Here is a 54,897-nt window from a genome sequence, read left to right as displayed (position 1 = left end):
ATGATCTGTATCTTCTGCGCCACGCCCACATTCCGGCGGTGTTGGCGGAGGTCGGATTTTTGTCCGATGCGGAGGAACTGCCCCTGCTGAAACAAAAGTCCTACCAGAAAAAGATCGCCTATGCGATGTACCAAGGCGTGCTCGAGTACATCGCCAACTCGCAAACGCTCCGATAAACCGGTTTGTGCGAATCCACAAACGGGATTTGTGGTGCCGGTCCCATAAACCGCTGGTACCCAGTCATGAACGGAGAGGGTTGGGTTTGTGCGAATCGGGCGAACAAGGTAAAATGAAAGGGAGGTGATTCCGGAATGGTTACGGAACAAGCAATTTGGGACGCATTGCGCAAAGTGGAAGATCCGGAAGTGCATCGCAGCATCGTCGACCTGGGCATGGTCAAACGGGTCGACGTGAAAGAGGACCATGTAATGGTCGAAGTGCTGCTGACCGTATCCGGATGTCCGCTTCGGAATAAAATCGACCAGGATGTTCGCGCGGCTCTCGCATCGGTGCCGGGGGTCGGGTCTTATGATGTGATTCTCAGCACCATGTCGGACGAAGAACGCCGCCAATTTGCCGCGAAAGTGCGGACGGGCCAGGCCGATCCGCTGCAGATCGCGGGGCAACCGGAGGTGCCGCCGCTCCTGCGGCCCGATACAAAGACTGTGTTTATCGCGGTCGCGTCCGGAAAAGGAGGCGTCGGCAAATCGACAGTTACGGCCAATCTGGCGGTTGCGCTGTCTCGCCTCGGCTACCGGGTGGGCGTGATCGACGCCGACATTTACGGATTCAGCATTCCGAGCATCTTCCAACTGGGAGATCGCAAGCCGGCGTTGGTCGACAATCTGTTGATGCCCGTTCAGCAGGACGGCGTGAAGATCATGTCGATGGGATTCTTTGTGCCTGACAACAGTCCGGTTGTCTGGCGCGGTCCGATGCTCGGCAAGATGCTACGCAACTTCTTTGCGGAGGCCTACTGGGGTGAACTGGACGTGATGCTGCTCGATCTGCCGCCGGGTACTGGGGATGTTGCGCTTGATGTGCACACCCTGTTGCCGAAGAGCAAGGAAGTGATCGTGACGACGCCGCAGGCGAATGCCGCGGAGGTGGCGGCCAGGGCGGGCACGATGGCGATCAAAACGAACCACGAGATCCTCGGCGTGATCGAGAATATGTCCTACTTTGAAATAAACGGCGAAAAGCATTATATATTCGGTAAAGGCGGCGGCGAAAGATTGGCCCGTGAGCTGCGGACCGACCTGTTGGGCGAAATTCCGTTGGGCGTGGCAACGGCGTCTGGCAGCGGAATCTTCCCCAGCGGCAGTCCACAAGCCTGGATTTTCCAATCCATTGCCGAGACGATTGCCAAGAAAGCGGGACTGCCGGCCATTTCGTGGAATAAAGCCTGACAGGTTGGCGGGCGTTCGAATGGGTCATGCTGGCAGCCGGCAGCTGTTCGCTGATAAAACAGGCCCCCTTGTCAAGGGGCCTGTTTTATTGATCTTCCTTTTTCTCTTCTTTGCCGCTTTCCTTTTCCTTTTCCTTTTCCTTGTCCTGGCCGCCCTCCTGCTCCTTCTTCTTGGTTCTTCCTTCTTCTTTCTTTTGTCCCTGTTCTTCCGCGCCCATCTTTGAAACACCCGCTCCCGAACGAATCGCTTCCTTTACAACATCCATGAACACCAGTTTGAATTCGGGGTTTTGCAGGGACTCGGCCATCATTTTCATGACTTGCTGGCGGTATTGGGGCGATTGCATGACGGACAGCATCATTTGCTGATAATCGGGACTTTTCATCAGGGCCAGCATCGACTGCTGGTATTCCGGATCTTTCATCAATTGTTTCAGCATCGTTTCATGTTCTTTTTTCGCCGTTTTCACCATCGTGGCGGCGAACTGCGGGTCTTTCATCTGTGCTTCCAAAATCCGCTTCTGGGTTTTTTCATCGTTCAACGTTTTGACGATCGCGGTTGTCATATCGTGGTCGGTAATGACAATCGATTGTTTGAAAGTCGGTTCTTTCACGATATCCTTAAGTGTATCGATTCCTTCTTTGGAATGAAGAATATCCAGCATCATCGCTTTCGTTTGGTTGTATTCCGGTTTCTGCGGGGATGATTGGCCGCCTCCGGACGAACAGGAAGTCAAACCGCTGACGAGGAAGGCAAGGGCCAAGATCGCAATGTAACGGCTCCGAACTCGCATAGAGAGCCCTCCTTTCTGCTTGTTCATAATATGTGTCGGATCGGATCCTCGCATGCCGGCCGCCTGGAGCCAATGTATGGCAGCGATGTCAAGCTGTTTTTTTCAACTGTTTTTGTATATGATGGTCTTGTTATGTGTTGAGGGGAGATTCGCAAAATGACATTGCGCAAATTCGCTTTTATGGTCGGTACAACGGTGGGCCTCGGGATTTTGGTGGGGGCGCTGCACGCGCTGACGAAGATTTTCGCCGATATCGGACTGTTTATCGGCATGCAGGTCGGGGGTTTTGTGTCTGCCACCGCGTTGATGGGGTTTTGGGCGTATCTGACGTTGAATTTTATCGTGAAAGGATTTCTGCCCGAGCGCTTCTGGCGGTGGGTGCAGATGCTGATGGTGGCGATCGTCTATTTTGACCTGATCTACTTGCGGTATCTCACGCAGGGCCAGGGGACGGGGGCGATCTGGCCCTACGTGGGATTTGCCAGCTGGCCGCTCGCCATCGCACTGGCGGTCGCCTGGGTGAAAGCGAAAGTATCCGGAAAAAATGCGTTTGTGCCGGCCCTGTTTTTCCTCTATGTGTTCACGATCATCGAATGGTATGTGGCCCTCAAATCGGGCCAGCCGGGGCTGACGATCGTGATCGGAACGATCCTGCTGGCCTGCAACAGTTATCTGATATTGCTCCTGGGACGAATTCTGCGCAGTTGACGGTTCCTCCGGGTGCATCCTGCGCAGTTGCTCATTCCGTTCTGGTTTTCGGATTGACGCCGCTGATCAGTTCCGACACGGTGACAAACTCGTAGCCTTTGGCACGCAGGCCGTCGATGATCCGGGGCAGCGCCTCCGCCGTTTGTTTGCATGAATCGCTCGCATGGAGCAATATAATATCGCCAGGGTGTGCTTTCGATAAAACGCGGTTGACGATAGTATCGACGCCTGGATTTTTCCAGTCGAGCGAGTCGGTGTCCCACTGGATGACCGTGTAGCCCATGCTGTGCAGTTTCTCGAGCACCCGTTTGTTGAAGTCGCCGTTCGGTGTGCGGATCAGCTTGGTGCGGACGCCGGTCACGTCATAGATGGCATCTTCCGCTTTGCGTACCTGATCGTCAATCCATTCGTTGCTGTACTCGGAAAAATTTTTGTGCATGTGGCCGTGCGATCCGATTTCAAACCCCATGCTCTTGATCCGTTTGGCGATCTCCGGATGCGTGCTGGTCCACGGACCGGACAAGAAAAACGTCGCTTTTTTGACCCCCTTCTCCGCCAGTACGTCAAGCACCGGTCCGGGCGTTTTTTCGCCCCATGAGATATCGAATGTCAGAGCGACGATTTTTTGCTCCGTTTTTACGGAATACACCGCACTGGGGCCGGTCGCTGCGGCGGGGAGGATGCGGGAAGGGTCGGCTTCCGCATACAGGACTCCAACGAACAGCAGCAATGCGATTGCCAGGATGGCGATCCGCTTGCCCTGTTTCCAATGAAACGACCAAATTAGATTCATAAATCACACCTCCGTCACTACACTGTCCATATCGATACATGTCTATGCAAACCGGACGAGGTTATGCGAAGAATGGGGAGGAGCAATGAGACCGTTATCCGTAATTCGACACAATCGAGGTTATATCGGGTTTTCGCTGATCCTGTTTGTGCTGGGGCTGTTGATCGGGGTGGTGTTTTTTGAGACGCTGCACGGCTTTCTGAAACAGTACCTGGAGAAAATCCAGTCGCTCGCAAGCGGAGCCAAGGATGACCACCTGAATCTGGCGTGGCTGATCTTTAAAAACAATCTGCTGGCGTCGTTCGGGCTGCTGGTGTCGGGAATTTTTCTGTCGATCTTTGCAATCAACGGTATCGTCTTGAACGGAATGGTCGTCGGATATGCGCTGGTGCTGATGGGGAAAACGGGCCAGGTGCCGGTATGGGCGCTCGTCCTGTTGGGGATCCTGCCGCACGGGGTGCTGGAGATCCCCGCGTTTTTGCTGGCCGGGGCGATGGGCATCAAGCTCGGCTATATGTGGCTGCGGCCGATCGCCGGGAAGTCGCGCTGGAGCAGTTTCCGCCACGCTTTTGCCGAGACCCTGAATGTGACTCCGGTGATCGTTGGCCTGTTGCTAGGCGCGGCGGCGATGGAGGGGTTTGTAACGCCGGCATTGCTGAAATGGTATATGCACTAGGCGTCAGAGGTAGTAGACGGGAATTGAGAGCGCAATCAAAATCAGGGACGCGTACAACAGCGACGGGTCCCGTTTTGCTTGTTCCCGGGCCGGGTCCACTGCTTCTTCGTCCACGGGCGGCAGGCTGCGGTCTTCGTCCGCTCGCGGCTGGAACGGACGGAAACGGGCCCACAGTTTAAGGATCGGCAGAAAGCCGAAGAATCGCGTCACATAGACGAGGCTGATGCATAACAGCGTCAGGCCCCACAAAAACATCGTATCCGACAGCGCGGGGAAAAAGCCGCGCGGCGAATGTTTGAACAGCCCGACGTAGATCGCAAGGATCGCGGTGATGATGGCGGCGATCCAAACGGGCCGCAGCCATTTTTTACAGGTCATAGATGCTTTCCACCTCGTCCACGTCAAACCGGATCATCTGGTTCTCGCCGTCTTTGCGGAATGCGACCGCATATTCGTCATAGGTGCGGCCCACGAGCTGAATCTCCGTCACGTTGTACTCGTTCCGAAGTTTTTCTTCCAGCAGGCGCAGCGAGCTGGATTGTGCATCTTCACCCATGATCAGTTGGATCGCGATCAGTTGTGTCCATGACAACAGCAGCAGTTCATGATCTTCCATGTCCCATTCTCCCTTCCCCAGTATTGTAACGCGGAATGGCGGAAGAATCCACCGGGAGGAATCCGCCGGCCGATCCAGAACAAAAATGAGGGGGAGGATGCATTGATGAGCGGCCGTGAGACAGAGAGACAGTCTGTCGTTGTTGATTGACGAGCCGTTTTGGCACTGAAAGACTAGCCTCCACGGCATATATTGCACCCGTTCGTGGGAAAATTGGTAGATCCGCAACTGCTATTGTTTGCGCACCGGTCTTCCGATGAGGACAGGATTACGCGGCTGAGTTAATCAACTGGCGACGTCCATCGGTTGCAGATGGGCCGTTCGAGCAGAACCAAACGAAGGGGGAGATCCTTCCGATGAAAAAAACTGTCGCGATTCTCGGGGTGGCGCTTGATCTCGGGCAGGGGCGGCGCGGGGTCGACATGGGGCCGTCGGCCATCCGCTATGCGAACCTGCAGGAACGGATCAACCGGCTCGGATATGAAGTGGTCGATTTGGGCAACGTAAACGTTCCGACGCCCGAATCGCACCGCGTGCAGAACCAGAAACTGAAGTACCTGCCGGAAATCGTAACGGTCTCGAACGAAGTGGCGGAACGGGTGGCTGGCGAGGTCCAGGCCGGGCGGTTACCGATTATTTTGGGAGGTGATCATTCGATCTCGATCGGCAGTGTCGCGGGAGTGGCGAAAGCAGTGCGAAATCTCGGGGTCATCTGGTTCGATGCGCATGGCGATATGAACACGGAAGAGACGACGCCGTCCGGGAACATTCACGGCATGCCACTGGCGGTGTCGCTTGGAATGGGCCATCCCGATCTGACGCAGGTCGCCGGGTTTCAACCGAAAGTACAGGCGAAAAATGTGGTCTTGGTGGGGGCTCGCTCGATCGATCCGGATGAACGGACGCTGATCAAACGATCGGGCATCACCGTGTTTGACATGCAACAGATCGACAAACGGGGGATGTCGGCAGTGATGGAGGAAGCGATTCAGATCGCCTCGCAGGGCACCGATGGCGTGCATCTGAGCCTCGATCTGGACGCGTTCGATCCGCGGGAAGCGCCTGGCGTCGGCACGCCGGTGCTGGGCGGCGTCACTTACCGGGAAGGCCACCTGGCGATGGAGATGCTGGCTGCCGCCAATGTGTTGACATCGGTTGACGTGGTGGAGGTCAACCCGATTTTGGATGTGGAAAATCGGACCGCCCGCGTCGCGGTGGACATGATCTGTTCGGTGCTGGGCGAGACGGTGCTGTGATTATTCCTAGTGCAATCATATTCGGATGCAAACGGGATAGATTTGAGAAGCCTCCATCATCACCTTGGCGGTGGTTTTGGAGGCTTCTTTATTTACAGCAACAAAACCTCAACTTTTGTATTGACGATTGGATCAAAGCGTAGTAAAGTGTAAACAATGAAATGCCGATAATTCAAACTAAAATACTAGGAATTAAAATTCCGCTCGCAAACGGAACGCCTGGCGGCAGCACGCAATATGTTGGTAAAAGGCAGTGCGAACGCCCGGAAGTTCGGGGAAAACGCCTCTTTTTTTTCCTCGCTTGATAAGAATTGCTTATGTTAATCATTTGAATAACTTATACAAGGGAGTGTCAGGGATGATCGAACAACGGGAACTGGTCTTGTCTCCTGAGAAGGTGCGGGAACTGAACGACCAAATGGAGGATTGGGCACCGCAAGAGATTCTGCGTTTTGCGCTGGAGACGATCGACAACATCGCATTCGCCTGCAGCTTCGGTGCGGAAGATGTCGCTCTGATCGATATGATCGTAAATATCAGGCCCGATACCCGGATTTTTTATCTGGATACCGATGTGCTGTTTCCGGAGACGTACGATGTACGGGACCGGATCGTCGAAAAGTACAATCCCAACCTGATCCGCTACAGCCCGCTGTTAACCCTGGAAGAGCAGGCGGAGCAGTACGGTGAGGCATTGTGGGCGTCCGATCCGAATACATGCTGCAACATTCGCAAGGTGGAACCGCTTAAACGGGCACTGGCCGGGCTCGATGCGTGGATCACCGGCATCCGCCGCGAGCAGGCGCCAACCCGGGCGAACGCCGGCGTGATTGAAGTGGACCAGAAGTTTGGTTTGATTAAGGTCAATCCGTTGGCGAGGTGGACCCACAAACAGGTCTGGAAGTACATCATGGAAAATCAGGTTCCGTATAACGTCCTGCACGACCAGGGCTATCCGAGCATCGGCTGCATGCACTGCACGCGGCCTGTGAAACCGGGCGAGGATCCGCGGGCCGGGCGTTGGTCCGGTTTCAACAAAACGGAGTGCGGCCTGCATCAGTAAAAAGGGTGTCCACACCCTTTTGCGCACAGACGGTCCGCAGGTGCAACATCCATGAAAAGAGGGATCGCCCATGCGATCAGATGCCTGCTGACGGTATTTCGGCAGGCGTAACATCCATCAGAAGAGGGTGTGGATAATGGGAATCGAAATGCCCATCGCAGGTTTTATCGTCGGGCTGGTGGTCGGCATGACAGGGATGGGCGGTGCGTTGATCATGACGCCGATCATGATCTTTGTGTTTGGCGTTTCGCCCGCCTTGGCGATTGGTACGGATCTGATCTATTCCTCGGTGACGAAAATTTTCGGCGCGTGGCAGCACTGGCGGCAGAAGACGATCGATTTTGCGGTCGTAAAATGGCTGTCTGCCGGCAGCATCCCAGGGGCATTGCTGGGCGTGCTGATGATCCTGCTGATGCAAAACCATTTTGACACGAAACAGTTGAACAGCGCGATCGGCAAGATCCTTGGCGTTACCTATTTGCTGATTGCGGCTGTCATGGTCTGGCGAATTTTCGGGGGGAAAGGGAGGACGACACGGCCGGACGATGTACAACGTCCGCCGAAAGGCAAATTGGTCGCATTGGGCGCGATCGGCGGATTTGTCGTCGGCATGACGTCAGTCGGCAGCGGAACGCTGTTTATGGCGGTGCTGGCGATGATTTATCCGGTGGCAAGTGCGAAGCTGGTCGGGACCGATATTTTGCAGGCGGTGCTGGTGACAGCTGCAGCCGGACTCGCCCACATGTCGATCGGCAATGTCGACTTGCACCTGGTCGGCAAACTGCTGATCGGATCGATTCCGGGCATCCTGATCGGCAGCCGGTTGACGACCAAAATTCCCGATATGGCGGTTCGCACCGCACTGATGTTGATGCTGTTTTTATCCGGCATGAAATTGTTAAGTTAGGGAGGGGCATTTGGTGACCGATTGGATTGCACCACACGGAGGAACGCTCATCGACCGAGTCTTGCGAGGAACCGAAAGAGATGCGGCACTGGAAAAAGCAAAATCGTATAAACGTGTTCAACTCGACAATTTTGCGCTGTCTGACCTGGAGCTGATCGGCATTGGCGCGTTTTCGCCGCTGACCGGGTTCATGGGACGCGGCGATTACGAGTCGGTGCTCGATACGATGCGCCTGCAAAGCGGCCGTGTCTGGAGCCTGCCGATCACGTTGCCTGTATCGCACGAGCAGGCGGAGGCGATTCGAATCGGCGAACAGGTCGCTTTGGTCGGCGAAGACAAGGTGATTTACGGCGTGCTGGAAGTTACCGAAAAATACTCGCCGGATAAAGAACGGGAAGCCGAAAAGGTCTACCGCACGACCGACCTGCAGCACCCTGGCGTGAAAAAACTGTATGAACGGCCGGGTGTCTACCTGGCGGGGCCGGTCTGGGTCCTGAATCGGAAAGAACCGGCCGAGTTCAAGGAATTTTACCTGGATCCGGCGGAAACCCGCGCGCTGTTCCGGGAGAAAGGCTGGCGGTCGGTGGTCGGTTTCCAGACGCGGAATCCGGTGCACCGGGCGCACGAATACATTCAAAAGTGCGCGCTGGAGATCGTCGACGGCTTGTTCCTGAATCCGCTGGTCGGAGAAACCAAGTCGGATGACATCCCGGCGGATGTGCGGATGCGCAGCTATCAGGTGCTGCTGAAAAATTATTATCCGGCAGAGCGCGTAATCCTGGCGGTGTTCCCGGCGGCGATGCGGTATGCGGGGCCGCGGGAAGCGATCTTCCACGCGATGGTGCGGAAAAATTACGGCTGCACCCATTTCATCGTCGGCCGCGACCATGCGGGTGTCGGCAGCTATTACGGAACGTACGATGCGCAGCTGATCTTCCGCGAATTTACCCCGGAAGAACTGGGGATCACGCCGCTCTTTTTTGAGCACAGCTTCTATTGCACCGCATGCGGCAACATGGCGACACCGAAAACGTGCCCGCATGACGAGTCAAAGCGGCTGACGCTGTCCGGCACCAAGGTGCGTGAAAAGCTGCGCAACGGCGAAATGCTGCCGCCTGAATTCACCCGTCCGGAAGTGGCTCGGGTGCTGAGCGAAGGATTGCGGGAGAAGCAGGAAGCGGTTATCGGCTGATGCAACCGGCGTGCAAGAGGAGGATCCATCTTCTTGCGCGCTTTTTCATTTTTTTACAGATCAGGAAGGAAATTAACCAGCCCTGCGGAAGTAATATGATCTGGTGAAACTTTTTGTCCGCTGATTCGTATAAAATCAAACGGAGATTCCGGAGGGCCAGATGGACTTGTTGGAACACAAAATCGTCAAACGAGCGCAAAAAGGGGACCGCATCGCGTTTGCCGAGCTGGTCGAACTGTACAAGGACAAATTGTATAATTTATCGTACCGGATGCTCGGCAATCCGCACGATGCGGAGGAAGTCGCGCAAGAGGCGTTCATGCGCGCCTACATCCATTTGAAAAAATACGATTCCCGCCACAAGTTTTCCACCTGGCTCTTGCGGATTGCCACCAATTGCTGCATCGACCGCCTGCGCAAGAAACAGGCCGACTATTCGCTCGATGCGCCGTTGGATGAAGCGGACGGCGCCGATTTGTATACGATTTTGCCCAGTCCGGATACACTGCCCGATGACCAGGTGGTGATCCGCGAGGCGCGGCTGCAGCTGCAGGCGGCGATCGAACAGTTGCCGCCCGCCTACCGGGCAGTGGTGATCCTGAAGTATGTCGAGGATCTGTCGCTGCAAGAGATCGCAGATGTTCTGTCCGTGCCGGTGTCTACCGTAAAAACCAGGTTGCACAGAGGCAGAGAAGCGCTGCGCGCCCATTTTCGCGAATGACAGGAGGTGCTGGCCGATGGACTGCGGGCATATTCGAAAGAAGATGCATTCGTTTCTGGATGATGAACTGGAACAGACGGAACGAGCGGAAGTCGAGGAGCATATTGCCTTCTGCCCGGCGTGCCGACAGCACTATATGGAACTTGGACGGGTGGTGCAGCAGCTTTCGGCGGCAGAGTGGCTGAAAGCGCCCGCCGGTTTTACGGAAAATTTGCTGTCGGCGATGCGGCGGGAACAGGTGACGCGGCGCAATTGGCGGGTGCCGTTGGTTCGCTGGACCGGTATCGCGGCGGCTGCCGCTTTCCTGTTCAGCCTGGGGGTGTGGTGGGCGATGCCGGACCATTTTTCGGTGACGGCCAATCCGTCCGCCGGGTTGGTGGTGCAAGACCGCAAGGTGATAATCCCGAAAGGGCATGAATATAAAGGGGATCTGGTGATCCACAACGGAGACGTGATTGTTGAAGGAAAAGTGGACGGGGATATTATCGCCATGAACGGCCAGATCTACAAACAGGCGGGTGCGGATATTTCCGGAAAGACAGAGGAAATCAATGAGTCGCTGCAGATTTTTGCGTATTACTTGGACAAATTTTGGGCAACCATTCGCAATGCTTTCAAATAAAACTTGCGTTTTGGAAGGAAACCGATTCCCAGGTATCGAATCTTAGGGATAAGGTAGGGACAACCTACAACTAATGACTGGCGAACCGAACAGTAGGTGGCGAGATTGCACGGATTTTTGGACGTAATCAGCCAATTTAAAATCACCGACGCGCTTGACATATTGATCGTGGCGTTTGTTTTGTACCGGATGATTCTTTTGATTCGGGGCACCCGGGCCGTCCAACTGTTAAAAGGGGTCTTTGTTATCCTGCTGATGACCGGGATTTCCAGTTATCTGAACCTGCGTGCCCTCAACTGGATCCTTGACAAGACGCTGACGATCGGCTTGTTTGCCATCCCTGTCGTATTTCAGCCCGAGCTGCGCCGCGCTCTGGAACAACTGGGGCGTGGCGGCTTTTTTTCCCGTTCGTTCGTGTTGCCAAAGACGCAGGAGGATGAGGCGGATGTCCGCCGGATCATCAACGAGCTCGTGAAGGCCGCTTCCGTCTTGTCGAAAAACAAGATCGGGGGCTTGATCGTGATCGAACGGGAAACCGGGATCGCCGACGTGATGGAAACCGGGATCCCGATCGAAGCGCTGGTTTCGGCCGAACTGCTGATCAATATTTTTATCCCGAACACGCCGTTGCATGACGGGGCGGTGGTGATTCGGGGCAACCGGATCGTGACGGCGAACACGTACCTGCCATTGTCAGACGATCCGAATCTGGAGCAGGAACTGGGGACCCGTCACCGGGCGGCGATCGGCATCACGGAGAATTCAGACGCCATCTCGATCGTCGTCTCGGAGGAAAAAGGGTATGTTTCGCTGGCGGTCAACGGCAAAATCATTCGCAACATCGATGATCAGACGCTCCGTCAAATGTTGACAAGCCACCTGATGCCGCAAAAAACAGGAACGTTTGCGTTCTTCGGGCGAAAAGCGGAGGAGAAATGATGGACTCATTTCTGCGAAACAACAATCTGGTGCGATTGATCGCATTCGTCTTGGCCGTCATGTTGTGGCTGGTGGTCCGCGGCGGCCCGGATCTGCCGGAGGCCCCCGCCTCGGTAGGCCGGATCAGCGAGACGATTTCCGGAACGCCGGAAGTGCTGGTCGACAAGGAGCGGGTCACGCTGGTCGGCGAACCGCCGGAGGTCACGGTTCGCATTTACGGTGACCGGCTGGCTGTTTGGCAGGCGAAGATGCAGGTCAACAAAATCAAATTTGTGGTGGACGCCAGGAACTACGGGGAAGGGGTGCATCAGGTTCCGGTGCAAGTGCAGGGGCTGCCGCCCGGCGTTTCCTATGAACCGCACAACGTGTCGATTCGGCTGGAAGCGAACGTGCGGCGGGAGTACAAAGTGGAGCTGACGGTCGAAGGTGCACGGGCTCCGTCGGCGATCGAGGGACTGCGAGCACAGCCGGCGGAAGTGACGGTTGTCGGTCCGGCCTCTCTGGTGGAACAGGTGCACCAAGTGCAGGCCCGCGTACCGGCGCAAGCGTTGGAATCTCCCGGCACCGAGCATACGGTAACGGTTCATGCGCTGAACGATAAAGGAAAACCGCTCGAGCTGACGATCCAGCCGAAAACGGTCGATGTGGTCTATCAACCGGTCATTCAACAAAAAACGTTCTCCAAGCTGCAGCCGGAAGTAAAAGGCTTGGAAAGCGGCCGCAAGGCGCTGCTGCCGCAGGAAGGAGTGGCGGTCACGCTGGAAGGCAACCCGGCCGATCTTGCCACCATTCGCCCGGAAACGATCAGGATCGTGGTGGATGTGACTGGACTCGGACCGGGAGAGTACCTGCGGGAGGCAACGGTCACTCTCCCGGCCACCGTCAGGCTGGCCGGAGGCGAACCGCTCCGCGTGCCGGTCAAAATTGTTGCGCAATAAGCACCTGCGAGGTGCTTTCTGTTTTGTCTATTTGACGATGCCGTTTTCATCAACCAGGACGGTTTTTCGCGGGATCCGGGCGGGCGAACGGCAGCGTCTGGAGAATCCTGGTTCTTGCAGGATGTACGGTTCTGTGGGAGAATGTCGATAGTATTCTAGGTACAAAGGAGCAAGTCACTTTGGGACGTTTGTTTGGAACAGATGGAGTGCGGGGAGTCGCGAATACGGAGTTGTCTGCCGAACTTGCGTATCGGCTGGGGCGTGCAGCGGCGTACATATTGACACGTGGAAAGCAAGGCGCCCGGATTGTGGTCGGAAAAGACACCCGGATTTCGGGCGATATGCTGGAAGCCGCCTTGATTTCCGGGATTTTGTCGGTTGGCGTCAACGCGATTCGGGTGGGAGTCGTTTCGACTCCCGGCGTTGCGTATTTGACGCGGACACTGAAGGCGGACGCGGGTGTCATGATCTCCGCTTCGCATAACCCGGTGGCCGATAACGGGATCAAATTTTTTGGCGGCGACGGGTTCAAGTTGTTGGACGAAGTGGAAGCGGAAATCGAATCGCTGCTGGAAGGAGAAGACCGGATGCCGCGGCCCACCGCGGGGGACATCGGGCGTGTGGAAGAGCGGCCTGATGCGGTCGTCCAGTATATCGAATATCTGCAGACGACCGTTCCCAACCGGTTTGACGGCTTGAAAGTCGTACTCGACTGCGGGAACGGAGCGGCGTATCAAATTGCGCCAGAAGTGTTTCGCCGGTTGGGAGCGGAAGTGATCGCCATCCACGCGGAACCGAACGGCGTCAATATCAATGTGAAGTGCGGATCGACCCATCCGGATGTGGTGCGGGAAGCGGTCTTGCAGCACGGCGCCAATGTCGGATTGTCGTTTGACGGCGACGCGGATCGCTTGATCGCGGTGGATGAGCAAGGCCAACTGGTCGACGGCGATTACGTAATGGCGATTCTCGGGCGATCCCTGAAAGCGGCAGGCCAACTGCCCCACAACACGATCGTCACGACCGTCATGAGCAATGTCGGATTTGTCAAGGCGGCGAAGGAACTGGGCATCGATCTGGTGCGCACCGCTGTCGGCGACCGTTATGTGATGGAAGCGATGCGGGAAGGCGGCTACGTGCTCGGCGGCGAACAGTCGGGCCACATTATCATGCTGCAGCACAACACAACGGGCGACGGAGTGCTGACAGCCATTCAACTGACAAACGTGCTGGTGGCGGAAGGAAAACCGCTCTCGGAACTGCGCAGCGTGATGCGCTCCTATCCGCAAGTGCTGGTGAATGTGCGGGTGGCAAACAAAGAGGCATGGGAGCAAAACGATGCCATTCGGCAAGCGATTCGCAGTGTGGAAGAAAAATTGGGGGACGAGGGCCGCGTGCTGGTGCGTCCTTCCGGCACGGAACCGCTGATTCGCGTGATGGCGGAAGGCCCGGATGAACAAACGGTGCGGGAATATGTGAATCGGATCGCCGATGTGGTGAAGAAGGAACTGGGCGCAACGTAATAGTACCGGCAATGCCGGGAGCTGAAACCGGGGGCTGGGCTGCCGGCCCCTCGTTTCACTGCCCTTGCTCTTGATCCGGCATTGGTGCAGGCAATTTGGCGACCGGTCGAATAAAATAGGAATATCCTTGAGGGAGGTGATGTGGCAGGGAGCAGCCGCGAGATAGACAAAACCGATTTTGGCAAGGGAAGGAGGATCGCAAGCGAGAAAATAGTTGCAAGCGCCTGGGCTGCAGCATCGTCTGCAGTTGACGCGGAGGAGGTTTAGCGAAAGGTTCGGCGGGTGCCTCCCGGCAGCTTTGCCCTCTGCCGAAAAGAAGTGTTTGAAAACCGGTGGGTGACCGCCGGGACAAGAACACCTCAAGGGTGGTTCGGGAACGTTTGATTTTCCTGAGTCGTTTTGACTCATCTCGATACAGCAGTTGTGTGTTCCGCTCTTCAGTTGCAAAAGCGGGCTGATTTTGCATTGTCAAATTTGGGAGGTAGTCATTTCCATGTGTGGAATTGTGGGATATATCGGGCATCGGCAAGCGCAAGACGTGTTGATTCACGGACTCAGCAAATTGGAATATCGCGGCTATGATTCGGCTGGTATCGCCGTGTTTGACGGCGGCTCGATTCAACTGCAAAAATCGGTGGGACGCCTGGCCACGTTGGAGGAGCGGGTGAAAGGCCACGCGGTGCTGACTGGTTCCCAGGGCATCGGTCATACCCGCTGGGCGACGCACGGTCGTCCGTCGGATGATAACGCACATCCGCATATGGATGAAGCGGGACGTTTCGTGGTTGTGCACAACGGGATTATCGAAAATTATCTGGAACTGCGCGAGGAATTGACTGCGAAGGGGCACAGGTTCCAATCGGAGACCGACACGGAGGTGGTCGTGCACCTGATTGAGGAGCTGTACAACGGCGATTTGTTCAAAACGGTCGTGCAGGTGTTGAAACGGATCCACGGCGCGTTCGCGCTGGCCATCATGGCGCAGGATGAGCCGGGCAAGCTGATTGCGGTCCGCAAGCAAAGCCCGCTGGTGATCGGGCTCGGGGAGGGCGAAAATTTCATCGCGTCCGACATCCCGGCCATCCTCGAATACACCCGTAAAACCTACATCATGGACGACGGGGAGATCGCGGTGTTGACGGCTGACGGGGTGGAGTGTTTCACATTTGAAGGCAACCCGATCAGCAAGGAAGTGTTCAATGTCACGTGGGACGCGATGGCGGCTGAAAAAGGCGGCTACGAGCATTTCATGCTGAAGGAAATTCATGAACAGCCCCGTGCCATCCGCGATACCCTGACGGGACGGATTTCGGAAGACGGGCAGCGGGTGGTGCTGAAGGAACTGAACTGGCGGCCCGAACTGGCGGGAGCGATCGACCGCATCCATATCGTGGCATGCGGAACGTCCTGGCACGCCGGGCTGGTCGGCAAAGAGGTGATTGAAAAATTGACGCGGATTCCGGTCGATGTCGAGATCGCATCCGAATACCGGTACCGCGATCCGATCCTGACGGAAAATACGCTGGTGATCGTCATCTCGCAATCGGGCGAAACGGCTGATACGCTTGCCGCTTTGCGGGAATCGAAGCAGCGCGGAGCACGCGTTCTGGCCATCACCAACGTACTCGGTTCCTCCGTCAACCGGGAAGCGGATGACACGATCATCACGATGGCCGGCCCCGAGATCGCCGTGGCATCCACCAAGGCATATACAACCCAGGTGGTCGCTCTCTACCTGTTCGCTTGCTATCTGGCGCAGGAGCGCGGTTCGGTCGGCGCCTTTCAAGTGCCGCAGATTTTGGCCGAGTTGAAGAAACTGCCGGAGTTGGCGCAAAAGATGCTGGAATCGGCGCCGTCGATCGAACAATTTGCACGCAGGTACGCCGACAAGGAAGATGCATTTTTCATCGGGCGCGGCCTGGACTACGCGGTTGCGCTGGAGGGCGCTTTGAAACTCAAGGAGATTTCCTACATCCACGCGGAAGCGTACGCGGCGGGGGAATTGAAGCACGGAACGCTCGCCCTGATCACCGAAGGAGTACCGGTCATCGCGCTGGTCACCCAAGACGACCTCTACGAAAAAACGGTCTCCAACATCGTCGAGGTGAAGGCGCGCGATGCGTATGTCCTGGGGGTGGCCTGGGAAGGAGACAGTTCGATTCACAAATATGTGGACGAAGTGATCACCATCCCGCGCACGACTCCGTTCCTGGCACCGATCCTGTCGGTCATCCCGCTGCAACTGCTCGCTTACTACGCATCGGTCGCCCGCGGCAACGACGTCGACAAACCGCGGAATTTGGCGAAGAGCGTGACGGTGGAGTAAGAGATTGCGGCAAGTGGAAATTGGTGTTCCCGTAAAATAAAGTTAGCAACTGGCTCAAACTGAACTATAACTGCCCATCGGTTTTCACTGATGGGCATTATTTTCTAAAATACCTTTTCTGTTCCCGGAAACAATAATATTTGTGCAACTCTATAATACATAGCTATAGTTAAAGAATTTTACTCAGTAAACCTTTTTTACAAATCTTGAGATAGACGTATCATATCCCTACATTGTATTCCATTCTCAAATATTTCCTCAGTGTAGTGTCTAATAAAGAAGTCCCTGTCAATTCCAGTTATTCTAAAACCACATTTTTGATAAAGTGCCAGTTGTCCCACACTTGAGTTTCCCGTGCCAATTTCAATCGTTTTATAGCCATGCAATGTTGCATTTTGAATTGCATGAAATACTAACTGTTTCCCTATTCCTTTACCCTGATAATTTTCATCAACTGCTAGATTTACTATCTCAACTGTTTCAGGTCTTGTTGGAAGTAATACATACACTCCGATGACCTGATCATTAACTTCTGCTATAAAGCATTGTCCTCTTTTAATATATCCCTCCACAAGTTTTTGAGAAGGATCAGCTAATAATAATAAATGTAGTGGAAGTGGTTCATTTGAATTCAATTTTCGAATTTCCATGATGTTACTACTTTTTCCACAAATTTTATATAAAATATTCAATTTTATTCAGAGATGTTCTTGTAATTACAATGAATCTAAGGTTCCAGGTTCATGCTGGCACCTTTTGTTTGGTGTCGTGCCCAGAGAAGCGCTTGACATAAAAAAGGAGGCGCAATGCCCCCTTCGCTTATAGAACTTTGGCTGCTCTTGCACAGTCTTCGAAATTGCCTTGATGAGTTCCGTCACAGAAGGGCTTGTTCTTGGAGAGACCGCAGCGGCAGAGAGCAAATTGCTGTTTCGTTTCGAATTTTCTCCCTTCCGCGTCAACCACTTCCACGTTCCCGCTCACAAACAGAGGGCCTTTATCCAGTACCTTAATTGTTACATCTGCCATATGTTCACCTCCTTTCCACATTCCCGCTTTAAGCAAATTCCAGTATCATGTGGCTTAGAGCCCCATATCGGTAGCTTCGGTGCAGAACGCGAGCTTTTCGGCTGGCGTCCCCGCACCCCATCGCGATGAACAGCGGCAAAAAGTGCTCGTAATCCGGCGTTGCCAATTGGGCATGCGGGGCCAGCCTTTTATAGTCAAAGAGAGAAACAGTATCCCACTTCTGAATGTGATCGATCAGCCAATCGTCAAATTTCTCCGCCCATTCATCCGATTCGTGGTCGGCCGAGAAATTGATTGCGCGAAGATTGTGAACGGTGGCGCCGCTGCCGATGACCACAATGTTTTTGTTTTTCAGTGCTGCAATCGCTTGGCCGATGCGATACTGCTCTTCCGGCGGAAGCAACGGATTGACGGATGCGGCGATGACCGGAATGTCCGCTTCCGGGAACATGTGGCGCAAAATCACCCAAACCCCGTGATCAAGTCCCCGGCGAGAATCCCGCCTCACTTCGATTCCGTTGCCTTCAAAAAGTTGGGCCACCTTTGCCGCCACCTTGACCGATCCGCGTGCTGGGTAGGTGATCTCATACAGCTCCCTCGGAAAGCCGCCAAAATCGTAGATCGTCTCATAAGGATCGTTTGTGCTTGTAATGGAAAGCGTGCGGCTGATCCAGTGGGCCGAGAAAACAACAATTGCCGCAGGCGTACCCAAGCTGTGCCCCAATTGCTGCAAATCGCGGGTGTAGCGGTTGTCTTCAATTGCGAGCATCGGGGATCCATGGGCGATAAAAAACGAAGCTGCCATTTTATTTCCCTCTCCCAGCTGTCAATTGAGTGTTGGAACAGTATTACCTCTTTTTATGGGACCATGTACCTGATCCACTTTGTAACCGATTAAAAGGTCTGAGCGCATCTCCCATACTCGAACGCCGCTCCCGTTCAACTTGCGGTCCATAGGCGCTGATGACAGCATCGTGTATGGACACTGCCCGAGCGATGCTTACTGTGTCCGTCTCATCGCCTGTAAAGACTTCAAGTTATCAGGCAGTTGTGTGACGGAAAATCATGAACGAGAAAAGTAATGCCCAGAAACAAACGAAGAACCACTGGGGTAAACTGAGATGCCCTTTTTGATTTCGGAGCAGAATCCATCTCAAATTCACTCCTTATACTATGTCACTTTTAGTTAGTTACTAACATTATATCTGTATGCTAACCCGAGTCACTCACCTTTGTCAAGGGGATATCTAAAAAATCTGAAAAAAATATCCGATCGTGCAATTTTGCCACGCACCGTGGACCACATTGCTCAAATTGGCCCGGCCGATCAAACATGTTGCATCTGCCAACTCCAATCGCCGAATGTAGATGTTTTTACCGGCCAATTTCATAGGATCCCACCTTTTGGTTATTCATAGGTATTCTACCAATCCAAAACAAAAAAAGCCGATCCCCTCGTTGGTTGAGGGGATCGTTTCGTTATAACACGGCAAATTGTTTTTGCAGCGCTTGTTCGGCCGGTACGTACGGGTAGCCGAGATCTCTTGCGACCGCTTCGTAGGTGACGGCGCCGCCCGCCACGTTGACGCCGCGATACAGCGCCTTGTTGTCCTGGATCGCCTGCTTGACGCCTTTGTTGGCGATTTGCAGGGCGTAGGGAATGGTTGCGTTGGTCAAGGCGAGCGTCGAGGTTCTTGCCACCGCACCCGGCATGTTGGCCACCGCGTAATGCACGACGCCGTATTTTTCATAGGTCGGATCGGAATGGGTGGTGACCCGGTCGATCGTCTCGATCGAGCCGCCCTGGTCGATCGCCACGTCAACAATCACCGATCCTTTCGACATTCCCTGCACCATATATTCCTTCACCAGTTTCGGCGCCCGTGCGCCCGGAATCAGCACTGCTCCGATCAGCAGGTCAGCCTTGCGGACCGCTTGTTCGATATTGTACGAATTGGACATCAGCGTCGTAATTCGGCCGCCGAAAATGTCGTCCAGATAGCGAAGGCGATCCGAGTTGATGTCGAGGATCGTCACGCGTGCTCCGGTGCCGAGGGCCATTTTCGCTGCGTTGGTGCCGACCACACCGCCGCCGATGATCACCACTTCCGCCGGCGCCACACCCGGTACGCCGCCCAAGAGAACGCCTTTGCCGCCGTACGGTTTTTCCAGGAACTGGGCGCCGATTTGGACTGCCATGCGGCCCGCCACTTCGCTCATCGGAGTTAACAGCGGCAGGGAACGGTCCTCCAATTGGATCGTTTCGTAGGCGATCGCGATCACGCCCTTGTCCACCAGCGCTTTCGTCAATTCCGGCTCCGGAGCAAGGTGCAAATAGGTGAACAGGATCAACCCTTCACGAAAATAGGTATATTCCTGCGGCAGCGGTTCTTTCACTTTCATGACCATGTCTGCCGTTGCCCAGACTTCCGCCGCCGTATCGAGAATCACGGCGCCTTTTTGGCGGTATTCTTCGTCCGTGAAGCCGCTGCCGAGACCGGCCGATTTTTCAATATACACCTCGTGGCCGTGGCTTTTTAGTGCTTCCACCCCGGCCGGTGTGATCGCGACGCGGTTCTCGTTGTTCTTTATTTCTTTCGGTATCCCGATCTTCATAACGCGTCCCCCTTGATTGAACCTGTAAGCCAAGTATAAGCGGGGCAGGACCTTTTTTCATTGTTCGTAAAAAAGAAAAAAACGGGCCGGCTTTGTGGAATCCCACAAGCCGTCACCCGTCGAGCGTTTCCGCTTTCAGATCGAGGTAGAGGCTGACTTTCTGGTCCATATCTTTCAGATTGATGCCACCGATCTCGGCGATCCGCGTCAACCGGTAATTCAGCGTGTTCGCGTGGATGTGCAGGCGATCCGCCGCCTCCTTCACATTGCTGTCGCTCGCCAGGAAGACCGCCAACGTTTGCAGCAGGCTGGTGTTATGTTCACGGTCGTACTCCTGCAGCCGCTTGAGATGCGGATTTTCAATCTGGCGCGACCGCTTGTAGTCCGCGATCAACGGCAGGTATCGGTAAAAACCGAGGTCCTCCACATGGTGCAGCGCTTTCGTTTCGGTTGGAAACCGTTTTTTCAGCTGCAGGACGGTCAACGCCTCCTGGTAGCTGGTTTCCACCTTGGTATAATCCTGGTGGAACAGGGAACCGCAGCCGGCTTCGATTGGCGAAACGCGGAAGCGGTCCTGCATTTGCGCCGTAAAATCCCCGATAAAATGGCTGAAATCCTGCTTGTACGAGCGGTCGTTGAGCGGGGAGGCCAGCAGGATCAACTGGTTCCGGTCGACCGCATGGCAGACGATGCGAATCCGCTGGGTGGCGGTCAACAGGTATTGGATTTTTTGCTGCAAGGATTCGCTGATGTCTTCCGTAAACTCGAACACCAGCACCTGGAAGCGGTCGGGCAGCGCCAGCAGCAATTTTTTTGCATGGTCCCGAATCAGCGTGTCGGATTTCAGGTGGCCGGTCAGGAGCTGCCACAGAAATTCCTGATGGCCCGCTTCCTGCTTGCGTTTTCGGACCTGCAGTTGCAACAGCTTGGTTTTCGCCGCTTGCGCCGCTTTTTTTAACTGGTGGAGCGCTTCCTCACTCAGCGGGTGATCCTCTTCCAGCACCCAGATATAACCCAGAATCTCGCTTTTTGTGCGAATCGCTACAGCCACCCGGTTGCCCAGACCCACATCGTGGATGGCGGGGATGCGGATCGGGTTATCGCTGTTTAACAGCTGGGGAATCACGCCGGCCCGCCATAGGCTGTTGATCACTTTTTCCGGGACGCGCCGGCCGATGATGGTAGCGATGCGCGCCGGGTCCGTTTTCGTATCGTGCGAACTGTAGGCCAGCAGCCGATGGTTGGCGTCCTCGATCGTCACCGGGCAGCGGAGCACTTCGCTGATCGTGTCGGCCAACGTTTCCAGGCTGTCAAACGTGCCGTCAAATGGATCTTTTTCAACATCCATGGGGGTTGCTCCTTAACGTGGAATGCAAAATCGTGCGCATTTTGCCCAGAATGGACGTTTTCTTTCATTATATCTTGAAAGCGTTTCCGATCAAAGACGGTTGATCGGCTTGCAGGGCGAAAATCATCGCCGTCCGGATTTACATGCAGTACTGGTTCCGATGTGCCCCACTGGATCTGAGCGCTGTACAGCGCTTATTTGTCGCTCGCGTTCCTGATTGCGGTGGTCGGCTTGATGGCCTACTTCCCCGACACCCGGATCGCCCTGATCGTCGGGCCGATCTGGTCAATCTTGATTGCGTTCTATTACGGGAAGGGGTTCCACTGGAAAGAAACTGAAAAAACCGCCCAGAAAGTGCAAATCAACTGAGCGAATGAAATGAAAATAGCCCGGACGCATCCGGGCTATTTTCATTAATCAATAGACGGGTACAGTTTTGCAGACGGTGGTGTATGCGGGAACGAGCAAGAAGAACAGCACGAAGATGATGAGGAACACGACAGCCCAACGTGTGTAAGCTCCGAAAACGTACACGAGCGTCCCCCCTTTATGGTTTTTGCCGTTCAACCGATCAAGGATCTACAACGGGTGCTGCTGCCGGGCCCGGATAAGCGGGAACGAGCAGGAAGAACAGGACGAAGATGATCAGAAACACCACAGCCCAACGAGTGTACGCACCGAAGATACCGTACATGTAGCTCCCTCCTTGATTTAGTCTACTCTAGTTAATGCGGCATGGCAGACGACCGCCACGTACACTCGTCTAAGACAAACGCGGATCTTTCACCCAAAATTCATCAATCGTTCACACCGCCTTCACCATTTGTTTGTCGCAACCGGCTATACTGAATAGCAGCAGAGGTACGAGAGGAGGAATCGGTGTGCTTTTACGACGTGTACAAACGATTGTCACGAATGCGTATGAAAAATTGGGCTGGTACGGGACGACCTGCCGGGATGAAAAGACGGCGGAAGAAATCGTTGGCACCCTTCGCCAGTTGGGATATGAAGTGCGGACAGAGAAGGAGTCGGGCGTTTGGAAAATTCGTTTTCAACGGCGTTCGCGTTAAAACGGTTTCCAAACGGAACCCGGCTTTTTTTGCTTCGCCTCTGGCATTGGTCAAGATGCTGAATCGCCTGGAAGACGAGGACAAGAAGCGATCTCTCTGCTCTTAAATCACTGTCGCAATCGGGGACTGACTGGAATGGGTGATCGATCCCCCGTCCGCTCCCGCAAAAAACCTGGCGACGCGAGGAGTCAGAAAAATTGTCTCCCCCGTTTTTAACGCCAGTTCGGCATAACGATCGCAACCGATTTCCACTTGCATTGCATCGCCTGTGTCGCATCTTGCCACATCCAACCGGATGACCGCGCCGAAATGGCGGACGCGCCGGATCACCGCTTTGATACTGACCGGACTTGACGCATGGCGCGATACATCGAACTCGTGTGGTCTTGTATAGCCGACAATTGATGGGTCGTGCGGATTCGGCTGCACCCGGTTGACTCTGCCGAGAAAGTGTAAAACAAACGGATTGACCGGGTGGTGATACACTTCCTCCGGGGTGCCGACCTGTTCGATTCGTCCATTGTTCAAGATCACCACGCGATCGGCGATTTCCAGCGCTTCTTCCTGATCGTGGGTGACAAATAGGCTGGTGATATGAAGCTGGTCATGCAACTGCCTCAGCCACTGGCGCAGATCCTGGCGCACCTTGGCGTCCAAGGCACCGAACGGTTCGTCGAGCATCAGCACTTTCGGTTCGATGGCCAGCGCCCGCGCCAGGGCCACCCGTTGCCGCTGTCCGCCGGACAGTTGGGCGGGATATCGGTTCTCCAGCCCTTTTAACTGGACAAGCTGCAGCAGTTGATCCACTTTCTCGTGAATCTCAGCTTTTGATGGCCGTTGCTTGCGCGGCAGGACCTGCAGTCCGAACGCGACGTTTTGAAAAACGGTCATGTGCCGAAACAAGGCGTAATGCTGGAATACAAACCCGACCTTCCGCTCCCGGACGCTTCGTCCGGTCACATCTTCCGCGTCAAAATAGATTTGCCCCTGTTCAACCTTTTCCAACCCCGCAAGCAGCCGCAACAAAGTTGTTTTGCCCGACCCGGACGGCCCCAGCAGGGCGCATAACTGTCCGCTGGGAATTTCCAGGTCGATCTCTTGCAGGGCGGCGAATGTCCCGTAGGTTTTACTGACTTTCACAACCTGAATGCTCATCTTCGATTCTCCCCTTTTCCATTAACCATGCGAACGGTTCAATTGTTGTTTGCCTTTCCACTCCACAACGCTTTGCGCGACCAGCGTCAGCAATGCCAGCAATGTCAGCAGGGAGGCGGCGGCGAAAGCGGCCGTAAACTTGTACTCGTTGTACAGAATCTCGATATGCAAAGGCAGCGTGTTCGTCAAGCCGCGAATATGACCGGAGACGACCGAGACGGCTCCAAATTCCCCCATCGCCCGGGCGTTGCACAGAATCACTCCGTAGAGCAGGCCCCATTTTACGTTGGGAAGAGTGACGCGAAAGAAGGTTTTCCAACCGTTTGCCCCGAGCGACAGAGCGGCTTCTTCCTCGTCTTTTCCCTGTGCCTGCATGATCGGGATAAGTTCGCGGGCGACGAACGGAAACGTGACAAACAGCGTGGCAAGGACGATTCCCGGTACCGCAAACACAATCCGGATGCCGTGGGCGGCGAGCCAGGGGCCGAACAGTCCCTGCCCGCCGAACAGCAGCACGAAAATCATACCGGAGATGACGGGCGACACGGCAAACGGCAGGTCGATCAGTGCGAGTAGCACATTTTTTCCGACAAAATCAAATTTCGCGATCAGCCAGGCGGCGGCGATGCCAAACAGCAGATTCAAAGGGACTGTGATCGCTGCCGTCAGCAGCGTCAAGCGGATGGCGGCCAATGCTTCCGGTTGTGTGATGGCGGCGAAATAGGCGTCCGCTCCTCTTTTCATAGCCTCGGCAAAAATCGAGACGAGCGGCACGACCAGAAACAGTCCCAGAAACGCCAGCACGATGGCGATCAAAACTCCCCGCATGAGCCGATTCATCAAAGGCAAATCCCTCCTCCCGCTCCGGAATAACGCTTGTGGCTGTACCATTGCAACAGATTGATCGACAGCAGAATGGCAAAAGATGCGACGAGCATCACCAGCGCGATCGCCGTTGCTCCCGTGTAGTCAAACTGCTCCAATTTCGCCATGATCAACAGCGGGGCGATTTCCGTCTTCATCGGCATGTTGCCGGAGATAAAGACAACCGATCCGTACTCGCCGACCCCCCTCGCAAACGCCAGCGCGAATCCGGTCAGGATGGCCGGGACCAGCTGCGGCAGAATCACACGCCGGAACGTTTGCAGCTGGTTGGCTCCCAACGTGGCGGCCGCTTCTTCCAACTGGCGGTCAAGGTCCTGCAGCACCGGCTGCACGGTTCGCACGACAAACGGCAGGCCGATGAAGGTCAGGGCGATCACGATCCCAAGCGGTGTGAAGGACGCTTTGATCCCGAGCAGTTGCAGGTAGCGCCCGATCCAGCCGGAGGGAGCGTACAGGGTGGTCAGGGCGATACCCGCAACGGCGGTGGGCAAGGCGAACGGCAAATCGACCAGTCCGTCGATCAGCCGTTTGCCGGGAAACGTGTAGCGGGCCAACACCCAAGCGATTAAAACGCCGAATACCAGATTGATCAGCGCTGCGACCAACGCGGCGCCGAAGCTGAGCCGGCAGGCGAGCAGCACGCGCTCGGCCGTGACCAGCGACCAGAACCGATCCCAGCTTAGGGTGGACGTCTTGAGCAACAGGGTGGCGAGCGGAATCAGCACGACCAGGCCGAGATAGGCGAGGGTGAACCCGAGCGACAACCCGAACCCCGGCAGGATGCTGTGTGGTTTCAGCGCTTTTTGCATGACGGCCACTCCTAGGGTTTGTAGATTTGATCAAACACGCCGCCATCGGCAAAATGGGTCCGATGCGCTTTGTCCCAACCGCCAAACAACTGATCGATCGTAAACAGCTCCAGCTTGGGGAATTGGGCGGCGTACTTGTCTGCGACCGATTTCAACTGCGGGCGATAGTAATGTTTCGCCGCGATTTCCTGGCCCTGTTCCGAGTACAGGTACTGCAGGTATGCTTCCGCTACCGCCCGCGTGCCGCGCTTATCGACCACCTTGTCGACCACGCTCACCGGCGGTTCGGCGAGGATGCTGACCGAAGGCACGACAATTTCAAATTTGTCTTGTCCCAGTTCCTTGACCGCCAGCAGTGCTTCGTTTTCCCAGGCGATCAGCACATCGCCGATGCCCCGTTCGACAAACGTGGTGGTAGCGCCGCGGGCTCCCGAATCGAGCACCGGGACATTTTTGAACAACCGGCTGACGAACTGTTTGGCGGCCGCTTCATCCCCATTGTTTTTGCGGAGGGCGTATCCCCAGGCGGCCAGATAGTTCCAGCGGGCGCCGCCTGATGTCTTGGGGTTCGGGGTGATCACCGAAACGCCCGGTTTGATCAGATCGTCCCAATCCTTGATTCCCTTCGGATTGCCTTTCCGGACCAAAAATACGATCGTCGATGTGAAGGGAGTGCTGCGGTTCGGCAAGCGGCTCTGCCAGTTGGATTGAATCAGTCCGGCCTGTTGAATGGCGTCGATATCATAGCCGAGAGCGAGTGTGACCACATCCGCTTCCAGTCCGTCGATCACCGACCGTGCCTGTTTGCCCGAGCCGCCGTGCGACTGTTTGATGGTCACCGCTTGGCCGGTTTTCTGTTTCCAGTAGTCGGCGAACGCTTTGTTGTAGTCTTCGTAGAGTTCCCGCGTCGGATCGTAGGAAACGTTCAGCAGGCTGACCGTTCCGGACGGTGTGGAAGCAGCGGTCGTCCCGGCGGGAGCGTCCTGGTGGCCGCAGCCTGCGAGGCTGAGCGCAAGCCCTCCCGCAAGCAACCATCCTCCCCATTGGTTGAGACGCAATTTGAAGTTCATGAATCGTATCTCCTTTCCAAGATGGTGTTCTATAAAAACAGAAAGACCCCATGCTTGCGCCAATGGCAGCAAGTCAAGGGGTCCTTCGGTCGTCCGATCGGAACCGCTATATGCGTGTATAAGAGATGCTTATTGTTCTTATTATTTTTACTTATTATTATGTCCCGAAAAACCGGCTTGTTCGGATCGTTGCACGCGTTGCAACGGAAACCGCTTTTTCTCCGTTCGCTCGATCTGGGTGATCTGGGAGTCGTGAACGATAATCTGCAACGTACCGTATTCCAGTCCCTCCAGGGCGTTGAGAATCGTCTCCAGGCGGGAATCGCGCAGCTCCTGAATCGTTTTTTCAGACATGAATCTCACCTCTGCCGGCAACAGATTGGATTTTTCCTTCCAGCAAATCGTAGAGTGTCGTGCGGTCCAGCACGTTCGCTACCGTATCGCGAATCAGTGCCCACAACGGTTTGAGCAAACACCCCTGCTCCAGTTGACAGGGATCGTAGGCTGTCACACTGACGCATCCCATGGGCGCCAACGGCCCTTCCAACTGCCGGATGACTTCGCCGATCGCGATCGCCTCCGGCGGCAGGCGCAGCGAGTAGCCGCCGTGAATGCCTCGTTTGCTCCTGACGAACCCGAGGTGTTTCAATTGCAGCAAAATTTGCTCCAAATAATTCACAGGAACTTGTGTAGCCGCTGCAATATCGGCGATCGGCAGCACGCCGTTGCGATTTTGCCCGAGCACGAGCAGAGCCCGCAGTGCGTACTCCCCTTTGCTTGACAGTTTCAAGCGGCCACCTCCAAACATGAGAATCTCGAGTGACTTAGTCAACATTCAGACAACGAAAGATCGGCTATCGGTTGAATTTAGTATATTTCTGAGTAATCCGAGTTGTCAAGTGTGTTTTGCAATCCTTGGCCGCCCAGTGACTGTCCGGTCAATATTACATTCATTCAACCATGCGTAAAAATGAGGAAAAGTTAGCGTGGGAACGGAATTTCATGAGAGTATTTGACAGGCGTGGACGATGTGAAAACAATTTCATACACGATATTCATAGAGAAAATGTGTTGAAAACTAAAATTATTTCATTTAGAATAACCATATCCCCTTTGAAAGCTATGAATATCGACATTCAGACAAGAACGCCCACCATTCAAGGCAAGGCGTTCTTTGTCTGCCGACATTTGGAAACAAAGCCCAAGGCGATGCCGCTTGCCGCCCATTGACTTGACTCTGCTGTCTACTTGTTCTCCCGTTCAAACCCCGGAAATTTTTCATCAACCTCCCACGATTCCACCATGCGCACCGCTTGCAGGTACGGCATTCCCATGCCCATCAGATAAGCGATTGCCGCCACTTGCCGCACGACGTGGACGAACGGCTGCCCTTCTTCAATCCCCTCAAAAATTCCATGCCGCACCACCGGTTCCACCGCACTCAGAACCTGTTGGGCGGTCGGCGTTCCAGGCCAGGCGAACGGAGCCGGGACGCCCGGATAGACGGTGCCGGTCGGGGCAGCCGGGTGGCCATAGACAGGATATGTCGGATACAGCACCGGGCTAGAGTACTGCCGCCAATCGAACGTGTAATACATTTAACCCACTCCCTTCCGGTTTTGCTTCCCGTTTCAGGATATGAGCGGGCGTCCGTCCGTGTGAAATCGCACAAGCGAAGGGAATCCAGGTGGGGGCGCTTGACGCGGCGATTGTACGGAAGCGATCAGGTTTTGCGGCTGCGAGTCGGAATAAACGCATACGGAAAACATGCACACACGCCCCGTCCGCCTGAGGCACCGTTGACAACAAGTGGGGGAGATGCTTCGATTCGTCGTGGTACCGCATCGATAGGGCCATATGAGGGCTCCTGTTCACAATTTTTCCTCCTATACCAAATGTCAACGACACAAAGTATGTTCAACCGATCGCAAACGTATTCCATGTTCCGCGTGTGGGACCCATTTTCCATGTTCCGGGAGGAGCCAAATTATTCCTCAATCGGCGGGAATAACTGCTGATTTTCGGCTGATCCTATATGTCGTCGAGGAGGTGAGCAGGCATGACCGTAGCATCCCAAGTCAAACAAACGCTGGCTTCTCTCAAGAGCGCACAGGCGAATCTGGAAACGTTCGCTTTAAACACGCAAAACAAGCAGGCGAAGCAAATGTACACGCAAGCGGCGCAAACCACCCAGTCGGTCATCAATACGCTCGAACAGCGTGTCAACCAATTGGAAAAGGAAGAACCGCAATACAAAGGATTCTAACCGAACTCGCTGGCAGGGAGGGGGGCCCTCTCCCGCCCCTTTTTCAAGGAGGAAGCGTCATGCCGGAATGGCTGAATATAATCGTGCGTTCGATCGTGTCGCTCCTGTATCTGTTTCTTTTGACGAGATGGGTCGGGAAACGGCAAATTTCGCAGTTAAGTTTTTTTGAATATGTCGTTGGCATCACCGTCGGATCGATCGCAGGAGTCATTGCGACAGACATCGACGGCCCGCTGATCTACGGACTGATCGCCCTAACGATCTACGGATTGTTTCCGGTGCTGACCGGCTGGTTGGCTTTGAAAAGCAAGACGCTGCGCAACATTTTCTACGGAAACTCCACCGTCCTAATCAAGAACGGCAAAATCATGGAAGACAATCTGAAGAAGGCGCGAATGACTGCCGAAGACCTGATAGCGCAATTGCGTTTGAAAAATGCGTTCAAAGCGGCCGACGTAGAATTCGCTGCGATGGAGCCGAACGGGTCGGTTAGTGTGCTGCTGAAATCGAAAAACCAACCGCTCACGCCCAAGCACTTTGGGTTGGCTGTGGCGCCGGTGACCGAGCCGCAGACGGTGATCATCGATGGCGAGATCATGGATGAGCCGCTGGCGACAATCGGACTGAACCGGCAGTGGCTGAAGGCGGAGCTGGAAAAAATCGGCGTCGCGCTGGAGAACGTGTTTCTCGGACAAGTGGATGAAAACGGGCAGCTTTATGTGGACTTATACGATGACAAAATTCAGGTACCCACCCCGCAGACGCTGCAACTGACCTGCGCCACGCTGAAAAAATGTCAGGCCGATTTGGAACTGTACGCCCTGGGAACGCAGAATCAGGAAGGCAAACAGTTGTACACAGAAGCGGCTGAGCAGCTGCGAAGGGTGATCGAGCAAGTGACTCCGCTTCTGACGAGATAAAAGACGCAAAACGAAGGTGAATCGGAATGGCCAACCAAAAAAAGAAAAAGTTGACGTTGACCCAACAACACTACCAGGATCGGGCGAAAAGCCTCGAACCGCCCCGGCCGCTGGTGCGGAATTTCATCCGCGCGTTTCTGGTCGGCGGTTTCATCTGTTTGATCGGACAAGCCATCCAGGATCTGTTTATCCGCTACCTTGGGTTTACGCAAAAAACGGCCAGCAATCCGACCGTTGCCGTACTGATTTTGCTGTCGGTGCTCTTGACCGGATTCGGCGTATACGACCGGATCGCCCAATGGGCGGGCGCCGGCACTGCCGTTCCGGTCACCGGCTTTGCCAACTCGATCGTTTCGACGGCGATCGAACATCGCAGTGAAGGGCTGGTGCTGGGCGTCGGCGGCAACATGTTTAAACTGGCCGGGCCGGTGATCGTCTTTGGCGTTGTCGCTGCATTTGTGATCGGCCTGATCAAAACACTGGTTCGGATGGGGGGATAAAACATGCTGCAAGGTCATCAAACCTGGGTGTTCGCCAACAAACCGGTGATCCAATCATCGGCCGCGATCGGCGGGCCGTTTGAGGCGCAGGGGCCGCTCGCTGACGATTTCGACACGCTGCACAGCGATCTGACGATCGGGCAGGACAGTTGGGAAAAGGCAGAGCGTACCCTGCTGGAAGAGGCGTGCGACAAAGCGATCGAAAAAGCGGGTCTGACCAAAGAGAAGATCAATTTTCTGTTGGCGGGCGATTTGATGAACCAGATCGTCTCTTCCAGTTTCGGCGCCCGGACGCTGACCATCCCGTTCATCGGCATGTTCGGCGCCTGTTCAACCGCGATGGAAACCCTGGCCGTCGCCTCGTTGATCATCGACAGCCAAGCGGCCGACTATGTGCTGGCCGCCACCTGCAGCCACAACGCGTCGGCGGAGAAGCAATACCGCTATCCTACCGAGTATGGATCGCAAAAACCGCCGACCGCCCAGTGGACGGTAACGGCCGCCGGCGCGGCCGTTGTCGGGCGGGAAGACCAAGAGCGGGATGACGAACCGGCAGGAAAGGGGGATGATCGGGAAGATCGACTCCGATTGCGCGTTACTTCGGCAACCATCGGCCGGGTCGTCGACATGGGGCTGAACGACCCGTTCAACATGGGGGCCGCGATGGCTCCTGCAGCGTTCAACACGATCGAATCCCATTTTCGCGACCGCCGGTTGCCCCCCGACTACTACGACCTGATCGTCACAGGCGATCTCGGGCGGGTAGGCCATTCCATCCTGTCGGATCTGCTGCGCAAGCACGAGACCGGGATTCCGCTGGACCGGTACCAGGATTGCGGTATCATGATCTACGGGGAGAACCCGAACGTCTGGTCAGGCGGGAGCGGATGCGGATGTTCGGCCGCCGTCACATACGGCCACCTGTTTCGCCGCATGCGGCAAGGGGAGTTGAAGCGGCTTTTGGTGGTGGCGACGGGCGCGCTGCTGTCTCCGCTGACGTACCAGCAGGGGGAGACGATTCCTTGCATCGCCCATGCGGTGTCGATTGAATCAGACTGAAGGGAGGGAGCGGCGATGATCTACCTGTGGGCTTTTTTGGTAGGCGGTTTGATCTGTCTGATCGGCCAGTTCCTGATGGACGTGGTGAAACTTACCCCCGCTCATACGATGTCGGCGCTGGTGGTGGCGGGAGCGGTGCTGGACGGTCTCGGGCTGTACGAACCGCTGATCAAATTTGCCGGCGCCGGGGCGTCGGTACCGATTACCAGCTTCGGCAATGCGCTGGTGCATGGTGCGATGGCGGAGGCGCAACGAGACGGCCTGATTGGAGTGCTGACGGGAATTTTTGAGGTGACCAGCGCTGGGATTTCGGCGGCGATCATTTTCGGTTTTTTGGGCGCGCTGGTGTTTCGGCCGAGAGGATAGGCTTGCAGCCACAGTCAAGGGACCTGAGACTGTGGCTTTTTCTATGCCAACCGACGGGCGGCGGGCCAGCGGTGTTAAACTGCTGTACTTCGGGCCATATTGAAGACTAGAGTGTCAAGTTTCGATTCAGGAGAGTGAACCATCTGTGCATAATAGGAGCGATGATGTGGTGGCGATTGTGGGAGGGTCCAGCGGGATCGGGAAAGAAACGGCCAAATTGTTCGCTTCCCGCGGTGCGAGGGTGATCCTGCTGGCCAGGGGGAAAGAGCGGCTGCAGGCGGCAGCCCGGGAACTGGAAAGGCACGACGGCGAACAGCAAGCGGGCCAGGTGACAATCCTTCCGACAGACGTGGGAGCGCCCGAGCAGGTCCGGCAAGCGGCAGAGCAGATTGCAGGCAAGTTCGGACGGCTCGATGTTCTGATATACGGAGCGGCCGTTTTTTATTTGTCACCGGTGGAAACGATGGACGTGCAAAAGGCGCGGCAATCGATGGACATCAATTACTGGGGCGCGGTGCATGTGACGCAATCGTTTCTGCCGTTGATCCGCAAAGGCAACCGCAAATCGATGATCTATCTTTCCTCCTTGTCGACCCAGTGCACCCCGCCGTTTTTTACTGCGTATGCGGCGACCAAACATGCGCTGCGCGGGTTTCTCCTGTCGCTGCGGCAGGAACTTCGGCCGGAAGGCATCCACGTGGGGATTGTGTCACCCGGCCCGACCGAGACGCCTTTGATCGAAAACGACCTGCATCAAAATTTGTATCGGCTGCCGCCGGGAATCCCCGTATTAACACCGGAGACCGCGGCCAAAGCGGTGCTGCAAGCGGCTTTCAAACGCAAGCGGGACGTCATTGTGCCGGGCAGGATTGCTGCGGCAGCCAGGCTGGCCAGCGCGTTTCCGTCGCTTGTCGAGATGTATTACCGGTTGTCGGTCCCCGGATGGAACCAACTGATCCTGGCGGAAACAAAGCCGTTGTCCGAGCCGGGCGACTAGATGCCATGCGGCAGTTCTGCATTTTGTTGGAAAATAGGCTCACGGGATAGGCTCTTGTTTCGTACAGTACAGTGTCAATCCCCAGCGAAGCGGCGCCCGCTGATGCACCTGCAAGCCGCACCACGATACGGGGTGGAGAGTGAAGCCGGAGCGGGCAGAGTGCTTTGCCGGGTCGTCCTTTGGGGAGCAAAAAAAGCAGGGGATGCGGAGCGGATCATCCTGCTGCCAGGGAGGAGAAAAAATGTATTGGGATCCGTACGACTACTATCGGTTCGGGGATGCCCGCCAGATCATGCCGGGGGTGCCGGGGCCGGAGCTGGACCGGATGTATCGGATGATGGCGCAACACTTCACGGTGACCAACGAAATTTTGCGGGTGGTGCGGGAGAATCAACGGCTGCTGAGAGCGATTCATGCCCGCCTGGTCAGTCCGCAGTACCCCTATCCCGGCCGGGGAGAGGAAGTCGAAGCCGTACTAGAAACGGAAGGGGACGTGCCGAAAGAATCTTGAGACAAGAAAACCCGGTGAGGGCACCGGGTTTCTTGTCATGTCATAGGTACCTGCGGAATGATGCGCCCGTCGATCCGTTCGAAAATGTCATCTAGGTCAGCGCCGGTGATCGTCAAACCGTGATTTTTCAAGCCGATGATCGCCCGCGCCGGGTTGTCCGCCTGCCGGACAAGCTCGGCCACCGCTTTCGCCAGCTCCACCGTACCGCAGGGATAGTTGATCTGCGTCGACGGGATCCCTTCCATCCAAGCGTGAATATGGACGATCGCACCGACCTGCGGATGTTCCGTGTAGATCATCCAGTGCTCGATTGCGTCGACCGATACGCGACGCGGCTGCACCACCGGCGGAACGCTCAACAGCATGGTGTTCCGCTGTTCATCAAAGCCTTTGATCAAGAGCATGTCCTGGCCGATTGTCCGGAGATCCCCTTTGTTGACGCCGCTACCGCTCATCCAGAAACGGCTTTGATCCTTCCGGGCGCTCAGGTTTCCGTAGCTGAGGCCGCCGATTCCGTAGAGCCGCTTCACATGGCGAAAATCTTCCGGCGGCAGGATCTCCTGGATCGGAAACGGAGCGGGCCACAGGTTCATCGCTTCGATTTTTTGCCCGGCCCGTCGCAGCTGTTCGGTTACCTCGTCGCCTTCCCACAGATCCTCCGGCAGATCGGGATCAAACTGGTTGTTGATGATCAGGTTGGACGAAGCGAGAGGCTCCAGCCGCTCGAAAATTTTTCCGAAAAATTCTTCTTCCCGTCCTTCTTCAAACGGCACTCGGTAGTACCCCTGTTCCAGCGTGACAAAATATGTATAAAACATTTCCGGCGTGCGGACGATATAAATTAATAGATTGGACAACGATCGGATCAAAATCGGGTAGCCGGCCCGCAAAATACTATCCGGCATCGCGTCCGTCTCGACGATGGTGACCACGTAGGTCGCCTGTGCCTTCCGGCGATACGGACGGAGCGCCTTTGCATCCGCAAAGTTCAGGACCAGGCGGACGGAGTCGTCGCGATGTTCAGCCGACCGGTAGCCGTTCTCCGCCAGTTTCCGGTTGAGGCCGTCAGCAAACCATCGTTGAAAATCGTTCTGAATCTCACCGGCAAAAGTGTAGATCGCCATTAGGTACCTCCTGCTGGTTCCAGATGAATGTATTGTCAAATAGCAGTATTACCCGATTTTCGCCGAAAAAATACGGGACGGGCAATTTTTGCTGGCGACGGTGGGCGGGCGGGTGTATGAAAAGCCGGTTTCACGGCAATAACTGCTATCACATTCTCCGGAGGAACAGGCAATGAAAACGTTGTTGATCGTCAATCAGCAGGCAGGCAAGGGAAAAACGAAAAGACGCTGGCCCGAGTTGCAGCGCCAGCTCGAGCGTTTCGGCATCCGGTACGACGTGCACCTGACTTCGCGACCGAAAGAGGCGACGGAGGTCGCCAGGCAGGCGGCGGCCCAGTATGCGCGCGTGATTGCGGTCGGCGGTGACGGAACGGTAAACGAGGTGGTGAACGGGCTGGCTGGTCAGCCGGCGGCGTTTGGTGTGCTGCCATCAGGTACCGGTAACGATTTCGCCCGCATGCTGCAGATTCCGAACAACCCGTATCTGGCGGTGCAGCGCCTGGCGGTCGCCAACGAACGGCCGGCCGATCTGCTGCAGTTGAACGGAACCTACATCGCCGGAGCGATCGGCATCGGTTTTGACGGGGCGGTGGCGGAGGATATCGATCGCGCCCCCTGGAAAAAGCATGCCGGGTCGTTTGCCTATGTCCTGGGCGTGCTCAAACTCCTGTTCCAATTTCCCCCGTTCACCCTGCGTTTGCAAATCGATGACCGCGAGCTTTTGTTCCCGAAATGTTGGCTGGCGGCGATCGGCAATTCCAAATTTTACGCGGGAGGCATGAAAATCTGCCCGGATGCGCAACATGATGATGGGCTGCTCGATATCTGCGTCGTCCATAACCTGACGCAGTTCGAGCTGTTGAAACTGCTTCCGTCCGTGTTTTCCGGCAGGCATGTATTGCACCCGAACATCGTTTGTCTGCAAGGCAAATCGGTCCGCGTCCGCACCGACCGGCCTGTGCCGATGCACGGGGACGGGGAGATTTTTGGAAAAACGCCGGGTGATATTACGATTCATCCGCATGCATTACGCGTTCTGCAGTAAGGAGCGAAGACAAAATGAGGCTGATCCTGCTCACGTTACTGGCGGTTGTTTGCGTGATCGTCGGGGACTGGTTGCTGCGCAAAGGGGTGGCGTTTCAGGTTCGGCAGGTACGGCGCGGCATCTGGCTGCAGATCCTGGCCGCGCTGGTGACATTCGGTTTGCCGATTGCCGCCGCCTATCTCGCAAAATAAGGCGAATGTCCATTTCTCCCGGGACAATGAACTAGGACATCTCCGACCCAATACAGTATTCAGTGAATTCACTTATTTGGGAGGAGTGTTGAAATGTACTATTCCTGGGGACAGTGGCCTTACTACACAGCGGTGCCGGTGTACCGGAGCGATGCCGCGCCGCACTATCCAGAAGGATCGAATTTGCAGGAGCAATTCGAAGAGTTGCGGAAAGAATGGCAGGATCTTCGCCAGCAGATTTTGCAATGGGAAACGAAAATCGCGCTGCTTCCCGCCAGAAGCGAAACAGATGGCCAGGCGGAGCAATCGGAACTCCTGAAAAGGCTGGAAGAACAGATCAGCAACCTGCGCACCGAACAGATCGCTGCCTATAATCAATTGCTCAACCAATTCCTCACCAACCACGTGAGCAACCATTTCCGTGAGCTGCAAAAAGACATCACCCCGGAAAAAGTCGTCGGCCGGGCTTCCTTTCAAATGCGATCGGCACAAACGGACGTTGATCAAACAACCTCTGCCGAATCCAATTAAGATCGGTTTCGATTCGGAAGCCGCGGTTTGCTCGTGCAAGACTGCGGCGATTTGCCAGCGGGCGGCAAAAAGGTCAGCCGGGTAAAAACAGAAAAGAAGGGGATACTGCAAAACAGAATCTCAGGTCGACAGGTGAGTTTATGCAATCGATCAAGTGGCTGACCGGAATTTGCCTGTTGTGGTGGTGCCTGTCCGGCTCTCCTGCGCGAGCGGACGTCCCGTTTCCGTCTTCCGCGCCGGCCGGGGAGATCGCATTGCAAATCGATCCGCTGCGGAACCGCTTGATCGTCCTCGTGGACGGGATCCCCTATAAAAAATATCCGATTGCTCTCGGACGACCGGACACACCGACACCGGTCGGCGAATGGAAAGTGATCAACAAGTATAAAAACTGGGGGTCCGGCTTTGGCACCCGCTGGCTCGGACTGAACGTGCCCTGGGGAACCTACGGTATTCACGGCACGAACCGGCCCGGTTCGATCGGGCACGATGCCAGTCACGGTTGCGTCCGCATGTTCAATAAGGACGTGGAGGAGCTGTATGAATGGGTGAAAATAGGGACCCCCGTGTCGATTCTCGGCCACCCGCTGCGCGAACCGTCGCTTGACCCCCGCCGACTGGCGGCCGGCGATGTCGGATCGGATGTGCTGCTGGTGCAGAGTCGGCTGCAGAGCGCAGGTTTTTACTACGGACCGTGTAACGGGCGGTTCAGCCACGCGACCGAACAGGCGATGAAACGGTATGAAAAAGCGCACGGATTGCCGGTTGACGGGGTCGTCAGCCAGCACGATTACCAGGCGCTCGGCCTGGTGGAATAAAGACAACCGCAGCCCGTATGCTGCGGTTGTCTGTCGTGGAAGAACAGGCGAGAAACTGTCAGTCGGGAATCACGTGGACTGCCGTCACCATCTGCGATACCTTCCGTTGCCAAAGCGCCAATTACGGGCAGGGAAACCGGAAGATATCGATAATGATGGCGATCGGAATCCGGATCGTGATAAACCTGCGGTCGCTGCCGCTGAAGACGCGAAGGCGAATCGTAGTCACCCCGACGCTCAGTAAGCATCCGATAAAAGTACCAAACAAAGTCCGCACGACGACGATGTTGCCAACCAAGCCTGTGGCCGTGTTCCGGATCCTTCGTTGCGTGGTTAAGGCGGTTTTTCTCGTCGTGGTAATCCCTGACCGTCTTGTAGCCAACTGTATCCCTCCTCTTTTCTTGACCCCTGTTGCATCATATTGATATGGACTTGAAAAGGGATGTGCAGGCGCCTTGGGCCGCTGTGCAAATTTTTCACAGAAAATTCCGCTTGACTCCAACGCCGCAACTCCTTGCCAAGCACGGATTGAATACGTTACAGTCTAGGTATCTTCATAGAAATGGATCGAATTTTGGAAAAACGGTCGATCGGAGGGTGCAGGGATGGGGTTCAAAACAGCCGATTTGTGTGATCAGTATCATCAGGAACTGCAAATTTGCGAGATCAGTTTTGTCTCGTATGGAGGGAAGGCCCGTTTTTCTGGGCCGATCGCCACGGTGGAAGTGTTGGATGATAACGTGTTGGTCCGCCAGGCGATTGAAACGGTTCCGCCCGGTTCCGTTTTGGTGGTAGACGGGGGAGGATCGAGAAGATGCGCATTGCTTGGGGACCAATTGGCCGCATTGGCCCAGCAGCGAGGATTGTCGGGTGTGATTCTGAACGGTTGTGCCCGGGATGTCGCGGATCTCGCCAAGCTGCAATTGGGGGTTTTGGCGCTTGGCAGCATGCCTCTGAAAAGCAGGAAGGAAGGCAAAGGAAAGAGAGATGTGGTACTGAAATTCGGCGGTGTCGAATGGGTACCCGGCCATTATGCCTATGCGGATGAGGACGGAGTGGTGATTTCCCCGCGGCCGCTTGTGGAGTAAAGAAAAAGAGGTGCTGCTGAACCGCGGCATTGGATACCCGGGTTCTTCCAGCACCTTCTTTATTTTGCTTTTGAACTGTGCAGATGCTTGCGAGGGAGAATCGAGCCGGTCTGGTTGGATACATATACGCCGGACAGAATGAGAACCAACCCGATCAGCAAATTCCAGGTGACCGGTTCGTTCAGCAGCAGAGCCCCCCACACAATGGCAGTGCCGGGAACCAGGTAGGTGACCATCGTGGCCAGTTCGGGGCTGCCTTTTTGCACCAGATGGAAAAACAGGACAAACGCGATGCCGGATCCGAACGCACCCAACCCCAAAAAGGCAAGACCGTTGGTCCATGAGACGAGGGGCTGCACGGAGAAATCGCCAAACAGCAATGTCAACAGGCCGCTGGCGACGGCTCCTGCAAACAAAGTCCCGAATGAAATTTCATAGACGGACAGTTCACTGAAATGACGCTTCGAATAGTGGGATGAGAAGCCGTAAAAAATCGCGGCTGCAAGCATGCAAAGCAAGCCCGTCGGATCGACTGACACGATGGTGGCGGGATTGACGTCGAGCAGCACCAGCAATCCGAAAAATCCGATTCCGATGCCCAGCCAGTGGTTGCGGGTGGGTTTCCCCTGAAACAAGAGCATGCCGATGACTGTCGACCAGAGCGGTGTAGTAGCATTCAGAATGGAGGCCATGCTGCTGGTTAAGCGGGTTTCACTGAAACCGATCAGCCCCCAGGGAATGACCGTGTTGAACAGCCCCACTACCAACAAGGGGAACCAAGGCAGCCCTTGCAACCGGATCCGCTGGCGGCTCAGTGCGATCACCAACACGACGGCAAGCAGGCCAAACGTAATTCGCAAAAATGCGATCGACCAGGGATCGAAATTCCGCAGCAGAATTTTGATAAAGAAAAAGGAGCCTCCCCAGATCAGGCTCAATACGGCCAAGGACAAGTAGAGCGAACGTGACATGTGGATTGCCTTCCTTTCCGTTCTCGTCATCTCCATTTTACATTTATTTTGCCTGCCGTCCATAAGCCGGTGACGATCACCGCCGGATACAACACCGCCCAACCGACGAACGGGAAGATGCAGGCTGTGAGCAGGAACGACAGCCAGCTGATGCCCACCCCCAAATAACTGCCCTTCAGGAGCCGGATTCCCGCCGCACATCCGCCGAGGTAGGTGAGAAGAAACGTGGCGTTGGGAAACTGGATCAACGTGGACAGGGAGACGGTTCCGGTAACGTAAAGCAAGAGCACGATTCCGAAACAAACCGTCAAGAATACGAGTCCGCCAAGCGGCGTTTGATATGTTTTCGAAAGCGCCGCCAGCGGCTTGGGAGCGTCCCCGTTGACCGCCAATGCATAGGCAAGCCGGGAAGCGGCGCCCACATAAGCAATGATGGTGGCGGTGCAAATGAACACCCCGGTCAACCCGGCGACAACAGCTCCGCTGGCTCCCAACATTCTCTCGATGACCAGCACGAGTGACGCTTCCGAGCTGACGGATCCATAGCTATGCGTTCCCACCGTTGCGAAAGCGGTCAGGAAATAGAAAACGCCAACGATTGCCGCTGCGATGGTGACGCCTTTGATCGCTTCCCGCTGCGGGTCCACAAACTCTTCCGAGAGATGGGAGACGGCCTCCCACCCGATAAAACACCAGAACAGGATGGCGGCGGCCTGCCCGACGCTGATCCAGCCATTGGGGAGAAAAGGAGTGAAGTTTGCAGACTGGATATGGGGGATGGATCCGATGATCGCCAGGATCAGTACGGATAGAATCGACACCACCACCGCTACTTGAACCTGCCCGGCCAATTTCATCCCAACCCAATTGGTTGCGACACCGATCACAAGCATCAGGACAGCGATCAGGACACGGCTTGTTTCTCCCCACCCCAGGGCAGTGCTGAAATACCCCGCTCCGGTAAGTGCGACAACAGGGGCTCCGATCGGAACGGACATCAGGAAAAACCAGCCGACCAGCGTACCGGCCTGTGGCCCGAACGCTTTTGTCACAAAATGCGACACGCCGCCCGCATTCGGGAATTTCGCCGACAGCAGCCCCATCGACAAGGCCATCGGCAGAATCAGGAGGGTCATCAGCCCCCAGGCGACGAGCGAGGCGGGGCCTGCGATTTCAGCGGCCAATCCCGGCACCAGCAGCACCCCCGACCCCAGAACGGCGCCGATGTAAAGGGCTACAGCTTGCGGCAAGCCGATGGTGGCTTTCATTCGGACTTGATTCTCCATGTCGAAAACTCCTTTCTTGTTGTAAATTCATGTTGTTCTTATCTTAGCAGGCGATATATAATCATGGAAATGAATCGTTTCGATCAAAATCATCGAAAAAAATGATGGGGGGGTGTGGCCGGTGGAACTGCGTCAGTTGAACACGTTCAAAGTGGTGGCGGAAGCCAAGGGGTTTACGCGGGCGGCGGAGCTGTTGGGCTATGCGCAGTCCAGCGTGACCGCCCAAATTCGGGCGCTGGAGGAAGAACTCGGGATGCCGCTGTTCGACCGGCTCGGCAAGAAGGTGGTGCTGACCGATGCGGGCAGGCGGCTGTTGCCGTATGCGCAGGAGATGTTGAAGCTGCAGGCTGCCGTCAAGGAATTGCTGCAGGCCGGTGAAGTGCCGGCCGGCACGATCACGGTCGGCGCCGTCGAATCGTTGGCCGCGTACCGCTTGCCGTCTGTGCTGCAGGAATACAAACGGCTGTATCCGCAGGTGAAAATCATCCTGAAGCCCGGCGTCTGCTGGGAAATGAGAAACCAGGTGCGCAACGGCGAACTGGACCTCGCCTTCACACTGGATGCGGAGACAGACGCGCCGGATCTGATTTCCGAACTTTTGGTCAGAGAGCGAATGGCCCTGATCGGGCCGCCCGACCATCATTTGGTTGGAAAAAAGCGGATCGAGCTGATCGATCTGGCGGCGGAAACCCTGTTATACACGGAGCCGGGGTGCAGCTACCGCGCCCAGTTCGAACAATATCTGCTGGGCCACGGGATCGTCCAGGCCAACCATCTGGAATTTTGGAACATCGAGGCGATCAAAAACTGCGTGATGTGCGGGATCGGCATCGCCTTGCTGCCGATGATCACGGTGTCGTCCGAGCTGGCCGCGCAAAAAATCGCGCTGCTTGCGTGGGACGAAGCGGCCGTTCAGGTGGCCACCCAGATCGTCTATCACAAAGCGAAGTGGCTGTCGCCCGCATTGTGGGAATTTTTGCGGATTGTCCGGAAGCATGCGGAGACCTGGCGATCCTAGTACGACTCGACCAGCCAGTTCACAAACCGCAACAGTTCTTTGTCTGTCTGCTTGTGTTTCGGATAGGCGATCAATGTCGGGCGGGTCAGTTTGCCCTGCGCGATGTCGTGCGCAACGAGTGATCCCGCTTTTGTTTCGTCCCGCACCACGCGTTCCGGAAGCATCGACACGCCGAGATTTTGCATGACCATTAACTTGTTATCGATATTCTATAACAAAATTGTGAAAAGTTGGAGTAGAGTAAAGGTCAGGAGGTGTTCGACGTCATGAACCGACAAATCGGGTTTCAACCGATTGGGGTTGTCAGGTCGCCCGTATCGGAACCGATCGACGAAAATTGGGGAGGCGTGGTGTCGGAAATCCGCATCGAACACCATTTGGCTGGCGGATTGCGGGGCATCGGGCAATTTTTCCATCTGGTCGTGGTGTTTTGGATGCACCAGACTGCGTTTAACGCATCGGCCGATCTGGTGCGGCGCCCGCGCGGTCGATCCGATATGCCGGAAGTCGGGATTTTCGCGCAGCGGGCGAAGCACCGGCCGAACCCGATCGGCGTCACCACCGTCCGGCTGCTGGAAGTGGACGGCAATGTGCTGCGCGTACAGGGGCTGGATGCGATTGACGGAACGCCCGTATTGGACATCAAGCCGTTTGTGCCAGCGTCTGGTTCCGCTGCGGATCGCAACAGCTGCATATCGGGGTGGAACCGGATTTTTCACCCGCCAAAAAAGCGCACCCTGCCTTTCGCGTACGCGATCTGGAGAGGCTGCGGGAACGGTTGGCGGCGAACGGGATCCGGGTACAGGATGACGATTCCTTGCCTGGCGCCAAGCGATTTTACGCAAAGGACCCGTTCGGCAACCGGTTGGAATTTATCGAGTGGGAGGCGTGATCGATGATAAACCGGGTTCGGTCGTTTTTCCAATCGTATCATCCGATTGTCCATTCGCTGATCTGCGGGACGGTGCTGGCGCGGGCGGCCGACTCGATGAGCATGCCGTTTCTGGCGATTTATCTGTCGCGCCATGTGGAGATGAGCCCGGCGTTGATCGGCGTTACGATCGGGCTGGGGCCGGTCGCCGGCACGCTCGGCGGATTTGTCGGCGGTACCTTGTCGGACCGGTTCGGCCGCAGGAAAGTGATGATGAGCGCCCTGTATGTGTGGGGGCTGGTGTTTCTCGGGTTTGGTCTCGCCACAAAGCCGTGGATGTTTATGATTCTTGCCATGTTGAACGGTCTTTGCCGGTCGTTCTTTGAGCCGGTGTCACAGGCGCTGATGGCCGATCTGACGGAGCCGGAGCGGCGGTTTCGCGTCTTTTCCCTGCGCTATACCGCGATCAATATCGGCGTCTCGGTGGGCCCGCTGGCGGGGGCGTTGTTTGGCCTGGCAGCCGGCTGGCTGCCGTTTGTGATCACCGGCCTGATTTACCTGTCGTATGCGAGCGTGTTGAATCTGTTGCTCAACCGGTTTGGCATTCGCCAAATCGAAGGGCAGAAAAAGGAGCATGTGACGTTCCGCTCCGCCCTGCACGTGATCGTTCATGATAGCGCTTTCCGGTTGTACATCCTGGGTGGGATGTTTACGGCGATCGGATATTCGCAGATGAACGTGACGCTGTCCCAGTATGCGGAACACAGCTTCGTCGACGGCGTAACATTGTTTGCCTGGATGATGAGCGTCAATGCGCTGACGGTCATCGCCTTCCAGATGCCGCTTGCAAAATGGGCCGAAAAGCGGACGGCGCTCGCCAGCATTGCGGTTGGAAACTGCTTTTACGCGCTGGGGGACGTGGGGTTTGCGCTGGCGGGCGGCTGGGGCACGATGATTTTTTCCATGGTGATATTCACGATCGGGGAGATCTTGACGTTTCCGGCAGGCAGTGTGTTTATCGATCGGCTGGCGCCGGAGGGGATGCGGGGCACCTATTTTGGCGCGAAAAATTTCAGCAATGTCGGCCAGTTTCTCGGACCGTGGCTCGGCGGCATGCTACTCGTGGCGTATGGAGGAACGACGCTGTTTCTGACGATGGCGTTCGTCTCGCTGTTCTCAACCGTATTCTACTGGGCGGGCCAGCGTCGGTACGAGCTGAACACGGGGCAATCGATTCATATGCTGAGGGGCGCGTAGTGTGGTACGATAGAGAGAATGATGGGGGGAGGGAAACCGGTGGATGTCTTGAAGCGGGAGTCACAGACACAATATCGGATTTTGTGGATCATTTGCGCCGCTCATTTTCTGCAGGATTTGCTGACGTCGGTGGTACCGGCGATGCTGCCGGTTCTGCAACAGGAGATGAGCCTGAACTACGCCCAGTTGGGGATCGTGGTGATGGTCGCGAATCTTACGGCATCCTTCTTGCAGCCGGGACTCGGCTACATGACGGACAAAAAACCGGTGCCGTGGCTATTGCCGCTGGCTGCCCTGTTTGCGGGGCTCGGCTTGACCGGCATCGCGTACGCCCACAGTTTTGCCGAGGTTTTGCTGATGGTAGTGCTGATCGGGCTTGGGTCGGCGACTTTTCATCCGGAAGCGTCGCGGGTTGCCCATCTGGCGGCGGGGTCCCGCAAGGGTCTGGCGCAGTCGATTTTTCAGGTGGGAGGCAATGCCGGACAAGCGTTTGGCCCGCTGATGATTTCGCTGTTGCTGCTGCCGTTCGGACTGAAAGGATCGTTCTGGCTGCTGCCGCCTGCCTTGTTGAGCGCCGCCGCCCTGACCATTGTCGCCCGCTGGTATAAAAATTGGACGGGTACCCGGCGAAAATCCGGTCAGGCTGCAACCGGCGCCAACCGGTATGGCGCGCTGGCTTTGCTGGTCGGCGTGGTCAGCATCCGTTCCTGGATTCACATTGGCATCGCCAGCTTTTTGCCGCTCTATTACATCAATATATTGGGCATGAACACGACGACCGCGGAAGTCTATCTGTTTGTGTTTCTGCTGGCGGGCGCCATCGGCACGTTTGTCGGCGGTCCGTTGGCGGACCGTTTTAGCAAACGCAGTATTTTGCTGTTTTCGATGGTGGGCGCGATTCCGTTCATCCTGTTGATTCCTCATTTGACAGGTGGGCTGGCGCTGTTGAACATTTTTGTCGTCGGGTTTATCAGCTTGTGCAGTTTTGCAGTGACGGTGGTCTATGCGCAGGAGCTGGTGCCGGGCAAAATCGGAATGGTGTCCGGTCTGATGATCGGATTTGCAATCGGCGCGGGCGGTATCGGTGCTGCGGTGATGGGCTATTTCGCCAAATCGGCCGGCCTCGCCACACTGATCGAACTGCTGCTGGTGCTGCCGGTTATCGGCTGGCTGTTGGGAAGTCGGCTGCCGAAGGACGGAGCCAACAGCACCGCCGCTTCCGCTTCGGCGTGAGACAGCGGTGGTGACGCGCCCAGCGGCCTATGGGAATGGCCGGATGGCTCGCGATGCCAAGTGGATCAAGGTGGAAGATTTGATTCGCTCAACAAGTCGGATCTCGATGTGGAGTTTTTGTTGATATCGCACCCGAATAGTTCATTTTGAAAATCGGGAAACTGCTTAGAGGGACAGCAATAGGCACACGCGCATTTCACAGTCGGTGACGGCCAAAAAACACTGAACTTCTTGACTACAGTAGGGGGGTATTGTATATATAAAACATTGTGGCACATGTGCAGGGAGGATGTCGTCATATGCACGGCTACCGTTCGAACAAAGACGATTTGCTGCGGCGGCTGAAAAAAATCGAGGGGCAGATCCGCGGCATTCAAAAAATGATTGAAGAGGATCGCTACTGTGTGGACATTCTTGCACAATTGGCTGCGGTCAAAGCGGCGACCAACAAAGTGGGGTTAAGCTTAATCGACAGCCATACGCGGGGCTGTGTGGCGAACGCCATTCAAGAAGGGGACGGCTCGAAGCACATTGAAGAACTGCTGGAAGTCATCCGCATCTTTACGAAATAAGCGGATCTCCGACGAGGGATTTCCAATCGTTCACGAGGGAGAGGGCAAGGGCCGGGTACGATGTGGTGTAAACTTTCCGACCCCGTGCGGTGGCGGCTGCAGGCCGTTTTTTGCGCGTTCAATGGATGAGCGCCGGCTCGGTTTGCTGTTGGGTGAGCAGGAACAGAAACTCGATGTAGCTTTGCAGATCAAGTTCTCCGTCGCGGATGAACAGTTCGAGCGTGTGCACTTCCATCAGCCTCCGTAGGTTGTTTACCAGCAGTATGGACGATAATCTAGCATTTTATACCTGCCGTCATAGATTCTTACAAAATCATAGAGTGGGGGTCGAGCGTCGGCGCCTGCAGGATAGACGGGAGGGGGCCAGGATAAAATGAGAGAAGAATGCGGGAGGTGGACCGTTTGGAACACCGGGAACGGGTAAGCAAAATGGCCGCCTGGATCTCTGTTGTGTCCAATGTGTTGTTGACCGTTTTGAAACTGGCGATCGGCTATCTGTTCCTGAGCGAGGCACTGATCGCCGACGGGTTCCACTCGGCGGCCGATGTACTTGCCTCCGTAGCCGTGTTGATTTCGATGAAGGTTTCCAATCGGCCAGCGGACGATGACCACCCGTACGGGCACGGCAAAGCGGAGGTGGTCGCTTCCGGCATCGTGGCGGGGATTCTGACGGTGGCGGCGATCGAGATCGCGGCCGGCTCGATCGAAGCGTTGTTTGAACCGCCGCACGCACCGAGTTGGATTGCGTTCGCGGCAGCCGGTTTCTCTTGGCTGTTGAAACAAATTTTGTATACCTATACGATGCGGTTGGGCAAAAAACTCAATTCCCCCGGCCTGATCGCGACGGCGGTCGATCACCAGGCGGATGTGATCGCTTCGATTGCCGCTACGACCGGGATCGGGATTGCGCTGGCGGGAACCTGGTGGAAGCTGCCTGCGCTCTATTACGCAGACCCGGTAGCCGGGTTTGTGGTTGCTTTGCTGATTCTCAAATTGGCCTATGACACGGGAAAAGAATCGGTGGAAGTGTTGATGGAGCGGACGGTCGAACAGGGGAAACTGGATGCGTTCGCCGAGACGATTTTGGCAGTGCCGCATGTAAAACGGTTGGATCGGCTGCGCGCCCGGGCGCACGGCCACTACATCCTGGTCGATGTGCGGGTGGGAGTACCGGGCACGATTACGGTGCAGGAAGGGCACGATGTGGCCCGCACCATCCGCGATGCGATCAAGCGAGAGCATCCAGATGTGGAAGAGGTGCTGGTCCATCTGAACCCCTGGTATGAGGAAGCGGAAGCCGAACGATAAAACAGCTTCCTTCACCCGGTTGGCCCATCACATGAACGGTTCCGCCGTGTTCTTCGATCATCTGTTTGCAGACGGGGAGGCCGAGGCTGGTCCCTGTTGCCATTCGGTCGTCAGATCGCGGGCGATCAGGATGGCGCCGCACATGTTGCATTGCGGGCCGACAGAATCTTTTCCAAAGCATGGTTCATGTAGGTGATGGTCGGCTGCAGTTTTTTGTTCAGGAACGCCACTTGGTAATCGTGCGGGTAGTAGGCCAGGTTTCCCTCGCCCAACAATTCGTTGAAAGTGCGACCCTGCAGTTTGTCCTCGGCTGCCACAGCTACCTGAAACAGGCGGTCGCGGATTTGTGCCAGGACCAGTTCCCGTTCGGTCTCGCAGTTTGCATAATACTTCTCATGAACGAGCCACATGAAGGGAAAACCTCCAGACTGCCACACCACCAGCTGATCGATTCAGGCAAAAATTACTATGAAATAGTATAACAAGCAAAAGAAAAAAGGGGAACTACGCAAGCAGTCCCCGGTTCAACCATGCACCTCCGTCCAGTGTCACCACTTCGCCGTTCATATAGGCGGCGTACACATTGAACGACCAGCGATTCGGTGCCAAGCCGCTCGATTTCGGCATGGACTTTTTGCAAATTGTCCATGTTGGCTGGCGACCACGATCATGTTGAATCACTCCCTTTTCCAAAATGGTATTCGCCGCTTTTGGAATATTCCCTTTTTCTTTTTGGGAGTGCCTTGTACTATTCGGCGGACTGGCCGAATATCCTGTATCAGACGTGGGACAGCCGTTGAACGAAAAACGAGGGGTGGTAGTATGCGCAAATCGTTTGTCTTTCTGGTGGTCGCCCTGCTCGTGCTGAGCCTCGGGCTGGCCGGGTGCGGCAAACGGACGATGGAGAATGTGGTGCAGGATTTGCAGGGGGTGCAGAAAAACCTGAAATCCTACCAGAGCAAGGCGATGATGGTGGTGCAGCAACCGGAATCGACCTCCAAATATTACATTGAAACCTGGTACCAGGCGCCGAATCTGTACCGGATCGCCTTGGGGGATGAAAAACGGGAAATCAACCAGGTGATCGTGCGCAATGAGGAAGGGATTTTTGTCGTCAACCCGCAATTGAAAAAAAGTTTCCGGTTCAAAGGGGACTGGACGGAAGACCACGGGGGGCACGTCTATTTGTATCACGCGATGGTGGACCGGATTTTGAAAGTGCAAGACAAGCAATTCTCGACGAAAGAGGGGGCGGTCGTGTTTGAAATGCCGATGACGCCGGAAAATCCGCTGATCGTCAGACAGCAGATCGTGCTCGACGACCGCAAGCTGTATCCGAAACAGATGGTGCTCTTGAACAAGGACAATCGGGCGATTGTAACCGTGAACTATGAATTTTTCGACACCGGCATGAGCTTTAAGAAAGATACGTTCACACCGGAAGCGGCGATGGCCTTGGCGACGGATCAAGGGGCGGTGCCGGCGGCGGCTGGCAAGACCGACTTCGGCGTGATCGAGCCGAGCTATCTGCCGCAAGGCATGGCGCTGAAAGAAATGAAACAGCAGGATGGTACGATCTATCTCGTGTATCAGGATGGCAAGGGACAGACGCTGACGCTGACGGAACGCCGTCCGGCGCCGGGAACCGCGACATTGCCGGCGGACACCACAGTCAGGGATTTGTACGGAACGCCGGCGGTCGTGACCGGTTCAGGCCAGGCAAAAACGATGTACTGGATGCACAGAGGAATCGAATTCTCGATGACTTCCACGCTGCCTGTGCAGGAACTCACGAAAATTGCGCAATCGACGATGGGAACTGTCGGAAAATAAGGACTGCCGGAGCACCGGGGCGGGCAACCGCCCCGTTTGCCGTGGGCAGCCGGCTGTGGTGGTTCCGTACGGGCAACCGCCCCGTTTGCCGTGGGCAGCCGGCCGTGGTGGTTCCGTACGGGCAGCCGCCGCTCCGCTCTTGACGGGGTCTGTCTGGTGTTGGTAGGCTGAAGAAAAGACAGAAGCGAGGCGGACGGATGATTCGACCAACTTGGGCGGAAGTCAATCTTGCCAATATTGCACATAACGTACGGGAATTTCGCAGAATTTTGCCGGTGCAGACGCGGCTTCTGGCGGCCGTGAAAGCGGACGGATACGGACATGGTGCGGTGCAGGTGGCGAAACAGGCGCTGGCAGCCGGCGTTTCTTACCTGGCGGTGGCCAGCGTGGAAGAAGCGGTCGAACTGCGAAAAGCGGGCATCGCAGCGCCGATTTTGGTATTGGGGTATACGCCGCCGGAGGCCTCCCGAGTGGTGGTTCGCTGGGATCTGACGCAAACGGTGTTTCAGTCGGAGACGCTTGAGGCACTGGCGCAAACGGCGCGGGCGGCGGGAAAAAAGGCTCGCGTGCACATCAAGGTGGACACCGGTATGGGGCGGATCGGTCTGCAGGCGGAGGAGGCGGCCGATTTTATCTGTGCGGCGGCGGACCGCGAAGGAATCGAAGTGGAAGGCGTGTTTTCCCACTTTGCGACGGCGGACGAAGCGGACAATACCTATACGGAGCGGCAGATCGCGAGGTGGAAACGTCTGCTGGCGGAGCTTGAGGCACGCGGCGTGCGGATTGCGCTGCGGCACATCGCCAACAGCGCGGCCGCCATCCAATATCCGGAGATGGCGTACGATATGGTGCGGATCGGAATCTCGCTGTATGGGCTGTATCCATCGAAACAGGTGGACCGGTCAAAAGTGGAGTTGCGGCAAGCGCTGCGGCTGGTGACGAAAATCGTCCACCTGAAAACCTTGCCGCGCGGGGCGGGCGTTTCGTACGGAGCGACGAAGGTGGAACGGGAGCAAGCGGTGATCGCCACGCTGCCGGTCGGTTACGGAGACGGATATTCTCGGCTTTTGTCAGGCAAGGCGCAAGTCCTGATACGCGGGCAACGGGCGGCGGTCATCGGCCGCATCTGTATGGACCAGTGTATGGTCGATGTGACCGACGTCGAAGGCGTGTCGGTCGGCGATGAAGTGGTATTGTACGGCGGGCAGGGAGAAAATTTTATTTCACTGGATGAAGTAGCCGACTGGATGGGCACCATTTCTTATGAAGTGGCGTGCGCTCTCGGGAAACGCGTGCCGAGAACGTATGTCCTGTGAGTGAAGGGGAAGATTCAGACTTTTGACATCCAAACGCAAACGTGGGTATAATACCAGCGTGGGTAGGAAATTGTGTCGGGGGTGCCGGATGTTGTCAAACACAAAACGGATTATGGTCAGTATTCCCAATCACCTTCTCCAGGAAATGGATGGTATCGTGGCACAGGAAAATTCCAACCGGAGCGAACTGATTCGAAAAGCGATGCGCATGTACCTGAACGAACGGAAAAAACATTACATTCGCGAAACGATGCAGCGCGGCTATCTGGAAATGGCGAAAATTAACCTGAACATCGCATCGGAAGCGTTTCAGGCTGAAGAAGAGGCGGAAATCACTCTAGATCGGCTTGTAAGCGGGGTGTAGCCCGTGAATGTGAGGCGTGGGGATATTTTTTTTGCGGAATTGTCACCTGTGGTCGGTTCCGAACAGGGTGGGTTCCGCCCCGTGCTGATTCTCCAGAACGACATCGGTAATCGATTCAGTCCGACTGTGATTGTGGCGGCGATCACCGCACAGATCCAAAAAGCCAAACTTCCCACGCATGTTGAAGTCAAAGCGGAACCGAACGGACTGGAACGTGACTCCGTGATTCTGCTGGAACAGATTCGAACAATCGACAAGCAGCGGTTGACCGATAAAATCACCCACCTGGACGATGAAATGATGTCCAGGGTGAATGAAGCACTGATGATCTCGCTTGGGTTAATTGAATTTTGACTGGATGGATCGGCCCGTCAGACGCGGGCTGTTTGCGTTTCCGGGAGCAGACCCGTTGGGTGTGCTCTTTTTTTGTATCGGAAAGGAGGGCATAACGATGCGGGGATCCTGGTGACCCGTGAAGGAAATACGTATCATTTTGCAGTCGAGTTGGATGTCGACTCGGTTGTCGAAGTGGATTCGACGCAGGACAAGGAACGTGTGAACGAAATCATCGACTCGCTGATCCCGAAAGTGCCGGAAATCCGCGAGCAGTTCGGCAACTGTTTGCCGGACTAGTGAAGCGGTAAGGCGGCTGGAGCAGCGATTGCCCGATAGATAGTGCGGATGCGGCGGGCTCCGGTGCGGGAGCCTAGTGGGCTGGACAGACCGGTGCTGGCATGGGTTTCGACAGATAGGGCGGCACCGGTTGACGCAGCGGCGGACGATCGCTATAATGAGGAGCAAACCAGAACAGTGAGAACGCGATGCGGAAGCGGAGTAGGATGCAGTCCACAGCCAGAGAGGGAGCCCCCCGGCTGCAAGGGTTCCTCTGTGAAGGGTATCCGAAGCTACTTCCTAGTGCAGCTAATCCCTGCCGGTTTGTGCCCGTTACCGCACATCTGAGGTGGCCCAGTGATCTCTTTTCGGGTCCCATCAAAGTACTCGGAATTCTCTTCGAAGGCCAGGCTTCACTTTGATGGGTGGGCAATCAGGGTGGTACCGCGAGAGTCGAGCCTTTCGTCCCTGGAGTGGATGAAAGGCTTTTTTGCGTGGATTTTGCGGGCGGGAGGACCGATTCGTACAGATTGACAGCGAGGAGGATTTTCATGAAATCGTCTGAAATTCGTGAGAAGTTTCTGCGTTTTTTTGCATCGAAAGGGCATGATATTGTACCAAGCGCAAGCCTGGTTCCGTACAACGACCCGTCGCTTTTGTGGATCAACGCCGGGATGGCGCCGCTCAAAAAATATTTTGACGGCAGCGAGATTCCGAAGAATCCGAGGATGACCAACTCGCAAAAATGCATCCGCACCAATGACATCGAAAACGTGGGGAAGACCGCCCGGCACCATACGTTTTTCGAAATGCTCGGCAACTTCTCGATCGGCGACTATTTCAAGCGGGAAGCGATTCACTGGGCGTGGGAGTTTCTGACCTCGAAAGAGTGGATCGGGTTTGACAAAGACCGCCTGTATGTGACGATCCATCATGAAGACGACGAGGCGTTCAAAATCTGGCACGAAGAGATCGGGCTGCCGGAATCGAAAATCGCCCGCACGGAAGACGACAACTTCTGGGATATCGGCGAGGGGCCGTGCGGACCGTGCTCCGAAATTTTTTACGACCGCTATCCGGAAAAAGGACAGCCGGAGCAGTTCCATCCGGATCTGGACGGCGGCACCCGCTTCCTGGAAGTGTGGAACCTGGTGTTCTCGCAATTCAACCATAACCCGGACGGCACCTACACTGAGCTGCCGAAGAAAAACATCGACACCGGCGCCGGGCTGGAGCGGCTCTGTTCGATTTTGCAAAACAGCGAAACGAACTTCGACACCGACCTGTTTTTGCCGATCATTGAGGAGACAAGTCGGATCGCCGGCAAGCCGTACCGTGAAAAAGAAGAATGGGACGTGGCCTTCAAGGTGATCGCCGACCATGTGCGCACGGTCACGTTCTCGATCGGCGACGGTGCGCTTCCGTCAAATGAGGGGCGCGGCTATGTGATTCGCCGGTTGCTGCGGCGGGCGGTCCGCTACGGAAAAGTGCTGGGCATCGAAAAGCCGTTCCTGTTCTCGCTGGTGAAAGTAGTCGGTGACATCATGGGCGTGTACTATCCGGAAGTCGTCGAAAAACGGGAATTTATCGAGCGGGTGATTAAAGCGGAAGAGGAACGTTTCTCGGAGACGCTGCAGGAAGGCGAGAACTTGCTGGCTGACGTGATCGCCCGTGTGAAAGCGGAGGGCAGAACGGTGATTCCCGGCGACGATGTGTTCCGTCTGTACGACACGTACGGATTCCCGATCGACCTGACGGAGGACATCGCGTTTGAAAACGGCCTGACTGTGGACCGCGAAGGCTTCGAAAAAGCGCTGCAGGAACAGCGGGAACGGGCCCGCGCCGCTCGCAAGGACGTGTCGTCGATGCAGGTGCAGAACACCGTTTTTGACGAGCTTGGCGAACTCGTTTCAACGTTTGTCGGTTATACGGAACTGGCTTCGTCCGGAAAAGTGCTGGCGATTTTGAAGGATGGGCAGATTGCAAAATCGGCGCAGGAAGGCGACGTGGCCGAAGTGGTGCTTGACCACACCCCGTTTTACGCGGAATCGGGCGGACAGGTGGCCGATACGGGCATCATCTCCGTCGGCGAGAAAGCGCAGCTGCAGGTACTGGATGTACAGAAGGCGCCGAACGGCTACCATCTGCACAAGGTGCAGGTGATCTCCGGCGAGGTTGAAGTGTTCGACACGGTGGAAGCGGCGATTGACGAAGCGAAGCGGGCCGACATCATCAAGAACCACACGGGCACGCATCTGCTGCACAAGGCGCTGCGGGAAGTGCTGGGCGATCATGTGGCACAAGCCGGTTCGCTGGTGGAAGCGGACCGCCTGCGGTTTGACTTCTCCCATCTGAGTGCGATGACGCCGGAGGAAATCGAGGCTGTCGAGCGGAAAGTGAACGAACAGATCTGGGCCAACCTGCCGGTCGAGATCAGCGAAATGCCGCTGGAAGAAGCGAAAAAACTGGGCGCCATGGCATTGTTCGGCGAAAAATACGGCGATGTGGTGCGCGTGGTCAAGGCGGGCGACTACTCGATCGAACTGTGCGGCGGTTGCCATGTGCGGCGAACCGGGGAAATCGGGATTTTTAAAATCGTGTCCGAGTCGTCGATCGCGGCGGGCATCCGGCGGATTGAAGCGGTCACCGGCCGCGGCGCATACCAGTATATGCAGCAGCAGAGCAAGCTGCTGGAGGAAATTGCGGGCAAGCTGAAATCGAACGTGAAGGACATTCCGGTGCGGGTCGAAGCGTTGCAGTCGAACGTGAAGGAACTAACGAAGGAAATCGAATCGTTGAAGGGCAAGCTGGCTTCCTACGAAGTGAAAGGGTTGCTTGACAAAGTGCAGCAGGTGGAAGGCATTTCGTACATCGCGGCGGAAGTGGCCGGATTGGATTCGGACGCTCTCCGCAATGTGGCGGAGGATCTGCGGAACCGGATCGGTTCCGGCGTCGTCGTGGTTGGTGCGGCGAATGACGGAAAAGTGAATTTTGTCGCTGGCGTCACGAAAGACCTTGTGGCCAAAGGTCTGCAGGCCGGCAAGATCGTCAAGGAAGTGGCGGCGATTACGGGCGGCGGCGGCGGCGGACGCCCCGAACTGGCACAGGCGGGCGGAAGGGATGCCGCCAAACTGGCGGATGCGATCGCCCAGGTCCCGAACATCCTGAAAAATCAGCTGGCGAATGCGCGGTAATCGGTTGATGCTTGGCGAGGCCCCGAACCAGGGGCCTCTTTTGCTGCTGCCCATTGTATCGGAAGGGAATAAAGCAGGCCAGAAAAGGCAAAATAACCTCTGTGAATCGATTACAGGAGGTTTTGAGCATGGCGTTGATTCCTTTTGAACCGTTCCGCCATCTGGAAAATGTGCGGCGGGAGCTGGACCGATTTTTCACGCCGGGCGTGCCGTTCGGATGGTTGACCGGCACGGAGGGGAATTTTGGCGTTCCACGGATCGATGTGTATGAAACGGACAATGAAGTCGTGGCCACCTGCGATCTTCCCGGGCTGGAGAAAAAGGAAGATGTGCAGATCGACATCGACAACAATGTGCTGACGATCAGCGGCACCATCAACCGTGTGAATGAGGTGAGAGACGAGCGAATGCACAGACAGGAGCGGTTTGTCGGACGTTTCCACCGCTCGGTCACGCTGCCTGCTCGTGTTGCGGCGGAAGGCGTGAAAGCAAGTTACCGAAACGGCGTGCTGGAAGTGCGCATGCCGAAACTGCAGACGGATACAAGACGACGGATCGACGTAGAGTTTCACTAATCGCCCGCGTTTGCCGGTATTGGCGAGACCGGGCAAAAACCGTACCTGCAAGCTGCCGGGAAGCCCCGGCAGCTTTTCAATAAATGATTTGTAAAAAGTTCGTGAAGGGTGAAACTTTTTTTATCCTGCCGTCGTCTAAATGAGTAGAGACGATTTTAAGGAGGAGCCTGAGATGGAAGGGATGTTCGCATTGGTATTGCTGGCCGTGTGCATCGGAGCGGGGCTTGCCTATATCGCGCTCGGGGACGGAACTCACGTTTCGGTGGACGAACAGGAGTAAGGGCCGGCTGCGGGCATGTCGTCCAAGACCTGAGAGCACCAAATCGATGATAGTAGCTCGGAATTAGAGAGATGAATCCGAGTCTGGACAAGGGGTGAATGGGTCAAAAATCGCCTATTTTGTTAACCTTGGAAAGCCATTTTCAAAAAATGGGCATGCCAAATAACCCGACAATATCGGGTTTTTAAAAAATATGGAAAAGGCCTGTGACTATGCAGCTAATTGGCTTGCAAACCATTCGTCCAGTGAAGGAAGGTTCGCTTTTCTTGCTTCTTCCAACCATGCGTCGGCATGTTGGCACATGGCAATCAAGTAGACTCGAATGTTCCA

At 55.8% G+C, this 54,897-nt stretch carries 65 protein-coding genes and 2 pseudogenes (1 of these 67 only partly in view); 42 read left to right on the top strand and 25 right to left on the bottom strand.

Annotated elements, in window-relative coordinates; all coding sequences use genetic code 11:
- Nucleotides 1-176: the end of an N-acetylmuramoyl-L-alanine amidase CwlD gene (gene cwlD / locus C230_RS0107910; RefSeq protein ID WP_018131493.1), read on the top strand. It extends 547 nt beyond the left edge of the window; 176 of the gene's 723 nt are visible here — the last part of the coding sequence; the start codon falls outside the window, past its left edge; the stop codon is at nt 174-176.
- A 135-nt stretch (nt 177-311) separates the two neighbouring features.
- Complete coding sequence (locus tag C230_RS0107905; RefSeq protein WP_018131492.1) at nt 312-1,409, top strand: Mrp/NBP35 family ATP-binding protein; 1,098 nt, start codon at nt 312-314, stop codon at nt 1,407-1,409.
- A gap of 85 nt (nt 1,410-1,494) precedes the next feature.
- On the opposite strand, the gene gerD is transcribed toward C230_RS0107905, so the two are convergent.
- A complete protein-coding gene (gene gerD, locus C230_RS0107900) occupies nt 1,495-2,202 on the bottom strand; it encodes a spore germination lipoprotein GerD (protein WP_018131491.1) in 708 nt (235 codons plus the stop codon).
- Between the two features lie 156 nt (nt 2,203-2,358).
- Here gerD and C230_RS19780 point away from each other — a divergent pair, with 156 nt between their 5' ends.
- The gene (locus C230_RS19780; protein WP_018131490.1) at nt 2,359-2,910 is read left to right on the top strand and encodes a KinB-signaling pathway activation protein; all 552 of its coding nucleotides are present in this window, start codon (nt 2,359-2,361) and stop codon (nt 2,908-2,910) included.
- 31 nt (nt 2,911-2,941) lie between these two features.
- Here C230_RS19780 and pdaB read toward each other — a convergent pair whose 3' ends face one another.
- Nucleotides 2,942-3,703, bottom strand: coding sequence for a polysaccharide deacetylase family sporulation protein PdaB (pdaB, locus tag C230_RS0107890; protein WP_018131489.1), 762 nt, complete (start codon nt 3,701-3,703; stop codon nt 2,942-2,944).
- A gap of 85 nt (nt 3,704-3,788) precedes the next feature.
- Between pdaB and C230_RS0107885 the strand changes: the two genes are divergently transcribed.
- A complete protein-coding gene (locus C230_RS0107885) occupies nt 3,789-4,379 on the top strand; it encodes a stage II sporulation protein M (protein WP_018131488.1) in 591 nt (196 codons plus the stop codon).
- A gap of 3 nt (nt 4,380-4,382) precedes the next feature.
- Here the strand turns inward: C230_RS0107885 and C230_RS0107880 are convergent, their stop codons facing one another.
- Both C230_RS0107880 and C230_RS0107875 read right to left on the bottom strand, forming a co-directional pair.
- Nucleotides 4,383-4,757, bottom strand: a complete 375-nt coding sequence (locus tag C230_RS0107880; RefSeq protein WP_018131487.1) for a hypothetical protein — start codon at nt 4,755-4,757, stop codon at nt 4,383-4,385.
- Nucleotides 4,747-4,995, bottom strand: coding sequence for a hypothetical protein (locus C230_RS0107875; protein ID WP_018131486.1), 249 nt, complete (start codon nt 4,993-4,995; stop codon nt 4,747-4,749). Before C230_RS0107875 ends, C230_RS0107880 begins: the two co-directional genes overlap by 11 nt.
- A 356-nt stretch (nt 4,996-5,351) precedes the next feature.
- Between C230_RS0107875 and rocF the strand changes: the two genes are divergently transcribed.
- From rocF to glmS, 10 genes are all read left to right on the top strand, one after another.
- Nucleotides 5,352-6,251 carry an arginase gene (gene rocF / locus C230_RS0107870; RefSeq protein WP_018131485.1) on the top strand — a complete coding sequence of 300 codons (900 nt, stop codon included), beginning with the start codon at nt 5,352-5,354 and terminating at the stop codon, nt 6,249-6,251.
- Between the two features lie 358 nt (nt 6,252-6,609).
- Nucleotides 6,610-7,314 carry a phosphoadenylyl-sulfate reductase gene (locus tag C230_RS0107865; RefSeq protein WP_018131484.1) on the top strand — a complete coding sequence of 235 codons (705 nt, stop codon included), beginning with the start codon at nt 6,610-6,612 and terminating at the stop codon, nt 7,312-7,314.
- A 136-nt stretch (nt 7,315-7,450) separates the two neighbouring features.
- The gene (locus tag C230_RS0107860) at nt 7,451-8,221 is read left to right on the top strand and encodes a sulfite exporter TauE/SafE family protein (RefSeq protein WP_018131483.1); all 771 of its coding nucleotides are present in this window, start codon (nt 7,451-7,453) and stop codon (nt 8,219-8,221) included.
- Between the two features lie 13 nt (nt 8,222-8,234).
- The gene (gene sat / locus C230_RS0107855) at nt 8,235-9,413 is read left to right on the top strand and encodes a sulfate adenylyltransferase (RefSeq protein ID WP_018131482.1); all 1,179 of its coding nucleotides are present in this window, start codon (nt 8,235-8,237) and stop codon (nt 9,411-9,413) included.
- A 160-nt stretch (nt 9,414-9,573) separates the two neighbouring features.
- Nucleotides 9,574-10,134 (top strand): RNA polymerase sigma factor SigW, encoded by a 561-nt coding sequence (gene sigW / locus C230_RS0107845; protein ID WP_018131481.1) that lies wholly within the window; start codon nt 9,574-9,576, stop codon nt 10,132-10,134.
- A gap of 16 nt (nt 10,135-10,150) precedes the next feature.
- Complete coding sequence (locus tag C230_RS0107840) at nt 10,151-10,756, top strand: zf-HC2 domain-containing protein (RefSeq protein WP_018131480.1); 606 nt, start codon at nt 10,151-10,153, stop codon at nt 10,754-10,756.
- A gap of 105 nt (nt 10,757-10,861) precedes the next feature.
- Nucleotides 10,862-11,695, top strand: a complete 834-nt coding sequence (cdaA, locus tag C230_RS0107835) for a diadenylate cyclase CdaA (protein ID WP_018131479.1) — start codon at nt 10,862-10,864, stop codon at nt 11,693-11,695.
- Nucleotides 11,695-12,633 carry a CdaR family protein gene (locus tag C230_RS0107830; protein ID WP_018131478.1) on the top strand — a complete coding sequence of 313 codons (939 nt, stop codon included), beginning with the start codon at nt 11,695-11,697 and terminating at the stop codon, nt 12,631-12,633. The genes cdaA and C230_RS0107830 overlap by 1 nt, the downstream gene beginning before the upstream one ends.
- Nucleotides 12,634-12,812: 179 nt before the next feature.
- A complete protein-coding gene (gene glmM / locus C230_RS0107825; RefSeq protein WP_018131477.1) occupies nt 12,813-14,156 on the top strand; it encodes a phosphoglucosamine mutase in 1,344 nt (447 codons plus the stop codon).
- A 493-nt stretch (nt 14,157-14,649) separates the two neighbouring features.
- Nucleotides 14,650-16,482 carry a glutamine--fructose-6-phosphate transaminase (isomerizing) gene (gene glmS / locus C230_RS0107815; RefSeq protein WP_018131475.1) on the top strand — a complete coding sequence of 611 codons (1,833 nt, stop codon included), beginning with the start codon at nt 14,650-14,652 and terminating at the stop codon, nt 16,480-16,482.
- A gap of 197 nt (nt 16,483-16,679) precedes the next feature.
- Here glmS and C230_RS21935 read toward each other — a convergent pair whose 3' ends face one another.
- The 5 genes from C230_RS21935 to C230_RS0107790 all read right to left on the bottom strand — a co-directional run bounded on the left by C230_RS21935 (nt 16,680) and on the right by C230_RS0107790 (nt 21,472).
- Entirely contained in the window at nt 16,680-17,132 is a 453-nt protein-coding gene (locus tag C230_RS21935) for a GNAT family N-acetyltransferase (RefSeq protein ID WP_083910495.1), read from the bottom strand.
- A gap of 169 nt (nt 17,133-17,301) precedes the next feature.
- On the bottom strand, nt 17,302-17,508 hold the full coding sequence (locus tag C230_RS0107810; RefSeq protein ID WP_018131474.1) for a CDGSH iron-sulfur domain-containing protein: 207 nt from the start codon (nt 17,506-17,508) through the stop codon (nt 17,302-17,304).
- Nucleotides 17,509-17,536: 28 nt separating this feature from the next.
- Complete coding sequence (locus C230_RS0107805) at nt 17,537-18,313, bottom strand: DODA-type extradiol aromatic ring-opening family dioxygenase (protein WP_018131473.1); 777 nt, start codon at nt 18,311-18,313, stop codon at nt 17,537-17,539.
- Nucleotides 18,314-18,987: 674 nt separating this feature from the next.
- Nucleotides 18,988-20,124 (bottom strand): alanine dehydrogenase, encoded by a 1,137-nt coding sequence (gene ald / locus C230_RS0107795; RefSeq protein WP_018131471.1) that lies wholly within the window; start codon nt 20,122-20,124, stop codon nt 18,988-18,990.
- Nucleotides 20,125-20,236: 112 nt separating this feature from the next.
- Complete coding sequence (locus C230_RS0107790; RefSeq protein WP_018131470.1) at nt 20,237-21,472, bottom strand: PucR family transcriptional regulator; 1,236 nt, start codon at nt 21,470-21,472, stop codon at nt 20,237-20,239.
- Nucleotides 21,473-21,706: 234 nt separating this feature from the next.
- Between C230_RS0107790 and C230_RS21930 the strand changes: the two genes are divergently transcribed.
- Nucleotides 21,707-21,841: a hypothetical protein gene (locus tag C230_RS21930; protein WP_018131469.1), complete on the top strand. Its 135-nt coding sequence runs from the start codon at nt 21,707-21,709 to the stop codon at nt 21,839-21,841.
- 202 nt (nt 21,842-22,043) lie between these two features.
- Here the strand turns inward: C230_RS21930 and C230_RS23565 are convergent, their stop codons facing one another.
- Nucleotides 22,044-22,166 (bottom strand): hypothetical protein, encoded by a 123-nt coding sequence (locus C230_RS23565; RefSeq protein WP_018131467.1) that lies wholly within the window; start codon nt 22,164-22,166, stop codon nt 22,044-22,046.
- A 187-nt stretch (nt 22,167-22,353) separates the two neighbouring features.
- Here C230_RS23565 and C230_RS0107765 point away from each other — a divergent pair, with 187 nt between their 5' ends.
- Nucleotides 22,354-22,542 carry a hypothetical protein gene (locus C230_RS0107765; RefSeq protein WP_018131466.1) on the top strand — a complete coding sequence of 63 codons (189 nt, stop codon included), beginning with the start codon at nt 22,354-22,356 and terminating at the stop codon, nt 22,540-22,542.
- A gap of 102 nt (nt 22,543-22,644) precedes the next feature.
- On the opposite strand, the gene C230_RS0107760 is transcribed toward C230_RS0107765, so the two are convergent.
- The 7 genes from C230_RS0107760 to C230_RS22460 form a co-directional block, all read right to left on the bottom strand.
- A complete protein-coding gene (locus C230_RS0107760) occupies nt 22,645-23,697 on the bottom strand; it encodes a sulfate/molybdate ABC transporter ATP-binding protein (RefSeq protein WP_018131465.1) in 1,053 nt (350 codons plus the stop codon).
- A gap of 21 nt (nt 23,698-23,718) precedes the next feature.
- Nucleotides 23,719-24,537, bottom strand: coding sequence for a sulfate ABC transporter permease subunit CysW (gene cysW / locus C230_RS0107755; protein ID WP_018131464.1), 819 nt, complete (start codon nt 24,535-24,537; stop codon nt 23,719-23,721).
- Nucleotides 24,537-25,391: a sulfate ABC transporter permease subunit CysT gene (cysT, locus tag C230_RS0107750; RefSeq protein WP_018131463.1), complete on the bottom strand. Its 855-nt coding sequence runs from the start codon at nt 25,389-25,391 to the stop codon at nt 24,537-24,539. The genes cysW and cysT overlap by 1 nt, the downstream gene beginning before the upstream one ends.
- An 11-nt stretch (nt 25,392-25,402) precedes the next feature.
- Entirely contained in the window at nt 25,403-26,461 is a 1,059-nt protein-coding gene (locus C230_RS0107745; protein WP_018131462.1) for a sulfate ABC transporter substrate-binding protein, read from the bottom strand.
- 147 nt (nt 26,462-26,608) lie between these two features.
- The gene (locus tag C230_RS0107740; protein ID WP_018131461.1) at nt 26,609-26,815 is read right to left on the bottom strand and encodes a YezD family protein; all 207 of its coding nucleotides are present in this window, start codon (nt 26,813-26,815) and stop codon (nt 26,609-26,611) included.
- On the bottom strand, nt 26,808-27,251 hold the full coding sequence (locus C230_RS0107735) for an RrF2 family transcriptional regulator (protein ID WP_018131460.1): 444 nt from the start codon (nt 27,249-27,251) through the stop codon (nt 26,808-26,810). The genes C230_RS0107740 and C230_RS0107735 overlap by 8 nt, the downstream gene beginning before the upstream one ends.
- Before the next feature lie 454 nt (nt 27,252-27,705).
- Nucleotides 27,706-28,059 (bottom strand): hypothetical protein, encoded by a 354-nt coding sequence (locus C230_RS22460; protein WP_018131459.1) that lies wholly within the window; start codon nt 28,057-28,059, stop codon nt 27,706-27,708.
- Nucleotides 28,060-28,520: 461 nt separating this feature from the next.
- Here C230_RS22460 and C230_RS0107725 point away from each other — a divergent pair, with 461 nt between their 5' ends.
- The 7 genes from C230_RS0107725 to C230_RS0107695 all read left to right on the top strand — a co-directional run bounded on the left by C230_RS0107725 (nt 28,521) and on the right by C230_RS0107695 (nt 33,080).
- Complete coding sequence (locus C230_RS0107725) at nt 28,521-28,727, top strand: DUF1657 domain-containing protein (RefSeq protein ID WP_018131458.1); 207 nt, start codon at nt 28,521-28,523, stop codon at nt 28,725-28,727.
- A gap of 59 nt (nt 28,728-28,786) precedes the next feature.
- Nucleotides 28,787-29,647 carry a DUF421 domain-containing protein gene (locus tag C230_RS0107720; RefSeq protein ID WP_018131457.1) on the top strand — a complete coding sequence of 287 codons (861 nt, stop codon included), beginning with the start codon at nt 28,787-28,789 and terminating at the stop codon, nt 29,645-29,647.
- 26 nt (nt 29,648-29,673) lie between these two features.
- Nucleotides 29,674-30,147 carry a stage V sporulation protein AC gene (spoVAC, locus tag C230_RS0107715; protein ID WP_018131456.1) on the top strand — a complete coding sequence of 158 codons (474 nt, stop codon included), beginning with the start codon at nt 29,674-29,676 and terminating at the stop codon, nt 30,145-30,147.
- Nucleotides 30,148-30,150: 3 nt separating this feature from the next.
- Nucleotides 30,151-31,206, top strand: a complete 1,056-nt coding sequence (gene spoVAD, locus C230_RS0107710) for a stage V sporulation protein AD (RefSeq protein ID WP_018131455.1) — start codon at nt 30,151-30,153, stop codon at nt 31,204-31,206.
- A 15-nt stretch (nt 31,207-31,221) separates the two neighbouring features.
- Nucleotides 31,222-31,572: a stage V sporulation protein AE gene (gene spoVAE / locus C230_RS0107705; protein ID WP_018131454.1), complete on the top strand. Its 351-nt coding sequence runs from the start codon at nt 31,222-31,224 to the stop codon at nt 31,570-31,572.
- Nucleotides 31,573-31,741: 169 nt separating this feature from the next.
- Complete coding sequence (locus C230_RS0107700; protein WP_169332838.1) at nt 31,742-32,569, top strand: SDR family NAD(P)-dependent oxidoreductase; 828 nt, start codon at nt 31,742-31,744, stop codon at nt 32,567-32,569.
- A 241-nt stretch (nt 32,570-32,810) separates the two neighbouring features.
- On the top strand, nt 32,811-33,080 hold the full coding sequence (locus C230_RS0107695; protein WP_018131452.1) for a hypothetical protein: 270 nt from the start codon (nt 32,811-32,813) through the stop codon (nt 33,078-33,080).
- 35 nt (nt 33,081-33,115) lie between these two features.
- Here the strand turns inward: C230_RS0107695 and C230_RS0107690 are convergent, their stop codons facing one another.
- Complete coding sequence (locus tag C230_RS0107690; RefSeq protein WP_018131451.1) at nt 33,116-34,204, bottom strand: class II aldolase/adducin family protein; 1,089 nt, start codon at nt 34,202-34,204, stop codon at nt 33,116-33,118.
- 172 nt (nt 34,205-34,376) lie between these two features.
- Here C230_RS0107690 and C230_RS0107685 point away from each other — a divergent pair, with 172 nt between their 5' ends.
- From C230_RS0107685 to C230_RS0107670, 4 genes are all read left to right on the top strand, one after another.
- A complete protein-coding gene (locus tag C230_RS0107685; RefSeq protein ID WP_018131450.1) occupies nt 34,377-35,249 on the top strand; it encodes a diacylglycerol/lipid kinase family protein in 873 nt (290 codons plus the stop codon).
- A 14-nt stretch (nt 35,250-35,263) separates the two neighbouring features.
- Nucleotides 35,264-35,440 carry a hypothetical protein gene (locus tag C230_RS22455; protein ID WP_018131449.1) on the top strand — a complete coding sequence of 59 codons (177 nt, stop codon included), beginning with the start codon at nt 35,264-35,266 and terminating at the stop codon, nt 35,438-35,440.
- Between the two features lie 93 nt (nt 35,441-35,533).
- Nucleotides 35,534-35,971 (top strand): hypothetical protein, encoded by a 438-nt coding sequence (locus tag C230_RS0107675; protein ID WP_018131448.1) that lies wholly within the window; start codon nt 35,534-35,536, stop codon nt 35,969-35,971.
- Nucleotides 35,972-36,111: 140 nt separating this feature from the next.
- The gene (locus tag C230_RS0107670; RefSeq protein WP_018131447.1) at nt 36,112-36,789 is read left to right on the top strand and encodes a L,D-transpeptidase family protein; all 678 of its coding nucleotides are present in this window, start codon (nt 36,112-36,114) and stop codon (nt 36,787-36,789) included.
- A gap of 121 nt (nt 36,790-36,910) precedes the next feature.
- On the opposite strand, the gene C230_RS0107665 is transcribed toward C230_RS0107670, so the two are convergent.
- Nucleotides 36,911-37,171, bottom strand: coding sequence for a hypothetical protein (locus tag C230_RS0107665; RefSeq protein WP_018131446.1), 261 nt, complete (start codon nt 37,169-37,171; stop codon nt 36,911-36,913).
- 223 nt (nt 37,172-37,394) lie between these two features.
- Between C230_RS0107665 and rraA the strand changes: the two genes are divergently transcribed.
- Nucleotides 37,395-37,877 carry a ribonuclease E activity regulator RraA gene (gene rraA / locus C230_RS0107660; protein WP_018131445.1) on the top strand — a complete coding sequence of 161 codons (483 nt, stop codon included), beginning with the start codon at nt 37,395-37,397 and terminating at the stop codon, nt 37,875-37,877.
- 59 nt (nt 37,878-37,936) lie between these two features.
- Here rraA and C230_RS0107655 read toward each other — a convergent pair whose 3' ends face one another.
- Both C230_RS0107655 and C230_RS0107650 read right to left on the bottom strand, forming a co-directional pair.
- Complete coding sequence (locus tag C230_RS0107655) at nt 37,937-38,848, bottom strand: DMT family transporter (protein WP_018131444.1); 912 nt, start codon at nt 38,846-38,848, stop codon at nt 37,937-37,939.
- A 26-nt stretch (nt 38,849-38,874) separates the two neighbouring features.
- Nucleotides 38,875-40,134 (bottom strand): amino acid permease, encoded by a 1,260-nt coding sequence (locus tag C230_RS0107650; RefSeq protein WP_018131443.1) that lies wholly within the window; start codon nt 40,132-40,134, stop codon nt 38,875-38,877.
- 121 nt (nt 40,135-40,255) lie between these two features.
- Between C230_RS0107650 and C230_RS0107645 the strand changes: the two genes are divergently transcribed.
- Entirely contained in the window at nt 40,256-41,152 is an 897-nt protein-coding gene (locus tag C230_RS0107645; RefSeq protein ID WP_018131442.1) for a LysR family transcriptional regulator, read from the top strand.
- Here C230_RS0107645 and C230_RS0107640 read toward each other — a convergent pair.
- The gene (locus C230_RS0107640; protein ID WP_169332837.1) at nt 41,149-41,337 is read right to left on the bottom strand and encodes a LysR substrate-binding domain-containing protein; all 189 of its coding nucleotides are present in this window, start codon (nt 41,335-41,337) and stop codon (nt 41,149-41,151) included. The genes C230_RS0107645 and C230_RS0107640 overlap by 4 nt on opposite strands.
- Before the next feature lie 81 nt (nt 41,338-41,418).
- Here C230_RS0107640 and C230_RS22950 point away from each other — a divergent pair.
- The 6 genes and pseudogenes from C230_RS22950 to C230_RS0107610 form a co-directional block, all read left to right on the top strand.
- Nucleotides 41,419-41,766 (top strand): annotated as a pseudogene (locus C230_RS22950) (SAM-dependent methyltransferase); the annotation flags it as partial.
- 47 nt (nt 41,767-41,813) lie between these two features.
- Nucleotides 41,814-42,044: pseudogene (locus tag C230_RS22945) on the top strand (VOC family protein); the annotation flags it as partial.
- Nucleotides 42,045-42,047: 3 nt separating this feature from the next.
- A complete protein-coding gene (locus C230_RS0107630; protein WP_018131439.1) occupies nt 42,048-43,280 on the top strand; it encodes an MDR family MFS transporter in 1,233 nt (410 codons plus the stop codon).
- A 39-nt stretch (nt 43,281-43,319) separates the two neighbouring features.
- A complete protein-coding gene (locus C230_RS0107625; RefSeq protein WP_018131438.1) occupies nt 43,320-44,513 on the top strand; it encodes an MFS transporter in 1,194 nt (397 codons plus the stop codon).
- 299 nt (nt 44,514-44,812) lie between these two features.
- Nucleotides 44,813-45,085: a metal-sensitive transcriptional regulator gene (locus tag C230_RS0107620; protein ID WP_018131437.1), complete on the top strand. Its 273-nt coding sequence runs from the start codon at nt 44,813-44,815 to the stop codon at nt 45,083-45,085.
- A gap of 402 nt (nt 45,086-45,487) precedes the next feature.
- Nucleotides 45,488-46,393 carry a cation diffusion facilitator family transporter gene (locus tag C230_RS0107610; protein ID WP_156807390.1) on the top strand — a complete coding sequence of 302 codons (906 nt, stop codon included), beginning with the start codon at nt 45,488-45,490 and terminating at the stop codon, nt 46,391-46,393.
- On the opposite strand, the gene C230_RS23870 is transcribed toward C230_RS0107610, so the two are convergent.
- The 3 genes from C230_RS23870 to C230_RS23560 form a co-directional block, all read right to left on the bottom strand.
- Nucleotides 46,314-46,496, bottom strand: a complete 183-nt coding sequence (locus C230_RS23870) for an ATP-binding protein (RefSeq protein WP_169332836.1) — start codon at nt 46,494-46,496, stop codon at nt 46,314-46,316. The two genes, C230_RS0107610 and C230_RS23870, sit on opposite strands and share 80 nt — an antisense overlap.
- Nucleotides 46,497-46,518: 22 nt before the next feature.
- A complete protein-coding gene (locus C230_RS0107605) occupies nt 46,519-46,803 on the bottom strand; it encodes a hypothetical protein (RefSeq protein WP_018131434.1) in 285 nt (94 codons plus the stop codon).
- Nucleotides 46,804-46,897: 94 nt separating this feature from the next.
- On the bottom strand, nt 46,898-47,020 hold the full coding sequence (locus tag C230_RS23560; RefSeq protein WP_281168938.1) for a hypothetical protein: 123 nt from the start codon (nt 47,018-47,020) through the stop codon (nt 46,898-46,900).
- A gap of 195 nt (nt 47,021-47,215) precedes the next feature.
- On the opposite strand from C230_RS23560, the gene C230_RS0107600 reads away from it, so the two are divergent.
- The 7 genes from C230_RS0107600 (at nt 47,216) to C230_RS0107570 (ending at nt 54,287) form a co-directional block, all read left to right on the top strand.
- On the top strand, nt 47,216-48,226 hold the full coding sequence (locus C230_RS0107600) for a DUF4367 domain-containing protein (protein ID WP_018131433.1): 1,011 nt from the start codon (nt 47,216-47,218) through the stop codon (nt 48,224-48,226).
- A 197-nt stretch (nt 48,227-48,423) separates the two neighbouring features.
- Nucleotides 48,424-49,542 (top strand): alanine racemase, encoded by a 1,119-nt coding sequence (alr, locus tag C230_RS0107595; protein ID WP_018131432.1) that lies wholly within the window; start codon nt 48,424-48,426, stop codon nt 49,540-49,542.
- Between the two features lie 88 nt (nt 49,543-49,630).
- Nucleotides 49,631-49,906: a CopG family ribbon-helix-helix protein gene (locus tag C230_RS0107590; RefSeq protein ID WP_018131431.1), complete on the top strand. Its 276-nt coding sequence runs from the start codon at nt 49,631-49,633 to the stop codon at nt 49,904-49,906.
- 3 nt (nt 49,907-49,909) lie between these two features.
- The gene (locus C230_RS0107585; RefSeq protein ID WP_018131430.1) at nt 49,910-50,260 is read left to right on the top strand and encodes a type II toxin-antitoxin system PemK/MazF family toxin; all 351 of its coding nucleotides are present in this window, start codon (nt 49,910-49,912) and stop codon (nt 50,258-50,260) included.
- A gap of 72 nt (nt 50,261-50,332) precedes the next feature.
- Nucleotides 50,333-50,539 (top strand): hypothetical protein, encoded by a 207-nt coding sequence (locus tag C230_RS0107580; RefSeq protein WP_018131429.1) that lies wholly within the window; start codon nt 50,333-50,335, stop codon nt 50,537-50,539.
- A gap of 530 nt (nt 50,540-51,069) precedes the next feature.
- Complete coding sequence (alaS, locus tag C230_RS0107575; protein ID WP_018131428.1) at nt 51,070-53,712, top strand: alanine--tRNA ligase; 2,643 nt, start codon at nt 51,070-51,072, stop codon at nt 53,710-53,712.
- Nucleotides 53,713-53,840: 128 nt separating this feature from the next.
- On the top strand, nt 53,841-54,287 hold the full coding sequence (locus tag C230_RS0107570) for an Hsp20/alpha crystallin family protein (protein WP_018131427.1): 447 nt from the start codon (nt 53,841-53,843) through the stop codon (nt 54,285-54,287).
- The last annotated feature ends 610 nt before the right edge of the window (nt 54,288-54,897 follow it).

Origin of the sequence: Effusibacillus pohliae DSM 22757, from assembly GCF_000376225.1 — a bacterium.
In the GTDB taxonomy this organism is placed as follows: domain Bacteria; phylum Bacillota; class Bacilli; order Tumebacillales; family Effusibacillaceae; genus Effusibacillus; species Effusibacillus pohliae.
The sequence above is the reverse complement of the archived record's forward strand: the minus strand, read 5'-3'. Positions and strand labels throughout refer to the sequence as shown.

Bases quoted from the DNA above. Each gene is read 5' to 3' on its own strand.
- alaS (WP_018131428.1), top strand. From the start codon at position 51,070: ATGAAATCGTCTGAAATTCGTGAGAAGTTTCTGCGTTTTTTTGCATCG.
- C230_RS19780 (WP_018131490.1), top strand. From the start codon at position 2,359: ATGACATTGCGCAAATTCGCTTTTATGGTCGGTACAACGGTGGGCCTC.
- cysW (WP_018131464.1), bottom strand. From the start codon at position 24,537: ATGAATCGGCTCATGCGGGGAGTTTTGATCGCCATCGTGCTGGCGTTT.
- C230_RS22455 (WP_018131449.1), top strand. From the start codon at position 35,264: ATGAGGCTGATCCTGCTCACGTTACTGGCGGTTGTTTGCGTGATCGTC.
- C230_RS0107725 (WP_018131458.1), top strand. From the start codon at position 28,521: ATGACCGTAGCATCCCAAGTCAAACAAACGCTGGCTTCTCTCAAGAGC.
- pdaB (WP_018131489.1), bottom strand. From the start codon at position 3,703: ATGAATCTAATTTGGTCGTTTCATTGGAAACAGGGCAAGCGGATCGCC.
- spoVAD (WP_018131455.1), top strand. From the start codon at position 30,151: ATGCTGCAAGGTCATCAAACCTGGGTGTTCGCCAACAAACCGGTGATC.
- gerD (WP_018131491.1), bottom strand. From the start codon at position 2,202: ATGCGAGTTCGGAGCCGTTACATTGCGATCTTGGCCCTTGCCTTCCTC.
- C230_RS0107650 (WP_018131443.1), bottom strand. From the start codon at position 40,134: ATGGAGAATCAAGTCCGAATGAAAGCCACCATCGGCTTGCCGCAAGCT.
- C230_RS0107885 (WP_018131488.1), top strand. From the start codon at position 3,789: ATGAGACCGTTATCCGTAATTCGACACAATCGAGGTTATATCGGGTTT.
- C230_RS0107865 (WP_018131484.1), top strand. From the start codon at position 6,610: ATGATCGAACAACGGGAACTGGTCTTGTCTCCTGAGAAGGTGCGGGAA.
- C230_RS0107860 (WP_018131483.1), top strand. From the start codon at position 7,451: ATGGGAATCGAAATGCCCATCGCAGGTTTTATCGTCGGGCTGGTGGTC.
- C230_RS0107620 (WP_018131437.1), top strand. From the start codon at position 44,813: ATGCACGGCTACCGTTCGAACAAAGACGATTTGCTGCGGCGGCTGAAA.
- C230_RS0107875 (WP_018131486.1), bottom strand. From the start codon at position 4,995: ATGGAAGATCATGAACTGCTGCTGTTGTCATGGACACAACTGATCGCG.
- C230_RS0107570 (WP_018131427.1), top strand. From the start codon at position 53,841: ATGGCGTTGATTCCTTTTGAACCGTTCCGCCATCTGGAAAATGTGCGG.
- C230_RS0107600 (WP_018131433.1), top strand. From the start codon at position 47,216: ATGCGCAAATCGTTTGTCTTTCTGGTGGTCGCCCTGCTCGTGCTGAGC.
- C230_RS0107675 (WP_018131448.1), top strand. From the start codon at position 35,534: ATGTACTATTCCTGGGGACAGTGGCCTTACTACACAGCGGTGCCGGTG.
- cysT (WP_018131463.1), bottom strand. From the start codon at position 25,391: ATGCAAAAAGCGCTGAAACCACACAGCATCCTGCCGGGGTTCGGGTTG.
- glmS (WP_018131475.1), top strand. From the start codon at position 14,650: ATGTGTGGAATTGTGGGATATATCGGGCATCGGCAAGCGCAAGACGTG.
- C230_RS0107685 (WP_018131450.1), top strand. From the start codon at position 34,377: ATGAAAACGTTGTTGATCGTCAATCAGCAGGCAGGCAAGGGAAAAACG.
- C230_RS0107840 (WP_018131480.1), top strand. From the start codon at position 10,151: ATGGACTGCGGGCATATTCGAAAGAAGATGCATTCGTTTCTGGATGAT.
- C230_RS0107640 (WP_169332837.1), bottom strand. From the start codon at position 41,337: ATGCAAAATCTCGGCGTGTCGATGCTTCCGGAACGCGTGGTGCGGGAC.
- C230_RS0107805 (WP_018131473.1), bottom strand. From the start codon at position 18,313: ATGGCAGCTTCGTTTTTTATCGCCCATGGATCCCCGATGCTCGCAATT.
- C230_RS0107655 (WP_018131444.1), bottom strand. From the start codon at position 38,848: ATGTCACGTTCGCTCTACTTGTCCTTGGCCGTATTGAGCCTGATCTGG.
- C230_RS0107630 (WP_018131439.1), top strand. From the start codon at position 42,048: ATGATAAACCGGGTTCGGTCGTTTTTCCAATCGTATCATCCGATTGTC.
- C230_RS0107605 (WP_018131434.1), bottom strand. From the start codon at position 46,803: ATGTGGCTCGTTCATGAGAAGTATTATGCAAACTGCGAGACCGAACGG.
- C230_RS0107670 (WP_018131447.1), top strand. From the start codon at position 36,112: ATGCAATCGATCAAGTGGCTGACCGGAATTTGCCTGTTGTGGTGGTGC.
- spoVAE (WP_018131454.1), top strand. From the start codon at position 31,222: ATGATCTACCTGTGGGCTTTTTTGGTAGGCGGTTTGATCTGTCTGATC.
- C230_RS23560 (WP_281168938.1), bottom strand. From the start codon at position 47,020: ATGCCGAAATCGAGCGGCTTGGCACCGAATCGCTGGTCGTTCAATGTG.
- C230_RS0107810 (WP_018131474.1), bottom strand. From the start codon at position 17,508: ATGGCAGATGTAACAATTAAGGTACTGGATAAAGGCCCTCTGTTTGTG.
- spoVAC (WP_018131456.1), top strand. From the start codon at position 29,674: ATGGCCAACCAAAAAAAGAAAAAGTTGACGTTGACCCAACAACACTAC.
- C230_RS0107905 (WP_018131492.1), top strand. From the start codon at position 312: ATGGTTACGGAACAAGCAATTTGGGACGCATTGCGCAAAGTGGAAGAT.
- C230_RS23870 (WP_169332836.1), bottom strand. From the start codon at position 46,496: ATGGCAACAGGGACCAGCCTCGGCCTCCCCGTCTGCAAACAGATGATC.
- C230_RS0107790 (WP_018131470.1), bottom strand. From the start codon at position 21,472: ATGGATGTTGAAAAAGATCCATTTGACGGCACGTTTGACAGCCTGGAA.
- C230_RS0107880 (WP_018131487.1), bottom strand. From the start codon at position 4,757: ATGACCTGTAAAAAATGGCTGCGGCCCGTTTGGATCGCCGCCATCATC.
- C230_RS0107590 (WP_018131431.1), top strand. From the start codon at position 49,631: ATGTTGTCAAACACAAAACGGATTATGGTCAGTATTCCCAATCACCTT.
- C230_RS0107720 (WP_018131457.1), top strand. From the start codon at position 28,787: ATGCCGGAATGGCTGAATATAATCGTGCGTTCGATCGTGTCGCTCCTG.
- C230_RS21930 (WP_018131469.1), top strand. From the start codon at position 21,707: ATGGCCTACTTCCCCGACACCCGGATCGCCCTGATCGTCGGGCCGATC.
- sigW (WP_018131481.1), top strand. From the start codon at position 9,574: ATGGACTTGTTGGAACACAAAATCGTCAAACGAGCGCAAAAAGGGGAC.
- C230_RS21935 (WP_083910495.1), bottom strand. From the start codon at position 17,132: ATGGAAATTCGAAAATTGAATTCAAATGAACCACTTCCACTACATTTA.
- C230_RS0107760 (WP_018131465.1), bottom strand. From the start codon at position 23,697: ATGAGCATTCAGGTTGTGAAAGTCAGTAAAACCTACGGGACATTCGCC.
- C230_RS0107830 (WP_018131478.1), top strand. From the start codon at position 11,695: ATGGACTCATTTCTGCGAAACAACAATCTGGTGCGATTGATCGCATTC.
- alr (WP_018131432.1), top strand. From the start codon at position 48,424: ATGATTCGACCAACTTGGGCGGAAGTCAATCTTGCCAATATTGCACAT.
- C230_RS0107690 (WP_018131451.1), bottom strand. From the start codon at position 34,204: ATGGCGATCTACACTTTTGCCGGTGAGATTCAGAACGATTTTCAACGA.
- rraA (WP_018131445.1), top strand. From the start codon at position 37,395: ATGGGGTTCAAAACAGCCGATTTGTGTGATCAGTATCATCAGGAACTG.
- C230_RS0107740 (WP_018131461.1), bottom strand. From the start codon at position 26,815: ATGTCTGAAAAAACGATTCAGGAGCTGCGCGATTCCCGCCTGGAGACG.
- rocF (WP_018131485.1), top strand. From the start codon at position 5,352: ATGAAAAAAACTGTCGCGATTCTCGGGGTGGCGCTTGATCTCGGGCAG.
- C230_RS0107695 (WP_018131452.1), top strand. From the start codon at position 32,811: ATGTATTGGGATCCGTACGACTACTATCGGTTCGGGGATGCCCGCCAG.
- C230_RS23565 (WP_018131467.1), bottom strand. From the start codon at position 22,166: ATGTACGGTATCTTCGGTGCGTACACTCGTTGGGCTGTGGTGTTTCTG.
- C230_RS22460 (WP_018131459.1), bottom strand. From the start codon at position 28,059: ATGTATTACACGTTCGATTGGCGGCAGTACTCTAGCCCGGTGCTGTAT.
- C230_RS0107745 (WP_018131462.1), bottom strand. From the start codon at position 26,461: ATGAACTTCAAATTGCGTCTCAACCAATGGGGAGGATGGTTGCTTGCG.
- ald (WP_018131471.1), bottom strand. From the start codon at position 20,124: ATGAAGATCGGGATACCGAAAGAAATAAAGAACAACGAGAACCGCGTC.